At 71.1% G+C, this 57671-nt stretch carries 54 protein-coding genes and 1 pseudogene (2 of these 55 cut by a window edge); 22 read left to right on the top strand and 33 right to left on the bottom strand.

All coding sequences use genetic code 11. The features are described from left to right. A protein-coding gene (locus HQQ88_RS10480) for a glycosyltransferase (protein ID WP_131881405.1) crosses the window boundary here: on the top strand, positions 1 to 92 show its final stretch. Its footprint begins 1096 nt before the window's first position; only the last 92 of its 1188 coding nucleotides appear in the window; the start codon falls outside the window, past its left edge; the stop codon is at positions 90 to 92. On the opposite strand, the gene HQQ88_RS10475 is transcribed toward HQQ88_RS10480, so the two are convergent. The 4 genes from HQQ88_RS10475 to HQQ88_RS10460 form a co-directional block, all read right to left on the bottom strand. Continuing rightward, a complete protein-coding gene (locus HQQ88_RS10475) occupies positions 59 to 1444 on the bottom strand; it encodes a hypothetical protein (RefSeq protein ID WP_173169388.1) in 1386 nt (461 codons plus the stop codon). The two genes, HQQ88_RS10480 and HQQ88_RS10475, sit on opposite strands and share 34 nt — an antisense overlap. 41 nt (positions 1445 to 1485) lie before the next feature. Then, entirely contained in the window at positions 1486 to 2793 is a 1308-nt protein-coding gene (locus HQQ88_RS10470; RefSeq protein ID WP_134195058.1) for a UDP-glucose/GDP-mannose dehydrogenase family protein, read from the bottom strand. A 66-nt stretch (positions 2794 to 2859) separates the two neighbouring features. After that, complete coding sequence (locus HQQ88_RS10465; protein WP_123292200.1) at positions 2860 to 3408, bottom strand: PH domain-containing protein; 549 nt, start codon at positions 3406 to 3408, stop codon at positions 2860 to 2862. A 4-nt stretch (positions 3409 to 3412) separates the two neighbouring features. Next, positions 3413 to 4213, bottom strand: coding sequence for a biotin--[acetyl-CoA-carboxylase] ligase (locus HQQ88_RS10460; protein WP_173169387.1), 801 nt, complete (start codon positions 4211 to 4213; stop codon positions 3413 to 3415). A gap of 74 nt (positions 4214 to 4287) precedes the next feature. Here HQQ88_RS10460 and HQQ88_RS10455 point away from each other — a divergent pair, with 74 nt between their 5' ends. Further along, a complete protein-coding gene (locus HQQ88_RS10455) occupies positions 4288 to 5883 on the top strand; it encodes an acyl-CoA carboxylase subunit beta (RefSeq protein ID WP_123292198.1) in 1596 nt (531 codons plus the stop codon). A 13-nt stretch (positions 5884 to 5896) separates the two neighbouring features. Next, positions 5897 to 6151 (top strand): acyl-CoA carboxylase subunit epsilon, encoded by a 255-nt coding sequence (locus HQQ88_RS10450; protein ID WP_123292197.1) that lies wholly within the window; start codon positions 5897 to 5899, stop codon positions 6149 to 6151. Positions 6152 to 6921: 770 nt separating this feature from the next. Here the strand turns inward: HQQ88_RS10450 and HQQ88_RS10445 are convergent. The 4 genes from HQQ88_RS10445 to HQQ88_RS10430 all read right to left on the bottom strand — a co-directional run bounded on the left by HQQ88_RS10445 (position 6922) and on the right by HQQ88_RS10430 (position 11484). Beyond that, on the bottom strand, positions 6922 to 7971 hold the full coding sequence (locus tag HQQ88_RS10445; protein ID WP_173169386.1) for a hypothetical protein: 1050 nt from the start codon (positions 7969 to 7971) through the stop codon (positions 6922 to 6924). Beyond that, the gene (locus HQQ88_RS10440; RefSeq protein WP_173169385.1) at positions 7968 to 9134 is read right to left on the bottom strand and encodes a sensor histidine kinase; all 1167 of its coding nucleotides are present in this window, start codon (positions 9132 to 9134) and stop codon (positions 7968 to 7970) included. Before HQQ88_RS10440 ends, HQQ88_RS10445 begins: the two co-directional genes overlap by 4 nt. Positions 9135 to 9376: 242 nt before the next feature. Then, positions 9377 to 10093 (bottom strand): response regulator transcription factor, encoded by a 717-nt coding sequence (locus tag HQQ88_RS10435; RefSeq protein WP_111086608.1) that lies wholly within the window; start codon positions 10091 to 10093, stop codon positions 9377 to 9379. Positions 10094 to 10224: 131 nt separating this feature from the next. Further along, the gene (locus HQQ88_RS10430) at positions 10225 to 11484 is read right to left on the bottom strand and encodes a TRAM domain-containing protein (protein WP_173169384.1); all 1260 of its coding nucleotides are present in this window, start codon (positions 11482 to 11484) and stop codon (positions 10225 to 10227) included. Positions 11485 to 11498: 14 nt separating this feature from the next. On the opposite strand from HQQ88_RS10430, the gene HQQ88_RS10425 reads away from it, so the two are divergent. Beyond that, positions 11499 to 12293 carry a Maf family protein gene (locus HQQ88_RS10425; RefSeq protein WP_173169383.1) on the top strand — a complete coding sequence of 265 codons (795 nt, stop codon included), beginning with the start codon at positions 11499 to 11501 and terminating at the stop codon, positions 12291 to 12293. A gap of 79 nt (positions 12294 to 12372) precedes the next feature. After that, entirely contained in the window at positions 12373 to 14157 is a 1785-nt protein-coding gene (locus tag HQQ88_RS10420) for a biotin carboxylase N-terminal domain-containing protein (RefSeq protein WP_111086611.1), read from the top strand. Positions 14158 to 14290: 133 nt separating this feature from the next. Here HQQ88_RS10420 and HQQ88_RS10415 read toward each other — a convergent pair whose 3' ends face one another. From HQQ88_RS10415 to HQQ88_RS10355, 13 genes are all read right to left on the bottom strand, one after another. Then, entirely contained in the window at positions 14291 to 14605 is a 315-nt protein-coding gene (locus HQQ88_RS10415) for a hypothetical protein (protein WP_173169382.1), read from the bottom strand. Between the two features lie 826 nt (positions 14606 to 15431). Beyond that, positions 15432 to 17108 carry a phospho-sugar mutase gene (locus tag HQQ88_RS10410; protein WP_173169381.1) on the bottom strand — a complete coding sequence of 559 codons (1677 nt, stop codon included), beginning with the start codon at positions 17106 to 17108 and terminating at the stop codon, positions 15432 to 15434. Next, positions 17105 to 17947, bottom strand: a complete 843-nt coding sequence (locus HQQ88_RS10405; protein ID WP_173169380.1) for a purine-nucleoside phosphorylase — start codon at positions 17945 to 17947, stop codon at positions 17105 to 17107. Before HQQ88_RS10405 ends, HQQ88_RS10410 begins: the two co-directional genes overlap by 4 nt. Before the next feature lie 77 nt (positions 17948 to 18024). Beyond that, positions 18025 to 18303 (bottom strand): PTS sugar transporter subunit IIB, encoded by a 279-nt coding sequence (locus HQQ88_RS10400; protein ID WP_123292189.1) that lies wholly within the window; start codon positions 18301 to 18303, stop codon positions 18025 to 18027. Beyond that, positions 18300 to 18746 (bottom strand): PTS sugar transporter subunit IIA, encoded by a 447-nt coding sequence (locus HQQ88_RS10395; protein WP_123938688.1) that lies wholly within the window; start codon positions 18744 to 18746, stop codon positions 18300 to 18302. Before HQQ88_RS10395 ends, HQQ88_RS10400 begins: the two co-directional genes overlap by 4 nt. A 3-nt stretch (positions 18747 to 18749) precedes the next feature. Continuing rightward, complete coding sequence (locus HQQ88_RS10390) at positions 18750 to 19862, bottom strand: adenosine deaminase (RefSeq protein WP_132100099.1); 1113 nt, start codon at positions 19860 to 19862, stop codon at positions 18750 to 18752. Between the two features lie 178 nt (positions 19863 to 20040). After that, on the bottom strand, positions 20041 to 21339 hold the full coding sequence (locus HQQ88_RS10385; protein WP_134195037.1) for a thymidine phosphorylase: 1299 nt from the start codon (positions 21337 to 21339) through the stop codon (positions 20041 to 20043). Positions 21340 to 21344: 5 nt separating this feature from the next. Then, the gene (locus HQQ88_RS10380) at positions 21345 to 21743 is read right to left on the bottom strand and encodes a cytidine deaminase (RefSeq protein ID WP_123339066.1); all 399 of its coding nucleotides are present in this window, start codon (positions 21741 to 21743) and stop codon (positions 21345 to 21347) included. A 166-nt stretch (positions 21744 to 21909) separates the two neighbouring features. Beyond that, positions 21910 to 23199: an ABC transporter permease gene (locus HQQ88_RS10375; protein ID WP_123338926.1), complete on the bottom strand. Its 1290-nt coding sequence runs from the start codon at positions 23197 to 23199 to the stop codon at positions 21910 to 21912. Next, on the bottom strand, positions 23196 to 24557 hold the full coding sequence (locus tag HQQ88_RS10370) for an ABC transporter permease (RefSeq protein WP_173169379.1): 1362 nt from the start codon (positions 24555 to 24557) through the stop codon (positions 23196 to 23198). The genes HQQ88_RS10375 and HQQ88_RS10370 overlap by 4 nt, the downstream gene beginning before the upstream one ends. 55 nt (positions 24558 to 24612) lie before the next feature. Next, a complete protein-coding gene (locus HQQ88_RS10365) occupies positions 24613 to 26133 on the bottom strand; it encodes an ABC transporter ATP-binding protein (protein ID WP_123292184.1) in 1521 nt (506 codons plus the stop codon). Between the two features lie 140 nt (positions 26134 to 26273). Then, entirely contained in the window at positions 26274 to 27338 is a 1065-nt protein-coding gene (locus HQQ88_RS10360) for a BMP family protein (RefSeq protein WP_123292183.1), read from the bottom strand. A 198-nt stretch (positions 27339 to 27536) separates the two neighbouring features. Further along, positions 27537 to 28652 carry a mannose-1-phosphate guanylyltransferase gene (locus HQQ88_RS10355; RefSeq protein ID WP_123672266.1) on the bottom strand — a complete coding sequence of 372 codons (1116 nt, stop codon included), beginning with the start codon at positions 28650 to 28652 and terminating at the stop codon, positions 27537 to 27539. Between the two features lie 188 nt (positions 28653 to 28840). Here HQQ88_RS10355 and HQQ88_RS10350 point away from each other — a divergent pair, with 188 nt between their 5' ends. The 6 genes from HQQ88_RS10350 to HQQ88_RS10325 all read left to right on the top strand — a co-directional run bounded on the left by HQQ88_RS10350 (position 28841) and on the right by HQQ88_RS10325 (position 34374). After that, complete coding sequence (locus tag HQQ88_RS10350) at positions 28841 to 30076, top strand: glycosyltransferase family 1 protein (protein WP_243692439.1); 1236 nt, start codon at positions 28841 to 28843, stop codon at positions 30074 to 30076. A 78-nt stretch (positions 30077 to 30154) separates the two neighbouring features. Then, positions 30155 to 30604, top strand: coding sequence for a succinate dehydrogenase, cytochrome b556 subunit (gene sdhC / locus HQQ88_RS10345; RefSeq protein ID WP_173169377.1), 450 nt, complete (start codon positions 30155 to 30157; stop codon positions 30602 to 30604). Positions 30605 to 30615: 11 nt separating this feature from the next. After that, entirely contained in the window at positions 30616 to 31062 is a 447-nt protein-coding gene (sdhD, locus tag HQQ88_RS10340; protein ID WP_111086628.1) for a succinate dehydrogenase, hydrophobic membrane anchor protein, read from the top strand. Between the two features lie 49 nt (positions 31063 to 31111). Beyond that, positions 31112 to 32905 (top strand): succinate dehydrogenase flavoprotein subunit, encoded by a 1794-nt coding sequence (gene sdhA, locus HQQ88_RS10335; RefSeq protein ID WP_123338916.1) that lies wholly within the window; start codon positions 31112 to 31114, stop codon positions 32903 to 32905. Between the two features lies 1 nt (position 32906). Beyond that, on the top strand, positions 32907 to 33677 hold the full coding sequence (locus HQQ88_RS10330; protein ID WP_123292177.1) for a succinate dehydrogenase iron-sulfur subunit: 771 nt from the start codon (positions 32907 to 32909) through the stop codon (positions 33675 to 33677). A gap of 52 nt (positions 33678 to 33729) precedes the next feature. After that, entirely contained in the window at positions 33730 to 34374 is a 645-nt protein-coding gene (locus tag HQQ88_RS10325) for a TNT domain-containing protein (RefSeq protein ID WP_111086631.1), read from the top strand. 70 nt (positions 34375 to 34444) lie between these two features. Here HQQ88_RS10325 and HQQ88_RS19210 read toward each other — a convergent pair whose 3' ends face one another. The 5 genes from HQQ88_RS19210 to HQQ88_RS10300 all read right to left on the bottom strand — a co-directional run bounded on the left by HQQ88_RS19210 (position 34445) and on the right by HQQ88_RS10300 (position 38717). Next, the gene (locus HQQ88_RS19210; protein ID WP_216834458.1) at positions 34445 to 35206 is read right to left on the bottom strand and encodes a DUF805 domain-containing protein; all 762 of its coding nucleotides are present in this window, start codon (positions 35204 to 35206) and stop codon (positions 34445 to 34447) included. Next, positions 35203 to 35781 carry a DUF805 domain-containing protein gene (locus HQQ88_RS10315; protein WP_123292176.1) on the bottom strand — a complete coding sequence of 193 codons (579 nt, stop codon included), beginning with the start codon at positions 35779 to 35781 and terminating at the stop codon, positions 35203 to 35205. Before HQQ88_RS10315 ends, HQQ88_RS19210 begins: the two co-directional genes overlap by 4 nt. A 70-nt stretch (positions 35782 to 35851) precedes the next feature. Further along, positions 35852 to 36376, bottom strand: a complete 525-nt coding sequence (locus tag HQQ88_RS10310) for a DUF805 domain-containing protein (protein ID WP_173169376.1) — start codon at positions 36374 to 36376, stop codon at positions 35852 to 35854. Positions 36377 to 36508: 132 nt separating this feature from the next. After that, positions 36509 to 37441 (bottom strand): NADP-dependent oxidoreductase, encoded by a 933-nt coding sequence (locus HQQ88_RS10305; RefSeq protein WP_173169375.1) that lies wholly within the window; start codon positions 37439 to 37441, stop codon positions 36509 to 36511. A 10-nt stretch (positions 37442 to 37451) separates the two neighbouring features. Then, positions 37452 to 38717, bottom strand: coding sequence for an ice-binding family protein (locus HQQ88_RS10300; protein ID WP_173169374.1), 1266 nt, complete (start codon positions 38715 to 38717; stop codon positions 37452 to 37454). Positions 38718 to 38903: 186 nt separating this feature from the next. Here HQQ88_RS10300 and HQQ88_RS10295 point away from each other — a divergent pair, with 186 nt between their 5' ends. Continuing rightward, positions 38904 to 39863 (top strand): diacylglycerol kinase family protein, encoded by a 960-nt coding sequence (locus HQQ88_RS10295; RefSeq protein WP_173169373.1) that lies wholly within the window; start codon positions 38904 to 38906, stop codon positions 39861 to 39863. A 72-nt stretch (positions 39864 to 39935) separates the two neighbouring features. Here the strand turns inward: HQQ88_RS10295 and HQQ88_RS10290 are convergent, their stop codons facing one another. The 4 genes from HQQ88_RS10290 to ptsP all read right to left on the bottom strand — a co-directional run bounded on the left by HQQ88_RS10290 (position 39936) and on the right by ptsP (position 44886). Beyond that, positions 39936 to 41102 (bottom strand): mannitol-1-phosphate 5-dehydrogenase, encoded by a 1167-nt coding sequence (locus tag HQQ88_RS10290; RefSeq protein WP_173169372.1) that lies wholly within the window; start codon positions 41100 to 41102, stop codon positions 39936 to 39938. Further along, a complete protein-coding gene (locus HQQ88_RS10285; protein WP_027466426.1) occupies positions 41099 to 41536 on the bottom strand; it encodes a PTS sugar transporter subunit IIA in 438 nt (145 codons plus the stop codon). Before HQQ88_RS10285 ends, HQQ88_RS10290 begins: the two co-directional genes overlap by 4 nt. A 90-nt stretch (positions 41537 to 41626) precedes the next feature. After that, the gene (locus HQQ88_RS10280) at positions 41627 to 43165 is read right to left on the bottom strand and encodes a PTS mannitol transporter subunit IICB (RefSeq protein WP_165903544.1); all 1539 of its coding nucleotides are present in this window, start codon (positions 43163 to 43165) and stop codon (positions 41627 to 41629) included. A gap of 65 nt (positions 43166 to 43230) precedes the next feature. Next, complete coding sequence (gene ptsP / locus HQQ88_RS10275) at positions 43231 to 44886, bottom strand: phosphoenolpyruvate--protein phosphotransferase (RefSeq protein WP_173169371.1); 1656 nt, start codon at positions 44884 to 44886, stop codon at positions 43231 to 43233. Between the two features lie 252 nt (positions 44887 to 45138). Between ptsP and HQQ88_RS10270 the strand changes: the two genes are divergently transcribed. The 10 genes and pseudogenes from HQQ88_RS10270 to HQQ88_RS10225 all read left to right on the top strand — a co-directional run bounded on the left by HQQ88_RS10270 (position 45139) and on the right by HQQ88_RS10225 (position 54661). After that, the gene (locus tag HQQ88_RS10270; RefSeq protein WP_111086639.1) at positions 45139 to 45909 is read left to right on the top strand and encodes a DeoR/GlpR family DNA-binding transcription regulator; all 771 of its coding nucleotides are present in this window, start codon (positions 45139 to 45141) and stop codon (positions 45907 to 45909) included. A gap of 69 nt (positions 45910 to 45978) precedes the next feature. Continuing rightward, positions 45979 to 46251: an HPr family phosphocarrier protein gene (locus HQQ88_RS10265; protein ID WP_111086640.1), complete on the top strand. Its 273-nt coding sequence runs from the start codon at positions 45979 to 45981 to the stop codon at positions 46249 to 46251. A 267-nt stretch (positions 46252 to 46518) separates the two neighbouring features. Next, positions 46519 to 47361 carry an exodeoxyribonuclease III gene (locus tag HQQ88_RS10260; RefSeq protein WP_123292347.1) on the top strand — a complete coding sequence of 281 codons (843 nt, stop codon included), beginning with the start codon at positions 46519 to 46521 and terminating at the stop codon, positions 47359 to 47361. A 42-nt stretch (positions 47362 to 47403) separates the two neighbouring features. Continuing rightward, positions 47404 to 48414 carry a tryptophan--tRNA ligase gene (gene trpS, locus HQQ88_RS10255; protein WP_173169370.1) on the top strand — a complete coding sequence of 337 codons (1011 nt, stop codon included), beginning with the start codon at positions 47404 to 47406 and terminating at the stop codon, positions 48412 to 48414. A gap of 2 nt (positions 48415 to 48416) precedes the next feature. Further along, positions 48417 to 48974: a GNAT family N-acetyltransferase gene (locus tag HQQ88_RS10250; protein ID WP_173169369.1), complete on the top strand. Its 558-nt coding sequence runs from the start codon at positions 48417 to 48419 to the stop codon at positions 48972 to 48974. A gap of 150 nt (positions 48975 to 49124) precedes the next feature. Beyond that, on the top strand, positions 49125 to 50189 hold the full coding sequence (gene ribD / locus HQQ88_RS10245; protein ID WP_216834578.1) for a bifunctional diaminohydroxyphosphoribosylaminopyrimidine deaminase/5-amino-6-(5-phosphoribosylamino)uracil reductase RibD: 1065 nt from the start codon (positions 49125 to 49127) through the stop codon (positions 50187 to 50189). Positions 50190 to 50218: 29 nt separating this feature from the next. Continuing rightward, positions 50219 to 50872 (top strand): annotated as a pseudogene (gene ribA, locus HQQ88_RS10240) (GTP cyclohydrolase II); the annotation flags it as partial. A gap of 188 nt (positions 50873 to 51060) precedes the next feature. Continuing rightward, positions 51061 to 52440, top strand: a complete 1380-nt coding sequence (locus HQQ88_RS10235; protein ID WP_173169367.1) for an MFS transporter — start codon at positions 51061 to 51063, stop codon at positions 52438 to 52440. Positions 52441 to 52584: 144 nt separating this feature from the next. Further along, entirely contained in the window at positions 52585 to 52800 is a 216-nt protein-coding gene (locus HQQ88_RS10230; protein ID WP_123292166.1) for a hypothetical protein, read from the top strand. 7 nt (positions 52801 to 52807) lie between these two features. Then, positions 52808 to 54661: an ABC transporter ATP-binding protein gene (locus HQQ88_RS10225; protein ID WP_173169366.1), complete on the top strand. Its 1854-nt coding sequence runs from the start codon at positions 52808 to 52810 to the stop codon at positions 54659 to 54661. Between the two features lie 19 nt (positions 54662 to 54680). Here HQQ88_RS10225 and HQQ88_RS10220 read toward each other — a convergent pair whose 3' ends face one another. From HQQ88_RS10220 to dacB, 3 genes are all read right to left on the bottom strand, one after another. Continuing rightward, a complete protein-coding gene (locus tag HQQ88_RS10220; protein WP_216834576.1) occupies positions 54681 to 56108 on the bottom strand; it encodes an NAD-dependent succinate-semialdehyde dehydrogenase in 1428 nt (475 codons plus the stop codon). Between the two features lie 98 nt (positions 56109 to 56206). Beyond that, a complete protein-coding gene (locus HQQ88_RS10215; protein WP_173169365.1) occupies positions 56207 to 56827 on the bottom strand; it encodes an isochorismatase family protein in 621 nt (206 codons plus the stop codon). A 23-nt stretch (positions 56828 to 56850) separates the two neighbouring features. Next, positions 56851 to 57671 carry the 3' portion of a D-alanyl-D-alanine carboxypeptidase/D-alanyl-D-alanine-endopeptidase gene (gene dacB, locus HQQ88_RS10210; RefSeq protein ID WP_173169364.1) on the bottom strand. It continues 688 nt past the right edge of the window, so 821 of the gene's 1509 nt are visible here — the last part of the coding sequence; its start codon lies off the right edge, out of view; its stop codon occupies positions 56851 to 56853.

Here is a 57671-nt window from a genome sequence, read left to right as displayed (position 1 = left end):
ACCAGGAGCAGGCCGTGGTGTCGGCGGCGGAGTTCTCCACCGAGCGGATCGGCGAGCGCTACCGGGCGGTGCTGCGCGCGGCCATCGCGTAGGCCACCAGCATCCCGGCGGCGCACACGACCGCCGCCGCGAACGCGACCACGACGACGGCGCCGGAGTGCCCGACGAGCTCGGAGCCCTCGAACCGGACGAGCGACCACGTCGGCACGACGGCCGCGGCACCCCACACCAGCACGAGCCACGTCGCCGCACGACGCCAGGCGAGGAAGCCCGCGGCCATCGCGAACGCGATCGGCAGCAGCACCGTGAGCGTGTACCGGTTGAGCGGTGCGCCGCCCCCGGCGGTGTAGCGGATCTCGACGACGACGAACAGCAGCGTGACCACGACGAGCATCGCGACGACGAGGCGGCGCGGCCACCGGTCGTCGTCGGCAGGTGCCCAGGGGCGCAGGCGCCGCAGCACGAGGGCCGCGACGAACAGCAGCACCGGGACGAGCAGGAGCACCCACGGCAGCGGGCTCGCGATCGGCAACGAGCCGCGGTACAGGGCGAAGAGCTGCCGCCAGAAGCCGAGCATCGAGACGACCTCGGCCTCGGAGTAGTGCGGCCGCGGGGTGTACCCGGGCCAGGCGGTCGGCCGACCGCTGAACGAGCCGGTCAGGGCCTGGTTCCGCAGCCAGAACCACCCGGAGGCGGCTGCGGCGGCGAGCACCGGGACCGCCGCGACGACGACGCGGGCCCAGACACCGCGGAGCCGGCCGAACCGGACCGTGCGGGCCAGTGCGAACGCGACGACGATCGCCACGAGCCACAGGGCGAACGACAGGCGGGTGGTCGTGCCGGCCGCCGCCACGAGCGCTCCCCCGACGGCGAGCCCCGGTCCCACGCCGGACCGCAGCGCTGCTCCGGCGACGCCGCACGCCAGCGCACAGGTCAACGCTGCGAGCGAGTCGTTGTACACGACACCGCCCTGCACCACGAGGACGCTCGTCGACGCGGTCACGACGGCCACGTTGCCCGGGAGCCGCACGACCCCGGGGAAGCACCTGGCCGCAGCCCACGCGGCGACCGGCACGATCGCGGCGACGAACACGGCGTTCGCCAGACGGCCGAGCACCACGGCCTGCACCGGGTGCCCGGCGTCGACGAGCGGGCCCATCACCGGGGCGAGCAGCAGGTAGTAGAGCGGCGGGTGCTGTGCGACCCACTGGACGGGCGGTGTCCCGCCGAAGCCCGGACGGAACCGGATGCCGTCGGACAGGACCGGCAGCTGGCCGTGCCAGACGCGCAGGACGTAGTCGACGTGGGCCGACTCGTCGACGCTCGCGAGCGGCATCGACGAGAACGTCCGCGCCACCGACGCCGTCAGGACGAGCAGGGTGGCGGCGAGCACGACCGGCGTCGCCCAGTCGCGCCCGCGGAGTCTCCCGGCGGGACGCAGCACGCCGGAGGACAGCCGCCGGAGCCGGTCCGCGACGATCGGCGTCAGCGCCCCATGCCGCGGTACGTGAAGCCGGCGGCGGTCCAGGCGTCGCGGTCGAGGCAGTTGCGGCCGTCGATGACGACCGGGCTCGACACCAGGGACGCCACCGTGGTCGCGTCGAGCTCGCGGAACTCGGTCCACTCGGTCAGCACCAGGACCAGGTCGGCGCCGGACAGCGCGTCGGCCGCCGTCTCGACGAAGTCGAGCTCCGGGTGCACGCGACGCGCGGTGACGACGGCCTCGGGGTCGTAGGCGGACACCGTGGCACCGAGCTCGTGCAGGCGGGCAGCGATGTCGAGGGCGGGCGAGTCACGGACGTCGTCCGAGTTCGGCTTGAAGGCCAGACCGAGGACCGCGACGCGCTTGCCGCTGACGACCCCGCCGAGCAGCTCCTGCGCCAGCTCGACGACGTGCGCACGACGACGCAGGTTCGTGGCGTCGACGTCGGCCAGGAACGCCAGGGACTCCCCGACGCCGAGCTCGTTCGCCCGCGCCTGGAACGCCCGGATGTCCTTGGGCAGGCAGCCGCCGCCGAAGCCGAGGCCGGCGTTCAGGAACTTGCGGCCGATGCGGGCGTCGTGGCCGATGGCGTCGGCGAGCGCGGTGACGTCGGCGCCGGCGACCTCGGCGATCTCGGCCATCGAGTTGATGAACGAGATCTTCGTGGCGAGGAACGCGTTCGCGCTGATCTTGACGAGCTCGGCGGTGGGCAGGTTGACGACGAGCCGGGGGGTGCCGGACGCGAGCGCCTCGGCGTAGACCTCGTCGAGGGCGTCGACGGCGGCCTGCCCGGCGTCACCGTCCGGCACACCGTAGACGAAGCGGTCCGGGCTGATGGTGTCCTGCACGGCGAAGCCCTCACGCAGGAACTCGGGGTTCCAGACGAGCGTCGCCCCGGGCACCGCCTCGGACACCTCGGCGGCGAGGCGAGCGGCGGTGCCGACCGGGACGGTCGACTTGCCGACGACGAACTCACCGGCCGACAGGTACGGGGTGAGCGCGGCGACCGCGGCGTTCACGTAGGTCATGTCCGCGGCACCGGTCGGGCTCTGCGGGGTCCCGACGGCGAGGAAGTGCACGCGGGCACCGGCGACCTCGGCCATGTCGGTGGTGAAGCGGATCCGGCCGGAGGCGAGCGCCTCGGTCAGGATCTCCGGGAGCCCGGGTTCGAAGAAGGGGGCTTCGCCGGCAGCGAGCCGCTCGATCTTCGCCGGGTCGACGTCGACGGCGACGACCTCGTGTCCGAGCTTGGCCATGGAGGCGGCGTGCACGGCACCGAGGTACCCGCAGCCGATGACAGAGATACGCACGACGAAGAAGGTACCGGTTTCTCGTGGGAGTTCCAGCACCACGGTACCCAGGGTGTCGCGGCGGCGTCAGGCGCGGACGTCGCCCCACGGCGGTCGGTCCGGGCCGCCGACGATCTCGTCCCAGTCCGGCTCGCGGTGCCGCCGCCGGGCCTCGTACGCCTCGACCAGGTCGTGCAGGACCGCCACCACGAGGTCGGCGTGCGGGACGTCCGCGAGCACCACGGCGGGGTCGTCGCCCGGGAACACCAGGACGTCACCGGAGCGGAACACTCCCTGGAGCCCGCGCCGGCGCACCGTCACGTCGTACCCGCGGGAGTGCAGGAGTTCCTGCCGGGTCCGGGTGCCGAGCCCGTGCACGACGACGAGCCGCCGGGTCGTGACGACGTACCGCTCGGACATCCAGCGGAACAGCGGCACGGCGCCGCCGAACACCACGAGCACCACGACGAGTCCTGCGACGACGGCGTTCAGCCACGCCAGCTGCGCCTGGAACACCCCGAACCCGAACCCGCCGGCGACCACGACCAGCACGACGAACACCGCCGGGCGCACGAGCCGACGAGCGTGCGGTCGCAGGCGAGCGACGACGCGTTCGGGCGGCGGCTCGGCGGTCATGCCGTCATGCATACCGCAGGTGGGTGACGTCCCCCACGGCGACGCCCCTGGAGTCACCCGCTCGATCCCGGATCGTGATGCGGCCCTCGTCGTCGATGCCGGTGGCGTCGGCCTCCTCCACGGTGCCGTCGGGCAGCTCGAGGCGGATGCGGCGACCGATCGTGCCGCACGCGGCGCGGACGTGGGACCGGACCGACTCAGCGGCGGGACCACCGGCGACCAGGCCGGCCACGGCCTCCAGGACGGCTGCCCGGAACGCGGACAGGACCGCGTCGGCCAACGCGGGGGCGTCGTCGACCGCGCCCGCCACGAGCAGCGACGTCGACGTCGGGGTCGGCAGGCGGTCGGCGGGGATCGTGAGGTTCACGCCGGCGCCGACCACGATGCTGCCGTCGGAGGCGACCTGGCAGAGGATGCCGCACACCTTGTCGCCCGCGACCTGGACGTCGTTCGGCCACTTGACGGCGACGTCGGCGCCGGCGGGCAGCACCCGTGCGATCGCGTCACGCATGGCGGCGCCGGCGACCAGGGGCAGCCAGCCGCGGTCGTGGTCGGCGAGGTCGGCGCGCACGAGCAGGCTCGCGGCCAGCGCCTCGCCCGCCGGTGCGCTCCACGTGCGGTCGAGGCGTCCTCGGCCCGCGGTCTGGTGGAGCGTCGCGACCACGCTGCCGTGCTGCTGCTCGGCTGCCACGGTGAGCAGGTCGGCGTTGGTCGAGCCGGTCTCGTCGGGGACGGTGAGGGTCGCGCCCGTCGACCGGACCGCTTCGCTGGTGGCGGGGAACGACGACGACGGGGATGTGGACATGCACGCAAATGTACGGGCAGGAACCGTGGGGGTCCTCCAACCGGCCCCGACGTCGCCGCCGGTAGGGTGAGCGGGTGACTTCAGGAGACACCCCCGATCTCTCGACGACGGCAGGCCGGCTGGCCGACCTCCGCGAGCGGTACCACGAGGCCGTGACCGCTGCGGGCGAGTCCGCGATCGCCAAGCAGCACGCCAAGGGCAAGGGCACCGCGCGCGAACGCATCGAGCAGCTGCTCGACGAGAACTCCTTCGTGGAGTTCGACGAGTTCGTCCGCCACCGCACCACCTCGTTCGGCATGGACGCCAAGCGCCCCTACGGCGACGCGGTCGTCACCGGCGTCGGCACGATCCACGGCCGCAACGTCGCCGTGTACGCGCAGGACTTCACCGTCTTCGGCGGTTCGCTCGGCGAGGTCGCCGGCGAGAAGATCATCAAGGTGATGCAGCACGCGCTGAAGACGGGCGTGCCGATCATCGGCATCCTCGACTCCGGCGGGGCCCGGATCCAGGAGGGCGTGGTCGCGCTCGGCAAGTACGGCGAGATCTTCCGCCTCAACACCCAGGCGTCCGGCGTCATCCCGCAGCTGTCGATCATCATGGGCCCGGCGGCCGGCGGCGCGGTGTACTCCCCCGCCCTCACCGACTTCGTGATCATGGTCGACAAGACCAGCCACATGTTCGTCACCGGCCCCGACGTCATCAAGACCGTCACCGGCGAGGACGTCGGCTTCGAGGAGCTCGGCGGCGCGCAGACCCACAACGCGGTCTCCGGCGTGGCCCACTACCTGGCCGAGGACGAGACCGACGCGCTCGACTACGCCCGCTCGCTCATCGGGTTCCTGCCGGACAACAACCTGTCCGACGCCCCCGCCTACGACGTCGCCCCGGAGCTCGAGACCACCGACGCCGACCACGAGCTCGACCTCGTGATCCCGGACTCGACGAACCAGCCGTACGACGTCACGACGATCATCGAGCACGTCGTCGACGACGGCGAGTTCCTCGAGGTCCAGCCGCTCTTCGCGCCGAACATCCTGATCGGCTTCGGCCGGGTCGAGGGCCGCACCGTCGGCATCATCGCGAACCAGCCGCAGGCCATGGCCGGCACGCTGAACATCGACGCCGGTGAGAAGGCAGCCCGCTTCGTGCGGTTCTGCGACGCGTTCGGCATCCCGATCCTGACCCTGGTCGACGTGCCCGGCTACCTGCCCGGCACCGACCAGGAGTGGACCGGCGTCATCCGCCGCGGCGCGAAGCTCCTGTACGCCTACGCCGAGGCCACCGTCCCGCTCGTCACCGTCATCACGCGCAAGGCCTACGGCGGCGCGTACATCGTGATGGGGTCGAAGCAGCTCGGCGCGGACATCAACCTGGCCTGGCCGACCGCCGAGATCGCCGTCATGGGTGGTCAGGGCGCCGTCAACATCCTGTACCGCGCCGAGATCAAGCGCGCCGAGGAGTCCGGCGAGGACGTCGCTGCGGTCCGTACGAAGCTCGCGAACGAGTACACCTACAACGTCGCGTCGCCGTACCTGGCGGCCGAGCGCGGTGAGCTCGACGGCATCATCCAGCCGCACGCCACCCGCGTCTCGGTCATCAAGGCCCTGCGTGCCCTGCGCGGCAAGCGTGCGACGCTGCCGCCCAAGAAGCACGGGAACATCCCCCTCTGATGGGTGCGCACTGATGGGTCGTCACGCAGCACCGGTCCCCTCGGACGAGCCCGCCTCGGTGGCCGACGTCCGGGTGGTCTCCGGTGAGCCCACCCCCGAGGAGCTCGCAGCGGTCGTCGCCGTGCTGCAGCGCCAGGCCGACGAGGCCGCAGCCGCCGGTCGCGCCGAGGTCGTCGACGAGCCGCGCACCGGGTGGCAGGCCTCGGCCCGCGGCCTGCGCCGCCCGCTCGACCACGGCCCCGGCGCCTGGGGCCGCTCGCTCCGCTGACGGACCTTGGCTTCCCTGTACCCCTGGTGTCCCCGAGCCGGCGGACGTTGCAGGCTGCACTTCCCGGTCGGTATCCCCTCGCACGGGGGACACGAAACGCCGAAGAGGACCGGAAATGCCGAATTTGTCCCCCATAATGACGACTGACACCGGGGTTGTGGGTTGGCATAGTTACTGGTGTTCGGTGTCCTTCAACGAAGAACATCGCAGGTCGGTGGCCGACTAGGGTACGACGCCACCGCCCGCTGCGAGGCAGGGCGACATTCGGGTTGTCGCTCAGCCTCGGGTCGTGAACGGGCCGGTCGGATACGACCGGCCCGTTCCCCGTTTCCGGGGGCGTTCGCGCCGGCCGTCGTCGATGCGGAACGACATCCTCGACGTCGTGCGGCGTCCACAGTGTCGTCCCCCGGCGCCTGCAACAGTTGCACGCGCGCACGAGCGACACCCCCGCCGTCGTACGACGTCCGTGTTGTCGCGTCAGCCGTCGGCGCCAGCCCGGCGCGACCACGGTGCGGCCGGGAGGCCCGTGGCGGCGCCGCCACGGGCCTCCCGGCCGGCACGTGTCCTGTCCACCGCCGCGCGCGCGTCCCGCGGACCCGGAACGACGTCGTCGACGTCGTACGACGTCGACGTAGTCGTCCGCACGCGGACACAACAGTCGCGCGCGCGCACGAGCGACACCCTCGATGTCGTACGACATCGAGGGTGTCGCTTCCGTCTCGCCGCGCGCGACGCAGCACACGACCACGCGCGGGCAGGCGCAGCGCGCCTCAGGCGGGCTCGTGCCGCGGGATCTCGAGCCAGAGGGCCACGGAGTCGTCCTCGTCGCCGTCGTCGTCCTCCATGCCCGCTCCGAGGGCGGCGGACTCGCTCGCGGCCGTGTCGAGCTTGAGCCCGACGACCGTCACCGCGGAGTCGGACCCCTCGCTGACGGTGCGGACGATGACGTTGTCGGCCTCGCGGGCCTGGCGGAGCGCCTCGGCGATGCGGGCGTGGATGCGGCGGACGTCGTCGACCTCGAGCTCGTCGAGACCGCCGTCGTCGTGCAGCTGCACCGTCGCACCCCGGCGGCGCAGGCGCATGACCTCGTCGCGGACGTCCTCGGACAGCAGGGAGCGGCCGCGGATCTCGTCGCGGATGGCCTGCTCGAGGTGCAGGCACTCGGCCCGGTCCGCGTCGTCGAGGTCACCGCACAAGTCGATGATCCGCTGCAGCATCGGCAGGGCCATCCGCGTGGTCTGGCTCAGGCGGAACTGCCGCTCGAAGACGTGGGCGTCCTGCGCAGCCTGCCAGTCGGCGGTCTCCTGTTCAGCGCGCATGAGCTCGCGGGTGTTCCGGATGGCGCGGTTCATGGCGATGGCGAACACCGTGGCGATCGCGACCCAGGCCACGCTGCCGAGCACCCCGAGTGTGCCGAGCGCATCGAGACCGGCCCAGGCGACCGTGTACACGGCGAGGAACAGGACCCCGGCCCAGGCGAACGGGCCGCGTCCCCGCACGACGAGCACGACCATCAGGGTGCCGACGGCGGCGATCCACCACGTGGCGGACCCCGGGCCCTTCGCCAGGTCGACGACCGGCGCCGCGACGAGCGGCATCATGATCGCGGTGGCGAGTGAGAAGCACGCCGTCCAGACCGGCAGGACCTTGCCGGGCACGAACAGCGCGGTGCCGGTGGCCGCGGCGTAGAGGACCATGCAGGCGATCACCGGGCCGACGTCGTGCACGCGCTGCAGCGACGCGACGGCGAGGACCAGGTGGTAGACGGAGAACAGCGACGCCAGGCCGAGCGCGATGCTCGCGGGCAGGGAGACCTTCACGCTGCGGCTCCCGTCATCGTGGGCGTCACGGGCGACCAGGTCAGTTCGATGCGCGTGCCCTCGCCCGGGGCAGTGTGCACCTCGGCACGGCCGTCGACGGAGGCGACGCGCTCGATGATCGACCGCCGCACCCCGAGTCGTTCGGACGGGATCGTCGCGACGTCGAACCCGCGACCGTCGTCACCGACCTCGATGTGCACGCCGTCGTCGTGCTGCTCGACGCGGACCCACCGGGCGACGTCGGGCCCACCGGCGTGCTGGACGCTGTTGACGGCCGCCTGCAGCGCTGCTGACGCGAGGGCGTCGGCGACCGACGCCGGCAGCCGGACCGACCCGGACGGGGCAGGGACCAGCCGGACGGGCGCCGCGAGGGCACCGATCGCCTCGCCGATGCGGGTGCGGAGGTCGGCGAGCGTGACCGGGGTGTCGTCGTCCGGGCCGTCGGCCGCTGCGGCCTCGAGGTGGTCGATGGCGTTCCGTGCCATGCGGGCGGCGAGGGTCTTCGCCTCGAGCGTGTCGGCCCGTGCGGCAGAGAGCAGCGTCGTCAGCACACTGTCGTGCACGATCGCGTCGACCTGCACGCGCTCCACCTCGACCGCGTGCTCGCGGATGGCGAGCGAGTACCGGCGGACCGCGGTCGACTGCGCCGTGTCGACCGACGAAGCAGCACGGCGCAGGACCACGGCGATGACGAGCACCGCACCGCTGAGCAGCGCCGTGTAGACGCCGTCGAGCAGCGCACGGACGAGCCCGGCGTCGCCGCCGACCGGGGTGAGCCGGAGGACGACGTAGATCGCCGGCACCAGTGCGGTGTAGATCGTGGCCCGCCAGGTGGCGAAGCCCATGGCCGCCGCGGTCGAGCCGACGGTGCAGAACCACCACGGCCACGGCTGCTGCGTGGACGGGATCGAGTCCTGCACCGTGAGCGGCCACGTGGTCAACGCGACCAGGAAGAGCAGGGCGCAGAGGATCTGCGCGAACTGCGCCACCCGCGGCACGAACGCCGAGACCCCGACCAGGACGAACGACGCCCCGAGCGCGATCGCGACGACCGGGCCCCAGAACGGGTCGAGGTACGGCAACTGGGCGAGGACCGCCGGGGTGTCGACGATGCCGAGGCCGACCGCGGTCATCGCCAGCAGGATCGCGAAGGCACGCTCCACCGACGCCTGCGTGATCGACGCGCGGACGCTGCGCGACGGGTCGGCACCGAACGGCGCGCCGTCCCCGAAGCTGACCGGGTCGCCACCGGGAGCACGACCCGAGCCTGCTGGGACGCGGCCGGCATGGCCAGACGCCGCACCAGCGCCGCCCGACCCGCGGCCGAACCACCGACCGGTCCCCCGACCGGTCCCCGGGCCGCTCCCCCGGCGCGACGCCGGCTCAGCCGCGCTCGCCATCGTGTTCAGCGACCGTCACCGTCGGGGTCGATGCCCGAGTCGAGACCGGGGAGGATGCCGTCCTCGACCGCCCGCCGCAGGAGGTCGACCTTCGTCGGGGCCGGGCGACCGACCTCGACGTACTTCACGCGGATGCGGTCGAGGTACTCACGAGCCGTCGAGTACCCGATGCCGAGCTGCTGCGCCGCCAGCTTGAGCGGCAGGCCCGAGGCGTACAGGTGCAGGATCTCGCGCTCGCGCCGGCCGAGCTGGGCCTTCGCGAAGTCGCGGTCGGCGTCGATGGCGCTCGCCCACTCGAGGTTGTTCAGCACGTCACCACGCGCGACGGTGGCGACCGCTGCCATCACGGTCTTCGTGGCGGACGACTTCGGGATGACACCGGCAGCCCCTGCTGCGAGTGCCTCACGGACGTTGGCGACGCGGTCCGCGATGGAGTGCACGAGCACGGCGGAGCCGGTCCCTTGCACACCCTTGACGTTCTCGGTCACGGTCGAGCCGTCACCGAGGGACAGGTCGAGGACGACGACGTCGACCTCACGCCCGTCGAGGTTCTGGACGTACTCGGGCACGCTCGCGGCGGTGAGCACCACCTCGAAGCCCTCGTTCTGGCACGCCGCCTGGATCCCGAGTCGCACGGACTCGTGGTCGTCCACGATCGCGACCCGGACCGGCCTGGTGGCCGTGCCCGACGTCTCGGCTGCGGTTGTCGTTCCTGCTCCCACTGTGGCCTCTCGTTCCGATGTGCGTCCCCGGCCCCTGAAACCGGATCGCCATCAGCGCCCAGGATACCCAGGCTGGACTCAGGTCCGGGGAAACCGGACGCGCCACGCGGACGAAACCGCCCGGTTGCCCGTCAGCGCGCGGGCGTCAGGCGCGCCACGGCCTCCATGTGGTGGGTGTGCGGGAACAGGTCGAACGCCCGCAGCGCCTCGAGCTTGTACCCCAGGTCGGCGAACGTCGCGACGTCGCGGGCGAGCGCGACCGGGTCACAGGCGACGTAGACGACCTGCGACGGGTGCAGGGCCGCGATCTGCTCGACGACCTGACGACCGGCACCGGCGCGCGGCGGGTCGAGGACGATCGTGCCGGCGCGGAACCGGTCCTGCTCGGCGCGCGAGGCGTTCGCCACCGTGTTCGCGAGCCAGCGGTCGACCCGGCCGGTCTCGGCGCGCGCGCCGAGCCACTCGGCGAGGTTCTCCTGCGCGTGCTCGGTCGCGCGTGCGGCGCTCTCGACGCTCGTGAGGCGCGCCTTCGGCCCGACGAGGTCGCCGAGTGCGGCGGCGAGCAGGCCGACGCCGCCGTACAGGTCCAGGTGGGTGCCCTCGGGGTCGAGTCGGTCGCGGTCGACCAGGTCCTGCACGGCCTCGGTGAGCACCGACGCCGCGGCACGGTGCACCTGCCAGAAGCCGTTGTCGTCCACCGCGAAGGTGCGCTCCCCCACGACCTCGGTCACCACGGTGGGCTTCTGCTCGTCGATGACGAGGCGCGCCCCCTCGGAGCCGCTCGGTGCCAGCACGTCGATGACCGACGAGCCGGGCATCACGCCACGGCCGAGCGGCGCGCTCTCCTGCACGGCGTCGTTCGCGAGCGGCAGGCTGGTGACGGGGATGACGGAGTGCGAGCGCGCGGCGAACGGGCCGGCGGTGCCGTGCTCGTCGACGTGCAGCCGGACCCGGGTGCGCCAGCCGAGGCCGTTCGCGGCGTCGTCACCGGGTGCGGCCTCGACGACGACGTCCGAGCCGAGCACCGATGCCAGGTCCGTGTGCGCGAACCGCGAGAACGAGTCGACGAGCACGTCGTGCTTCAGCGTGCGCTGGTGTGCGAGGGCGATGTGGCCGAACTCGGCACCGCCCGGGCGCGTCTCGGGGTCGCGGTCGAGCGCGGCCTCGGCCCAGACGTGGTCGACGCGGTGCTCGCTCGGGGCGACGACACTGACGGTGTCGGCGCGCCAGAACGACTTCTTCCGGTCCTCGGTCACCCGGGCGACGACGCGCTCCCCGGGGATCGCGTCCGTGACGAAGACCACCCGGCCTTCGTGCCGTGCCACCGAGATGCCGCCGTGGGCGATCCCGGTGACGTCGAGTTCGAGCAGCGTTCCGACGGATTCACCCATGGTTCGATGGTCCCATGCGTCTGTACCTCGCGAGTACATCCCCCGCCCGCCGAGCACTCCTCGCCCAGTCCGGGATCGAGCCCGTGCTCGTGTCGCCCGGGGTCGACGAGGACGCCGCGGCGTCCGCTGCCGCCGCCGCGCTCGGCCGTGACCTGACCGGCCCGGAGCTCGTGTCGCTGCTGGCCGTCGCCAAGGCGTCGGCCGTCGCGGACGCCGACGTCGCCGGGTCGCCGGTCGACGGCTTCGTGTTCGGCGGCGACTCCGCGTTCGAGGTCGACGGGCGCCTGTACGGCAAGCCGCACGACCCGTCGGTGGCCCGGGAGCGCTGGCGGCAGATGCTCGCCGCCGGCGGCGGGACGCTGTGGAGTGGACACTGCGTGATCAATCGACGACGCGACGACCGGCGCCGCGACCTGGACCCGGCCACGGGACGGACGGGAGGCCCGGATGCGGCCCGCCCCGCGCCTCCCGTCCGCAGCCTGGTGACGTCTCCTGCCGGCGTGCCGGAGCTGGGGGACGTCGCGCCCGGCGGGTCGGCCCTGGCCGCCGGTGGCGACCGCGTGGTCGCCGTGGACAGCGCCGTGCTGACGTTCGCCGACGACCTGTCCGCCGAGGAGATCGACGCGTACGTGGCGACGGGCGAGCCGCTCGAGGTCGCGGGGGCGTTCACCATCGACGGGCGGGCGGCGGCGTACATCTCGCGCATCGACGGGGCACCGTCGGCCGTGGTCGGGCTGTCCCTGCCGGTGCTGCGGTCGATGCTGCTCCGCGGCTTCGGCGTCCGCTGGCACGAGTTCTGGTCACTGTAGACATCCCCACTTGTTCGGCACGGTTCTTTGTGGGTGCCAGTCAATTCGTGCTCCCGTTGCACGAATACGCTGATGTCTCATGCCCCGTATCAGCAAGGTCCTCATCGCGAACCGCGGCGAGATCGCCGTCCGCATCATCCGCGCGGCCCGCGACGCAGGCAAGGCATCGGTCGCCGTCTACGCCGACCAGGACCGTGACGCCCTGCACGCCCGCCTCGCCGACGAGGCCTACGCGCTGAACGGCACCACGAGCGCCGACACCTACCTCGTCATCGACAAGATCATCTCGGTCGCCCGACGGTCCGGCGCAGACGCCGTGCACCCGGGCTACGGGTTCCTTGCCGAGAACGCCGACTTCGCCCGTGCCGTCATCGACGCCGGACTGACCTGGATCGGCCCGTCGCCGGACTCGATCGAGCGCCTCGGTGACAAGGTCTCCGCGCGCCACGTGGCCGAGAAGGTCGGCGCGCCGCTCGCGCCCGGCACCATCGAGCCCGTCAAGGACGCCTCCGAGGTCATCGCGTTCGCCGACGAGGTCGGCCTGCCGGTCGCCATCAAGGCGGCCTTCGGCGGCGGTGGCCGTGGCCTGAAGGTCGCACGGACGCGCGACGAGGTCGCCTCGCAGTTCGAGTCGGCGACGCGTGAAGCCATCGCGGCGTTCGGTCGGGGCGAGTGCTTCGTCGAGAAGTACCTCGACAAGCCGCGCCACGTCGAGACCCAGTGCCTGGCGGACGAGCACGGCAACGTCGTCGTCGTGTCGACGCGTGACTGCTCGCTGCAGCGCCGGCACCAGAAGCTCGTCGAGGAAGCACCCGCGCCGTACCTGACGGACGCGCAGCAGGAGCGACTGTACGAGTCGTCGAAGGCGATCCTGCGCGAGGTCGGCTACGTCGGTGCCGGCACGTGCGAGTTCCTGATCGGCGCCGACGGCACGGTGTCGTTCCTCGAGGTCAACACCCGACTGCAGGTCGAGCACTGCGTGTCCGAAGAGGTCACCGGCATCGACCTGGTGCGCGAGCAGTTCCGCATCGCCGAGGGCGGCGTGCTCGACTACTCCGACCCGACCCCCCGCGGGCACTCGTTCGAGTTCCGCATCAACGGCGAGGACCCGGGCCGCAACTTCTTCCCCGCGCCCGGCCCCGTGCACGCGTTCAACGCGCCGTCCGGCCCCGGCGTCCGCGTCGACTCCGGCGTCGTGAGCGGCGACGTCGTGTCCGGTTCGTTCGACTCCATGCTCGCGAAGCTCATCGTCACCGGTGCCACCCGCGCCGAGGCGTTGGAGCGCTCGCGTCGTGCACTGGCCGAGTTCGAGGTCACCGGCCTGCCGACCGTGCTCCCCTTCCACCGTGCGGTCGTGTCGGACCCGGCGTTCGCGACGGACGACTCCTCGCCGTTCTCCGTGTACACGCAGTGGATCGAGACCGACTTCGTCAACGAGATCCCGGCGTGGAGCGGTTCTCCGGAAGAACTGCCGGCGCCGGCTTCGCGCGACTCGGTCGTCGTCGAGGTGCAGGGCAAGCGCATCGAGGTCACCATGCCGTCGATCGTCGGTGGCGGTGCCGCCGCCGGTGTCGCCGGTCGTCGTCCGGCCGGTCCCTCCGCTCCCCCGAAGCGCCGCTCGTCGGCGGTCAAGGGCGGCATCGCGAAGTCCGGCGGGTCCGTCGCGTCGCCGATGCAGGCGACCGTCGTGAAGCTCGCGGTCGCCGAGGGTGACACCGTGGTGAAGGGCGACCTGCTCGTCGTGCTCGAGGCCATGAAGATGGAGCAGCCCGTGCAGGCCCACAAGGACGGCGTCGTCACCGGGCTGAACGCCCCGGTCGGCCAGACGGTCTCGTCCGGTCACGTGCTGCTCGAGCTGGCGTAGGCGCGCGGCGGGGTTCCCTCCCCGGGCCGTTCGTCCGGCGCACGTCCGCTGCGCACAACCAAAGTCACCTCGAACCGGGTAATCGCACGGTTCGAGGTGACTTTGGTTGTGCAGACAGTTCTGGCGCGGCTGTTCATCGGACGTGGTGGTACGAGCGGGACACCATCGGGAGCCCTGTCGCGCGCAACACTGCACGCAGGGACTCGGCGTCGTTCGTCTCACGCGCCCCGAACCTGCCGACCGCGCGGACATCCGGATGTCGTCGGAGACGGTCCTCCCGACGCTTCTCCGCCACGACGACGTCGGCCGACGACCGGCCCGCTGCCCGGAGCGCCGGATCCACGTACTTCGATCGACCGTCGAACTCGAGGACCACGCCGTGCTCCGGGAACCAGAAGTCCACACGTCCGATCAGACCGGCGCCGTCGCGGAACTCCTGCTGGAGCACCGGTCGCGACCTCGTCGAGCGCGACCCTGGCGACGGATTCACCAGCCGAACCACTGTCGGCGTCCGCGAGGTCGATCGCAACACCCGCCCGGTGTCGACCGTGCACCGCGCTCCGACTCGCCAGTTCGTCACGGATCGCACGCTTCGACACACCGCACTGCAGCGCCACGTCGAGAGCGGGCACCGCGATCCGGAGCTCGTGCGAGATCGCCACGTCGACGACGGTGCTGACCAGGTCGGTGAGTCGCCGGCCGTTCGCGACCATGGTCTGCGTGCGCAGTCGTCGTCCCCTGCCAGGGCGCTTCCGCACGTGGGTCAGCGCCTGCGAGGTCGCGCGGAGTGGATCGATCACCTCGACCACGTCCGGGAACTCGCCCTTCCACGGCAATCCGTGCAGCGCGGCTGCCGAAGCGTGCGAGACGACGAGCCGGTCGGCGATCCCGTCGTGCACCGCCTTGATGCGGGCGATGTTGCGCTCGCCTGGAGTCGCCCGACGCCAGTCGTCCGCATCGACGAACCGGCCGGGGACCAGGCGGACCAACTGACCGGCGTCTGCCGCCGAGCGCTGAGCCCGTCCCGTTCGGCCGCTCGTGTCGGCCGAGCCACCGCGGATGATCGTGAGTCGTGTCATCCCGGCAGGATCCCGCGTCTGTGCGCGGCGCATTCGGTCGCGCGGTCTGCCTGTGGAGAGCGGACGGCCCGGAGGCGCTCGGGAGGAGGGCGGCATCGTTCAGCCTCGCACGACCAAAGTGCTCTCGAGCCGCGCTTTCAAGCGGTTCGAGGGCACTTTGGTTGTGCGCAGGCCCCGGGGCGGCGGGCGGCGGCGCTACGAGACCAAGGGGCGGACGGACGCCGCGAGGGCGTCGACGAGGCGCTGGGCCTCGGCGGGGGTCTCGGCGACGGTGTCGATGTAGACCTTGACCTTGGGCTCGGTGCCGCTCGGGCGGACGATCACCCGCGCGTCACCGGTCAGGTCGTAGCGGAGGATGTCCGACGGCGGGAAGCCCTCCACCCCGTCGACGTAGTCCGTCACTGTGCGGACGTCCAGGCCGCCGAGCGACGACGGCGGCGCAGACCGCAGCGAGGCCATGATCTCGCCGATGCGGGACAGGTCGTCAACGCGGGTCGCGACCTGCCCCGACGCAAACGCCCCGAACTCGGCAGCGAAGGCGTCGAGCTGCCCGGCGATCGACGATCCGGCAGCGGCCAGGTCCGACGCCAACGACAGCAGCGACAGTGCCGCCGAGATGCCGTCCTTGTCGCGCACGACCGACGGGTCCACCAGGTAGCCGAGCGCTTCTTCGTACCCGAAGAGGAGCCCGGGGACCCGAGAGACCCACTTGAAGCCGGTCAGGGTGTCGCGGTACTCCAGGCCGTGGCGGGCGGCGACGCGGGCCAGCGCCGGCGACGAGACGATCGACGCTGCGAGGGTGCCCGTGGCGCCGGTCTCCGACGCACGGACGGCAGCCTGCCACCCGAGCAGCCACCCGACCTCGTTGCCGGACAGGCGGCGGTAGGTCGGGTCCCCGGAGTCGGAGACCGCCGGGATCGCGAGCGCGAGCCGGTCGGCGTCGGGGTCGTTCGCGATGACGAGGTCAGCGCCGACGGCGAGCCCGCGGGCGATCGCCAGGTCCATCGCGCCGGGTTCCTCGGGGTTCGGGAACGACACGGTCGGGAACGCACCGTCCGGCTCGATCTGCTCCGGCACGACCGCGGGCGACGCGAACCCGGCGGCGGCGAACACCGCGCGTGCGGTCTCCCACCCGACACCGTGCATCGCCGTGTACACGACCGCCGGCTGCTCCTGCGGCGCCAGGGTCGGGGCTGGCACGATGGCGGCCGTCGCGGCCACGTAGGCATCGAGCAGCGCGGACGACGCGACGGTGTAGTCGGTGCCCCGGGGCAGGTCCGTGATCGACCCCGCCGCGACGGCGTCGATGGCGTCCGCGATTCGGCCGTCGACCGGCGGCACGATCTGCGACCCGTCGTCGTCCTGTCCGAGGTAGACCTTGTACCCGTTGTCGCGGGGCGGGTTGTGGCTCGCGGTGACCATCACCCCGGCGCCGACGTCGAGGTGCCGCACGGCGAACGCGAGCACCGGCGTGGGCAGGGCGACCGGCAGCAGCGTGACCTCGAGCCCGAGGCCGCGCATGACCTCGGCTGAGTCGCGCGCGAAGACGTCGGAGTTCACCCGGCCGTCGTAGCCGATCACGACGCTGCGCGACCGGCCCGTGTCGATCAGGAAGCGTGCGAGACCGGCAGCGGCCTGCGACACGACGACCCGGTTCATGCGGAGCGGGCCGTAGCCGAGCTCGGCGCGGAGTCCGGCAGTACCGAACTGCAGCCGGCCGCCGAACCGCGCGGCCAGGGCCTGCACAGCCGGACCGGAGCCGTCGGAGGCGGCGTCGATCGCGGCGGTCAGCTCGTCGCGGGTCTGCGGATCCGGGTCCTGCGCGAGCCAGGACCGAGCGGTCCCGAGCACGTGGTCGAGGTCGATCTTCACGACGCCGGCTGCCCGAGGGCGGTCACCACGCGGGCGAGCAGGTCCGCGATCACGGGCTCGGCCTGCTTGCCGGCCTCGAGCACCTCGGTGTGCGACAGCGGCGTCTTCTGGATGCCGGCGGCGAGGTTCGTGATGAGCGAGAACCCGAGGACCTCCATGCCGGCCTGTCGGGCGGCGATGGCCTCGAGTGCAGTTGACATGCCGACGATGTGTCCACCGATGGCCTTGGCCATCTGGACCTCTGCCGGGGTCTCGTAGTGCGGGCCGCGGAACTGCGTGTAGACGCCCTCGTCCAGGGACGGGTCGACCGACCGCGCCACGTCCCGCAGCCGGGACGAGTACAGGTCGGTGAGGTCGATGAACGTCGCCCCCTCGAGCGGGCTGTCGGCGGTCAGGTTGATGTGGTCGCTGATGAGCACGGGCGTGCCGGGCGTCCAGTGCTCCTTGATGCCACCGGCACCGTTCGTCAACACCATGACCGTGGCGCCCGTGGCCGCGGCGGTGCGGACGCTGTGCACGACCCGGCGGATGCCGTGGCCCTCGTAGTAGTGCGTGCGTGCGCCGATGACGAGCGCGTGGCGGCCGTCGGCGAGGCGGATCGACCGGATGGTGCCGGAGTGTCCGGGCACGGCCGAGGCGCTGAACCCGGCGACCTGGTCCGCCGGGATCTCGGACACGGTCTCACCGATGATGTCGGCGGCCTTGCCCCAGCCCGAGCCGAGGGTCAGGGCGATGTCGTGCCGCTCGATGCCGGACTTCGCGGCGATGACGGCGGCGGCATCCCGCGCGACCTCGAACGGGTCGGCAGCGGGGTCGTTCAGCGGGTTCTCGGTGCTCATGCCCCAACTCTAAAGGGCCGACGCCCGCCGCAGCGGCCGCCGCCGCACCCGCCACAGCGGCCGCCGCCGCACCCGCCTCAGTGCTCGCCGAGCGCCCGGTCCACCGCCGCCGTGATCTCGCCCTGGTCGAAGTGGTTCCGGATCACGATGACCTCGGCGTAGGTGTCGCCGATCGCCTCGACGAACTCCTGGCTGGTGAGGATCACGTTGGCGTCGTCGGACACGTCGCGCACCGAGGCCACGTCGGCTGCGACGACCGATGCCTGCAGGCCGAGGGCGGACAACGCCTTCTCGGCGTTCACCTTCAGGATGCCGCTCGAGCCGATGCCCGCGCCGCAGATGGTCACGATCTTCACGCGGACACCCCCATGATCGTGCGGACCTCGTCCGCCGTCGTCGCGTCGGCGATCCGCCCCGTGACGGCCTGGTCGTTGAACAGGTTCGCGATCTCGCCGATGGACTCGAGGTGCGTGCCGACCCCGGCGACCGCGAGCCCCAGGACCACGCGGACCGGGTCGTTGTGCGGGTGGCCGAACGCGACCGGTGTCTCGAGGGTCACCACGGCGAGCCCGTCGCGCAGGACTGCGCCACCTGGTCGGGCGTGCGCGAACGCCAGACCCGGGGAGATCACGATGTACGGCCCGTGTTCCTCGACCATGCCGATCATGGCGTCCGTGTACTCGTCGGTCGCGGCTCCGGACGCGACGAGCGCGCCGCCGGCCAGGCGCATCGCGTCACGCCAGGTGGGCGCGGTGGCCCCGAGGAGGACGGCGGCGTCCGGCAGCGGCGGCAGTCCCATGCGTCAGGCCTCCGAGTACCCGGAGGTGATGGTCGCGATGATCTCCTCGCGGTCCTCGAGCGGCAGGAAGGAACCGAGCGCCGCGTTGATCTGGAACGCCGCCAGGTCGTCGAGGTCGTAGCCGAACGTGCCGGCGAGCAGTGCGAGCTCCTTCGACAGCGACGTCCCGCTCATCAGGCGGTTGTCGGTGTTCACCGTGACCCGGAAGCCGAGCTGGTAGAGCACGTCGAAGGGGTGGTCGGCGAGGTCGTCCCCCCAGGCCGCGATCGCACCGGTCTGCAGGTTGGAGGACGGCGAGACCTCGAGCGGGATCTCGCGGTCGCGGACCCACGATGCGACCTCGCCGAGGGAGGCCAGCGTCGAGCCGTCACCGGCGTCGGAGAGGGTGACGTCCTCGAAGATCCGGACGCCGTGCCCGAGGCGCAGCGCGCGGCCGTCGACGAGCGCGGACCGGATCGAGGCGAGTCCGTCGGCTTCGCCCGCGTGGACGGTGACGGGGAACAGCTCGGATGCGAGGTGGTCGAACGCGGCACGGTGGTTCGACGCCGGGAACCCGGCTTCGGCACCGGCGATGTCGAAGCCGACGACCCCGTTGTCACGGTGCCGGACGGCGAGCTCGGCGATCTCGAGCGAGCGGTCGGCGTGGCGCATCGCGGTGACGAGCTGGCCGACCCGGATGCTGCCGCCAGCGGCGTCGACCGCTTCCTCGATGCCGGCCTGGACGGCCTCGACCGTCTCGTCGAGGGTCAGGCCGCCCTGCAGGTGCTGCTCCGGCGCCCAGCGGACCTCGCCGTACACGACGCCGTCGGCGACCAGGTCCTCGACGAACTCCTTCGCGACGCGGTGCAGCTGCGGAGCCGTCTGCATGACCGAGATGGTGACGTCGAACGTCTTCAGGTACTCGACGAGCGAGCCCGAGTTCGACTGGTCGGCGAACCACTGCCCGAGCTCGGACGGGTCGGTGGTCGGCAGCGTGACGCCCGCGGCACCGGCAAGCTCGACGATCGTCGCGGGGCGCAGGCCGCCGTCGAGGTGGTCGTGCAGCGAGACCTTCGGCAGGTCGTTGATGACCGCTCCGGCGTCGGGCAGGCGGTAGGTCGGGGCGTCGGCGCTCATGCGACCAGGCTATCGGTGGTCAGCGACCGCGCGCAGGCACCTGTGCACAACAGACCCGTGCACAGTCTGGCGCATCCCACTAAACGGGATCGCGAAGCGATCCGTGGGATGCGCGGGCGAGCCTGCGAGCCCGGTCCACACGTGTGCGGAGAGCCTCCAGTCGGTCGGACGGTCGCGTTCAGCCCGCGATGCGCTCCCGCACGATCGGCCCGCGGGCCGCCACGGCAGCGTCGGACGAGCCGATCGACCACGCACCCTCGAGCGACTCGAGCGCGCGCGGGATCCGCGAGGCGTCGTCGGTGTGCAGCGTCCAGAGCGGCTGCCCCTCGGTCACGGTGTCACCGGGCTTGACGTGCAGCTCGATGCCCGCCCCGGCCTGCACCGGGTCCTGCGCGCGGGCACGACCGGCGCCGAGGCGCCAGGCCGAGACGCCGAACGGCAGGGCGTCCTGCTGCGCCAGCACACCGGACGACGGCGCGGTGACGACGTGCTGCTCGCGAGCGACCGGCAACGCGGCGGAGGGGTCCCCACCCTGCGCGGAGATCATCCGGCGCCAGGTGTCCATCGCGCGACCGTCGGCCAGCGCCGCGGCGGGATCGGCGTCCGGCAGTCCAGCCAGCGTGAGCATCTCGGAGGCCAGCGCGACGGTCAGCTCCACGACGTCGGCCGGACCGCCGCCCTCCAGCACCTCGACCGACTCCCGCACCTCGAGCGCGTTGCCGATCGTCAGCCCGAGCGGGACCTCCATGTCGGTCAGCAGCGCCGAGGTCTTCACCCCGGCGTCGTTCCCGAGGTCGACCATCGTCTGCGCGAGCTCGCGCGACGCCTCGTACGTCGGCATGAACGCACCGGAACCGAACTTCACGTCGAGCACGAGCGCACCGGTGCCCTCGGCGATCTTCTTCGACATGATGCTCGACGCGATGAGCGGGATGCACTCGACGGTGCCGGTGATGTCGCGCAGGGCGTACAGCTTCTTGTCGGCGGGTGCGAGACCCGAGCCAGCGGCGCAGATGACCGCGCCGACGTCGGACAGGATCTCCATCATCCGGTCGTTCGACAGCGCAGCCTGCCACCCGGGGATCGACTCGAGCTTGTCGAGCGTCCCGCCGGTGTGACCGAGGCCGCGGCCGGACAGCTGCGGCACCGCGACGCCGAACGACGCCACCAGCGGTGCGAGCGGCAGCGTGATCTTGTCGCCGACCCCGCCCGTGGAGTGCTTGTCGACGGTCGTCTTGCCGAGCGACCCGAACGACATCCGCTCCCCCGACGCGATCATCGCGAGCGTGAGGTCCTTGACCTCGCGCCGCTCCATCCCGTTCAGGAAGATCGCCATCGCCATCGCGGCCATCTGCGGGTCCTCGACGTAACCGCGGGTGTACGCGTCGACGAGCCAGTCGACCTCGGCGGTGCTCAGGGCGCCGCCGGAGCGCTTCGTGCGGATGAGGTCGACGGTGTCGAACGGCTCGACGGCCATGGGGATCAGTGCTCCTGTTGGTAGGTGGCGAGGGTGCGTGGCCCGAACGCGTCGGGCAGGACCTCGTCGATGGTGCGGATGCCCGAGACCGTCTCGAGGAGCATGCCCTCGGTCGAGTGCTCGAACAGCAGCTGGCGGCAGCGGCCGCACGGCATGAGGGTCGCCCCGTCGCCGTCGACGCACGTGAACGCGACGAGCTTGCCGCCGCCGGTCATGTGCAGCTGCGACACGAGCGAGCACTCCGCGCAGAGCGTCACCCCGTAGCTCGCGTTCTCGACGTTGCAGCCGGAGACGATCCGACCGTCGTCGGTGAGCGCCGCGGCGCCCACCGGGAACGACGAGTACGGCGCGTAGGCGCGCCGCATCGCGGCCGTGGCGGCGTCCCGGAGAGCGCCCCAGTCCACGTCGTCGACCGGGAGGCCCGTGGCTGCGTCCGCCCCGTCGGCGGCGGTGTCGCCGCCTCCCGCGCGCAGGGCCGTGGCCGGGTCCGTCCAGGCGATCGCGTCGGTGGACGCGGCCGTGCCGTCGTCCGCAGCGTGCGTGTCGGTCATGTGCCGTGCCTCCTGGCCGTCAGCTCTTGATGTACGGCTTGCCGGACGCGGCGGGACCGCGCGACTGGCCGACCAGGCCGGCCACCGCGAAGATCGTCACCACGTACGGCAGCATCAGCAGGAACTCGCTCGGCACGGGCGAGTCGATCGCCCCGAGCGTGTTCTGCAGGTTCGACGCGAAGCCGAACAGCAGCGCCGCCAGCGTGGCCTTGATCGGGTCCCAGCGGCCGAAGATGACGGCGGCCAGGGCGATGTAGCCGGCGCCCGCGGTCATGTCCTTCGTGAACGGTCCGACCGCGTCGAGCGTGAAGTACGCGCCACCGAGGCCGGCGATCGCGCCGGCGAGCGACACGTTCCAGAACCGGGTGCTCGTGACGTTGATGCCCACCGTGTCGGCCGCCTGCGGGTGCTCGCCGACCGCGCGGAGGCGCAGGCCCCAGCGGGTCTTGAACAGGCCGAAGGTGACGACCGCGACGGCCACGTACGCCAGGTAGACGATGACGCTCTGCTCGAAGAACACCGGACCGATGACCGGGATCTGGTGGAGCAGCGGGATCTCGAACTTCGGGAACCGGACGCCGACGTTGAGCGTGGTCTCGTTCGGGGACAGCACCTGCGAGTACAGGAAGCCGGTCAGCCCCGAGATGAGGGCGTTGATGACGACACCGACGATGACCTGGTCGACGAGGTACTTGATGCTGAACGCGGCCAGGATGAACGAGACGAGCACACCGGCGACGAGCGCGCCGACGAGTCCGACCCACGCGGAGCCGGTGAGCGACGCGATGAGCGCCGAGGTGAACGCGCCCGCGAGGAACTGGCCCTCGATGGCGATGTTGACCACGCCGACCCGCTCGGAGATGACGCCGCCGAGGGCACCGAACACGAGCGGGACGCTCAGCCCGAGTGCGCCGACCAGCAGGCCGGGCAGCGGGATCGTGGCGCCGGCCGCTGCCCACGTCAGGAAGCCGACGACGAAGACGATGGCGAAGACCGACGTGACCCAGAGCGGGACGTGCCGGTAGGCGCGGACCTCGACGAAGGCGTAGACCGTGGCGATCGCCAGGAGCACGACCACGACGTAGCCGGTCGGTGCCGCCGACAGCGGGACGTTCGGCAGGGCGACGAAGTCGCCGGCGTTCGCGAGCCGGAAGGTGGTCGTGCCGGCACGGCTGAGCAGGACGAAGAACACGACCGCGAGCAGCGTGAACACCGCGTACCCGATCGGGAGCTTCCAGCTGCGGGTCGTCTCGACCGGACGGTCGGACAGGGGCGACGCGGGCGCCGCGGTGGGGCTGAGGGTGCTCACGCGGCGACCGCCTTCTTGCTGTTCTTGCTCGTCTTCGTGCGCTGGCGGGCTCCCGGCTGCGGGATCCGGAAGATCGCGCGGACGAGCGGCGGCGCCGCGATGAACAGGACGATGAGGGCCTGGATGACACCGACGATGTCGATCGGGATGCCGTTGGCGGCCTGCATGGCGTAGCCGCCGTTCTTCAGCACACCGAACAGGATCGCGGCCCAGAACACGCCCCACGGCTTCGAGCGGCCGAGCAGCGCGACGGTGATCGCGTCGAAGCCGATGCCGGCGTCGATGCCCGAGGTGAAGCCCGTCGTGACCGCACCCTGCACCTGGTAGGCACCGGCGATGCCGACGAGGGCACCGGAGATGACCATCACCCAGATCGTCAGTGCCGGCACGCTCATGCCGGCGACGCGGGCGGCGCGGGGGTTCTCACCGATGGTGCGGAACCGGAAGCCGAGCGACGACTTGTTGACGAGCCACCAGACCACGACGACGGCGATGATCGCGACGATGAAGCCGAGGTCCACGCCGTACCGCACGCCGAACAGCTGCGGCAGCAGGGCGCTGTCCTTCGTTGCCGGGGAGATCGGGTTGCTGCTGCCCGGAGCCTGGAGCAGACCGGGAGTCCGGAGCAGGTAGCTGACCAGGTAGAGCGCGACGTAGTTGAGCATGATCGTGACGACCACCTCGTTCGCACCCGTGCGCGCCTTGAGGACACCGACGATTCCTCCCCAGACCGCACCGCCGACGATGCCGGCGACGATCGTGAGCGGGATGTGGATCGCGGCAGGGCCGTCGAACGAGAACCCGACCCAGCCGGCGGCCGCGGCCCCCATCAGGATCTGGCCCTGGCCGCCGATGTTGAACAGCCCGGCGCGGAAGGACAGCGCGATCCCGAGGCCGGCGACGACGAGCGGCACCGCGTAGTCGATCGACCGGGTGAGCGGGGCGATCGCCTGCTGGAAGCTGGTGGCGCCGAAGTTGACCACCGAGCCCTGGAACAGCGAGGCGTAGGCGCCGCCGACCGCGGTGCCGATGGCCTGGAGCATGTCGGCGGGACGGGCGAAGAAGTAGCCGGCCGTGGCACGGACGTTCTCGTCGGTCAGGGCGATGAGGATGCCGCAGGCGACGAGGGCGAGCACGACCGCGAGGACCGTGACGAGCACGGAGCCGTTCAGGATGCTCTGCATCGCGGCGTGCCAGCGGTCGGTGCCGGGGGCGCCGTTGCGGCGCTCGGTGTCGTCCGCCGAGTCCGTCATCAGGTGCGGGGTCTCCGGGGCCTCCTGCAGGCGGTCGTCGGTGAGCGGGGCGTCTGCCTCGGTGCCGGCAGTGGGCTGCGTGTTGTCTGGGTCCTGCGCGGTCACGCTGCCAGCTCCGTTCCGGTCGTGGATGTGGCTTGGATCTCGCCGGCCGAACCGGTCATGCGGCCAGCTCCGTTCCTTCTGGGATCTCGCCGGCCATCATGAGGCCGAGGACGTCTCGCGGGGTGGTCGCCGGCACGATCCCGACGATGCCGCCGCGGTACATGACGGCGATGCGGTCGGCCAGTGCCACGACCTCGTCGAGCTCGGTGGAGACGACGATGACGGGCACACCGGTGTCGCGGGTGGCGACGATGCGCTTGTGCACGAACTCGATCGACCCGACGTCGATGCCGCGCGTGGGCTGCGCGGCGACGAAGAGCCGGAGCTCGCGGCTGAGCTCCCGGGCGAGGACGATCTTCTGCTGGTTGCCGCCGGACAGCCGACCGGCAGCGGTCGCGCGGCCCGGCGTGCGGATGTCGAACTCGGCGATCTTCTCGTCGGCGAAGGCGTCGCGCTCGGCGGCGCGGATGGTGCCAGCGCGGACGAACGCGTCGTGGTCGGACCGGTCGAGCATGAGGTTCTCCGCGATCGTGAACTCGCCGACCAGGCCGTCCTCCTTGCGGTCCTCGGGCACGAAGCCGACGCCGGCGTCGAGCACCTGCTTGACGCTGCGGCCGGTGAGCTCCTTGCCGTCCAGCGTGATGCGGCCGGCGTGGACGGGCTCGAGACCGAGGATCGCCTCGGTGAGCTCGGTCTGTCCGTTGCCCTGCACCCCGGCGATCGCCAGGACCTCGCCGCGACGGACCGAGAACGACACGTCGTCGACGAGCACGATGCCGGACGGGTCGGTGACGGTGAGGCCCTCGACGACCAGGGCGTCCTCGCCGCCGGTCGACGGCGTCTTGTCGACGACGAGGGAGACGGCACGGCCGACCATCATCGCGGCGAGCTCGTTGTTGGTCGCCGCGGGCGAGGCCTCGCCGACGACCTTGCCGAGCCGGATCACCGTGATGCGGTCGGCGACCTCGCGGACCTCGCGGAGCTTGTGGGTGATGAAGACGATCGCGGTGCCGGCTTCGCGGAGCTGCCGCATGATGCCCATCAGCTCGTCGGTCTCCTGCGGGGTGAGGACGGCCGTCGGCTCGTCGAATACCAGCACGGAGGCGTCGCGGGACAGCGCCTTGATGATCTCCACACGCTGCTGGACGCCGACGGGCAGGTCCTCGATCTTGGCGTCGGGGTCGACGTCGAACCCGAAGCGGTCGGAGATCTCCTTGACCCGCTTGCGGGCGCCGGCCAGGTCGAGCCGGCCGCCGAAGGTGGTCTGCTCCTGACCGAGCATGACGTTCTCGGCGACGGTGAAGACGGGGACGAGCATGAAGTGCTGGTGCACCATGCCGATGCCGGCGCGCATGGCGTCACCGGGGCCGTCGAAGTCCTGGACCACGTCGTCGAGCAGGATCTCGCCCTCGTCGGCGTCGTACAGGCCGTAGAGGACGTTCATCAGGGTGGACTTGCCGGCGCCGTTCTCACCCAGGAGGCAGTGGACCTCACCCGGCTCGACGGTGAGCGAGATGTGGTCGTTGGCGACCAGGGCGCCGAACCGCTTGGTGATGCCGCGGAGTTCGAGCTTCATGTTCGGGAGTCTATTTCTGTCTCGAGTGCGCCACGCGGGCGCACGACCTCGAGTGCGCCACGCGGGCGCACGGTCTCGCGTGCACCGCTCGGGCGCACGAGAACGCGGGCGAGGGAAGCCCCTCGCCCGCGTTCGTCGGGTCAGGACTGGGTCTTGACCTTGATCGAGCCGTCGATGATGCCGGCCTTGATGTCGTCCAGTTCGCCCTGGAGGCCCTTGTCGACCTTGGACTCGTAGTCGTGGAACGGCGCGATGCCGACGCCCTCGTTCTCGAGCGTGCCCACGTACGGGGTCTTCGAGAACTTCTTGTCGGCCGCCTGCTCGACGACGTCCTTCACGGCCGGGCGCATGCCCTTCTCGACCGAGGTGAAGGCGATGTCCTTGTAGCGCGGGTCGGCCTCGTAGAGGTCGCTGTCCGCACCGATCAGGACGGAGCCGTTGTCGGCGTCCTTGATGGCCTCGGCAGCCGACTGGTAGATCGGACCGCCGACGGGCAGGATCACGTCGGCGTCCTGGTCGAGGAGCGTCTGCGCGACCGACTTGGCCTGCGTGCCGGCCTCGAAGCCACCGGTGAAGGAGCCCTTGCCGGTGTCGACGTTCCAGCCCTTGACCTGGACGTCCTTGTCCTTCTGCTCGTTGTAGTACTTCACGCCGTCCGCGAAGCCGTCCATGAAGATGGTGACGGTCGGGATCTGCATGCCGCCGAAGGTGCCGACGACGCCGGTCTTCGAGTAGGACGCCGCTGCGTAGCCGGCGAGGAACGCGGCCTGCGAGGTGTCGAACGTGATCGGCTTGACGTTCTTCGCGTCGATCGAGCTGTCGTCGATGATCGCGAAGTCGGTGTCGGGGTTCGCCGCGGCCTGCTTCTTCGTGGCGTCGGCGAGGTTGAAGCCGACGGTCACGACGAGGTTGCAGTTCTGGCCGATGAGCTGCTGGATGTTCGAGTCGTAGACGGTGGCGTCCTTCGACTCGGCTTCCTTGTAGGTGGCACCGAGGTCCTTGGCGGCGTCCTTCATGCCCTCGTAGCCGAGCTGGTTGAACGACTTGTCGTCGAAGCCACCGGCGTCGGAGACCATGCAGGGGCGGAAGTCGGTCTTCTTGGCGGTCGTCGTGTCGGACGGCGCCGAGGCGCAGCCTGCGAGGACGGCGGCGGTGCCGAGGAGCGCGAAGCCGCTGAGGACGACGCGTCGGGTACGAGATGTCACGGGTGGGTTCCTCCGGGGAGCGTGCCCGGACCACGTGCGTTCCGGGCGATCGTGGCGACAGTACACGACCGCCCGGCCGGTACAGGACCCGTTCTGAGCACCGGACGGATCAGTTACGGGATCGCGACCGCGCCGAAACGCGCCCGTAACGCGGGGTCGCGCTCGGACCCCCAGTTCGAGGGGTTTGTCGGTGGAGCGCTACAGGACGTCGCCGCGGCCGCTGATCTTGAGCGCATCCACGACGCCCTTGACCCGCTGCGCGTTCGCGCTGGTCGTCACGAGCAACGCGTCGGGGGTGTCCACGACGACGATGTCCTCGACCCCGATGAGCGAGATGAGCCGCTGGCTGTGCGAGATCACGATGCCACTCGACGAGTCGGCGAGGATCCGGGCGCCGTCACCGAGCACGGCGAGGTTGTTCGGACGACCACCGGACTGCAGCTTGGCGAGCGAGGCGAAGTCGCCGACGTCGTCCCAGTCGAAGTCACCGGGGACGACCGCCATGCGTCCGGCCGCGGCGGCCGGCTCGGCGACGGTGTAGTCGATCGCGATCTTCTCGAGCGTGGGCCACACCGCGTCGACGACCGCACCGCGGGCCGAGGTGTCCCAGGCGTCCGCGAGCTCGTTGATGCCGGCCAGCAGCGTCGGGTTGTTCCGGCCGATCTCCTCGAGCAGCACGTCAGCGCGGGCGATGAACATGCCCGCGTTCCAAAGGTAGGTGCCCTGTTCGACGTACGAGCGTGCGGTGTCCAGGTCGGGCTTCTCGACGAACGACCGGACGGCGTGCGCGGTCGGTGCGCCCTCGATGTCGAGGGTGTCGCCGTGCGCGTGGATGTACCCGAAGCCGATCGCGGGCTCGGTCGGCGTGATGCCGATGGTGGTGATGTACCCGGCGCGGGCGACGGCGACGGCCTCGCGCACCGAACGGCGGAAGCCGCGGGCGTCACCGATGACGTGGTCGGCGGCGAAGGAGCCGATGACGACGTCGGGTTCGCGGCGCACCAGGATCGCCGCGGCGAGGCCGATGGCCGCCGTGGAGTCCTTCGGCTCGCTCTCGAGCACCACGTTGTGGTCCTCGACCCCCGGCAGTTGCGACTCGACGGCGACGCGGTGCGCCCGTCCGGTCACGACCATGATCCGCTGCTCGCCCGCGAGCGGGGCGAGCCGGTCCCAGGTCTGCCGGAGCAGCGAGGTGCCGGAGCCGGTCAGGTCGTGCAGGAACTTGGGTGCGTCCGCGCGCGACAGCGGCCACAGGCGCGATCCGATGCCCCCTGCGGGGATGATCGCGTAGAAGTCTTCGAGAGCGTCAGCCACGCGCTCACCGTACCGGTCCTGCCGCGCGGATCCTGGGTGGTCTCCGCACGATTCCCGCATGCGGGCTCCCGCAGGGCAGTGACGCGCGTGCGCGCGGCGACGACGTTGCGTTGTTCACCCGTCGCCTCCGCCCCGTTCACGTCGTCGGCCCCGCGGGGTCACGTCACGCCCGGAGCATGGGAAACACCATGAGCGCACGCAGCGTGGAGCGCGGCACGTCCCCCCGGACCGTCGCCGTCGTGACCGAGAGCTTCCTGCCCACCCTCAACGGCGTGACCACCAGCGTCCTGGCGGTCCTCGACCACCTGGAACGCCGAGGCCACCGCGCGGTCGTGATCGCACCGGACACCCCGGGGCTCGCGCAGTTCCGGTCCCGCAGCAGTGTCGAGCGCTACCGCTCCTTCGACGTGCACCGGATCCCCGCCGTCGCGTACCGGCAGTTCCCCGTCGCACTCCCCCACCCCGTCCTCGACACGATCCTCGCCGCCTCCGGCGCCGACGTGCTCCACGCCGCGAGTCCGTTCCTGTTGGGCGGGCGCGCGATCACGGCAGCCGGGAGGCTCGGCATCCCCTCCGTCGCCGTCTTCCAGACCGACGTGGCCGGTTTCGCCCGCCGCAACGGCTTGACGGCGACCGTCCCGTTGGTCCGCAGGATCCTCGGCCGCATCCACGCCGGCGCCTCGCTGACGCTCGCGCCGTCGAGCGCGACCGCCGCGATGCTCGCCGAGGACGGGGTACCCCGCGTCGCCCGCTGGGGGCGCGGGGTCGACACCGAGCTCTTCCACCCGGCCCGACGGGAGTCCGCCCACGTCCGAGCGCTCCGACGCCGGATCGCGCCGCACGGCGAGACGATCGTCGGCTACGTCGGACGGCTGGCCCCGGAGAAGGAGGTCGAACGGCTCGCCGAGCTCGGCGGGATCCCCGGCATCCGCGTCGTCGTGGCCGGCGGTGGACCGTCCCGCGCGCTGCTCGAACGGCGACTGCGGCACCTCGACGTCACCTTCACCGGACCGTTGCGCGGCGACGCCCTCGCCGACGCGTACGCCTCGCTCGACCTCTTCGTGCACACCGGTCCGGCCGAGACCTTCGGGCAGACCCTCCAGGAAGCGCACGCCTCGGGGCTGCCGGTGATCGCGCCGGCGTCGGGTGGTCCGCTCGACCTCGTCGCCCCCGGACTCGACGGCGAGCTCTACGACACCGACGCACCACAGGCCCTGCGACAGGCGGTCCTGCGGCTCCACCACGACCGCGCACTCGCGGAACGGATGGGATCGGCGGGCCGTCTCCGGGTCGAGGGCACCACGTGGGAGGCCGTCGGCGACCAGCTCCTGGGCCACCACGACACGGCCAGGACCATCGGCGCGCCGCCCGTCGGTCGGGGCCTGCGGGCCGGTCGGGACGAGAAGGTCAGCACCCGCGCATAGGATGGGACGTGTTCCACACGAACACGAACGGCAAGGGCTCGCCGATCGGGCGAGCCCGTCCTATGGAAGGACGAGCTCATGGCTGAGCCCACCGGCGGCGGTACGGCGACCGCCGTCCCCGAAGTCACGATCGAGGCGCCCCGCGCCTCTCGGAAACTCGAGGGCACGCTGTACCGCGGATCGACCGGCATGTGGTCGTGGGTCCTGCACCGGGTCACCGGTGTCGCGATCTACTTCTTCCTGCTCGTGCACATCCTCGACACGGCTCTCGTGCGCCTCTCACCCGAGGCGTACAACGCGGTCATCGGCACGTACAAGACCCCGATCATGAACATCGGCGAGATCGCCCTGGTCATGGCCATCGTGTTCCACGCGTTCAACGGGCTCCGGATCATCCTCGTCGACTTCTGGTCCAAGGGGCCGAAGTACCAGCGGGCCATGTTCTGGGTCGTCATCGTCCTGTGGGCGATCGCGATCGCGGGCTTCCTGCCCCGCCAGCTCATGAACCTCTTCGCGGACTTCAACTAGAGGGGCACCTGATGACCACGCAGATCGTCGAACCTCCCCGTTCCGCCTCGGCCGCCCGCCGCTCCACCAACTGGGAGAAGTGGGGCTGGATCTACATGCGCGGCTCGGGCGTCCTGCTCGTCGTGCTGATCTTCGGCCACCTCTTCGTCAACATGGTGGCGGGCGAGGGTGTCAAGCAGATCGACTTCGCCTTCGTCGCCGGCAAGTGGGCCAACCCGTTCTGGCAGGTGTGGGACTCCCTCATGCTCGTCCTGGCGCTGATCCACGGCTCGAACGGCATGCGCACGATCGTCAACGACTACGTGTCGAAGCCGGGCATCCGGAAGACGCTCCTCGCCGCGATCCTCATCGCGTGCGTCGTGCTGATCGTCCTCGGCCTGCTCGTCTGCTGGACGTTCGACCCGTGCCCCGCCGGCGCAGCCGCCGCGGACCTGCCCTCCTTCTGCCCGGCGCAGTAGCACCATTCCCGCTGCCGACCGCCTTCCCACCGTCTACGGAAAGACCCCTGTGACCGAGACCACCGTGCACCACCACCAGTTCGACATCGTCATCATCGGCGCAGGAGGCGCGGGCATGCGTGCCGCGATCGAGGCCGGCCCGAAGGCGAAGACGGCCGTCATCTCGAAGCTCTACCCGACCCGCTCGCACACCGGTGCGGCGCAGGGCGGGATGGCCGCGGCCCTCGCGAACGTCGAAGAGGACTCGTGGGAGTGGCACACCTTCGACACGATCAAGGGCGGCGACTACCTGGTCGACCAGGACGCCGCCGAGATCCTGGCGAAGGAAGCCATCGACGCCGTCATCGACCTCGAGAACATGGGCCTGCCGTTCAACCGCACGCCCGAGGGCAAGATCGACCAGCGTCGTTTCGGCGGCCACACCCGCGACCACGGCAAGGCACCGGTCCGTCGCGCCTGCTACGCGGCCGACCGCACCGGCCACATGATCCTGCAGACGCTGTTCCAGAACTGCGTCAAGCTCGGCGTCGAGTTCTACAACGAGTTCTACGCGCTCGACCTCATCATGGTCGACGTCGTGGGCGAGGACGGCGTCACGCGCAAGCAGCCGGCCGGCGTCGTCGCGTTCGAGCTCGCCACGGGTGAGCTGCACGTGTTCCACGCCAAGGCGATGATCTTCGCGACCGGCGGCTTCGGCAAGATGTACAAGACCACCTCGAACGCGCACACCCTGACCGGCGACGGCGTCGGCATCGTGTGGCGCACCGGCCTGCCGCTCGAGGACATGGAGTTCTTCCAGTTCCACCCGACGGGCCTCGCGGGCCTCGGCATCCTGTTGACCGAGGGTGCTCGTGGCGAGGGTGCGATCCTGCGCAATGCCTCCGGTGAACGCTTCATGGAGCGCTACGCCCCCACCATCAAGGACCTCGCCCCACGCGACATCGTCGCCCGGTGCATGGTGCAAGAGGTTGCCGAAGGCCGCGGTGCCGGCCCGAACAAGGACTACGTCCTGCTCGACTGCACGCACCTCGGTGCGGAGGTCCTCGAGACCAAGCTCCCGGACATCACGGAGTTCGCCCGCACCTACCTCGGCGTCGACCCCGTCGTCGAGCCGGTGCCGGTGATGCCGACCGCGCACTACGCGATGGGTGGCATCCCGACGAACACCGACGCGCAGGTGCTCTACGACAACACCACCGTCGTCCCCGGCCTCTACGCCGCCGGCGAGTGCGCCTGCGTCTCGGTGCACGGCTCGAACCGTCTCGGCACGAACTCGCTCCTCGACATCAACGTCTTCGGCAAGCGCTCGGGGAACAACGCCGCCGAGTGGGTCAAGACCGCCGAGTTCCTCCCGCTGCCCGAGGACCCCGCTGCCGGCGTCCGGGCGATGCTCGACCAGCTGCGCGCCTCGACCGGCACCGAGCGCATCGCCGTCCTGCGCAAGGAGCTGCAGGACGAGATGGACAAGAACGCCCAGGTGTTCCGCACCGACGAGTCCCTCGCCCGCGTCACCGAGACCATCCACACGCTCCGGAACCGCTTCATGCAGGTCTCGGTGCAGGACAAGGGCAAGCGGTTCAACACCGACCTGCTCGAGGCCGTCGAGCTCGGGTTCCTGCTCGACCTGGCCGAGGTGGTCGTCTACTCGGCCCGCAACCGCAAGGAGAGCCGCGGCGGCCACATGCGCGACGACTACCCGAAGCGCGACGACGAGAACTACATGCAGCACACGATGGCGTACCTGACGGGCGACCCGCACTCGTCACTCGCCGACGACCACATCACGCTGGACTGGAAGCCGGTCGTCGTGACCCGGTACCAGCCGATGGAGAGGAAGTACTGAGATGACCGACACCCTGGTCTCCGACGCACCCCGGACCGACACCACCGACGCGCCTCCCGGGTCCTTCTCCGTCACGCTCATCATCCGGCGCTTCGACCCGGACGTCGACGACGAGCCGCGCTGGCAGGACTTCGACGTCATGATGCTGCCGACCGACCGCATCCTCGACGCCCTGCACAAGATCAAGTGGGACCAGGACGGCTCCCTGACGTTCCGACGTTCCTGCGCCCACGGGGTCTGCGGCTCGGACGCGATGCGCATCAACGGCCGGAACCGGCTGGCGTGCAAGACCCTGATCAAGGACCTCGACGTCTCGAAGCCGATCTACGTCGAGGCGATCAAGGGCCTGCCGCTCGAGAAGGACCTCGTCGTCGACATGGAGCCCTTCTTCAAGTCCTTCCGCGAGGTCCAGCCGTTCCTGCAGCCGAAGACGGCGCCCACCCCGGGCAAGGAGCGCATCCAGTCGGTGGCCGACCGCGCACGCTTCGACGACACCACGAAGTGCATCCTCTGCGCTGCGTGCACCTCGTCGTGCCCGGTGTTCTGGACCGACGGGCAGTACTTCGGCCCGGCCGCGATCGTGAACGCGCACCGCTTCATCTTCGACTCGCGTGACGACGCCGCCGAGGTCCGCCTCGACATCCTCAACGACAAGGAAGGGGTCTGGCGCTGCCGGACCACCTTCAACTGCACCGACGCCTGCCCCCGTGGCATCCAGGTGACGAAGGCGATCTCCGAGGTCAAGCAGGCCGTCATGCGGGGCCGCGCCTGACACTCGGGGTCGTCCAAGACTCGACATCGACTCCACCGATAGGCTCCGCTCCATGACGTTCGCGGCCACCCGCCCCATCCTCGACCAGCTCGGCTACACGATCCGCTACGTGCAGCTCCCCGGAGAGACCCTGCACGAGCCGCCGGTCGAGGGTGCGCTCCGCGTGGTCCCGGCCGAGGCGTCCGACGAGTTCGCGCTCGAGGTCGTCGACTACGGCACGGCTCGTCGCCTCGCCACCGCGCGCGGTGAGGAGGACGCGGTCGAGATGCTCCGTCGGTTCCTGAACCGGCCGTTCCCGGCTCCGCGCGACATCGCCCGGCACGAGCTCGACGGGCTCCGTGACCGTGCGGCGTCGACGTACCCGCAGCTGGCGCAGCAGGTGTCGCAGGCCGGAGAACAGGGGTTGACCATCCAGATCCCCGCGGGCGTCCCCGTCGACCGCATCGGTGGTCCGGACGGCTACCTGCTGCACCCGCTCGACACCCCGCTGCCGAGCCGGTCGCTGCCGCCGCACGTCGCCGGCGTCCCGGAGACCCATCGCTACCTGGTCGAGCGCCCGTTCATGGTGAATGTCCGCTTCGTGCAGCCGTGGTTCGAGCAGCCGGGCGGCGCGCTCCGCTTCCAGATCGCCGATCCCACGGTCACCGTGCGCGACCTCGTCGTCGACGGTGCACTGGCTCGACTCCGCGTGGTCTGACACCCCGCACGACGAAAGTCGGCCCGCACCGCGCTTTCGCGCAGTGCGGGCCGATTGCCGTTCAGTGTTGCTACGCCTGGTCGGGGCGGTCGTACTGCGCACCAGCCGGGTTCGGCGGCAGGCAACCGAACACGATCGCGGCGATGCCGACGAACATCCCGATGAGCCAGAGCGGACCGGCGAGGTTCGCGTCGTGCACGCGGCGCCACCCCAGTGCGATGTTCGGGATGAGGGTCCCGAGCCACCAGATGCCGTACAGGACGAGCAGGATGAAGATCCACGCCGGGGGTGCACCCTCGGTCTGGGTGTAGCCGTACTCGTCGGTGGTCGAGGCCGAGACGCTCCACGAGATGATGCCGGCGATGAACCCGCCGTACAGAACGAGGGTCACGATCGCGTTCGCCAGGACCCAGTACCAGTACTCACTGCGGCTGGCGCGTCCGTCGAACCGGGCGTACTTCTTGAAGAAGCGCGTGAAGGCGTCGAGGAACCCTGCACCGTAGAAGGGTGCCCACAGCGGCGGAGCTCCGTCGGGCCCGACCGGGATCGGCGGACCGGCCTGCGGGTACGGGTCGGCGTACTGCTGGCCGTAGCCGGGCTGCTGGCCGTACTGGCCGGGCTGCTGGCCGTACCCGGGCTGCTGCCCGTAGGCACCAGGCTGCTGGCCGTACGGACCGGGCTGCTGCCCGTTGGCACCAGGCTGCTGGCCGTACGGACCGGGCTGCTGCCCGTACCCCGGCTGCTGCCCGTACCCCGGCTGCTGCCCAGGGTCAGGCTGCCCCGACGGCCGGTCGCCACCGGGCTGGCCCCACTGCGGTGTGTCGTTGCTCATCGAGCGCCGGTCGGTCGGTCGTAGCGCTCGCCCTGCGGGTTCGAGGGCAGCAGGCCGAACACGATGCCGACGATGCCGACGAAGATCGCGATGATCCACAGGGCACCGGGCAGGTTCGCGTCGTGCAGGCGTCGCCAGCCGAGGGCGAGCGTCGGGATGATGATCGCGAGACCCCAGAGTCCGAGCAGGATGCCGGCGATCACGAAGAGCGCTGACGGGCTGGTCACCGTCGACTGCACGCTCGCCGAGGTCGCGGTCGACATCGACACCGTCGAGCGCTCCGACGTGGCGAAGCCGATGCCGTACAGGATGCCGAGGACGATGCCGACGATCGCGTTCGCCAGGTACCACCACCAGAACTCACTGCGGCTCGCGCGGCCACTGAAGGTCGCGTACTTCTTGAAGAAGCGTCCGACGGCCTTGCCGAAGGAGATCCCGTACCAGGGGGCCCAGATCGGCGGCTCGCCGTTCGGGCCGGTCGCCGGCTGCTGGCCGTACTGCGGCGTTCCGTTGTACGGGTTCGGCTGGCCGCCCGGCTGCTGGCCGGACGGGTTCTGCGGGTACTGGTCACTCACGGTGTCCCCCTCGATCGTTGGCTGGTAGTCGGGTCCGAGTCAACCAGAACCGTCGCGCGGCCGTCGCTCGCTACCCGCGGTGCGGTTCGTCGTACCGCTGCCCCTGCGGGTTCGAGCCCATCAGACCGACGATCAGCGAGAACAGGACACCGAGCGGCGGGATGATGAAGAGGAAGGCGAAGTACCCGCTCAGGTTCACGTCGTGCAGTCGTCGCACCGTCAGGGCGATGAAGCCGAGGGCGCAGGCCAGGGCCCAGAGCCCGCTCAACCCGTTCGACGCGTCGTCGAAGAACGGCAGCACGTTGAAGAACCCGCCGACGATGCCGGTGGCCGCCGAGCCGATGACGTACCAGAGGGCCCAGAACCAGAACTCCGACTGGCTCGCGCGGCCGTCGAACCGGACGTACTTCTTCCAGAACCGCGGGAACGCCTGCACGAACGGGATCCCGTACCAGGGCGCCCACAGCGGGGGCTGGCGCGGGCTGGTCGGCTGCTGGCCGTACGGTCCGGGCTGCTGGCCGTACGGTCCGGGCTGCTGGCCGTACGGTCCGGGCTGCTGGCCGTACGGGTTCTGCGGCGGGTACTGGTCACTCACTGGTTCGTTCCTTCCGAGGCCGACTGCGATCACCGTCGAGTCTGGCAGCGGCGGCGACCGGACGCGTCCCCCCAGCGGAGGACAGCGCAGCGACTGCGCTCCGACAGGGCTCCGACCGGCGCTCCGACCGACTCAGGGCAGCAGCGCGAGCTTGCCGCCGGGGTGCCCGGACTCCAGCAGCTCCGCGGCCGTCTTCGCCTCGGCGAGCGGGAACGTCCGCGCCACCGGGACCTCGAGCTGTCCGGCCCCGGCCAGGTCGATCAGTCGCTGTCGCACCGAGTCGCGGAACGCCTTGCTCGCTGGCTGCGCCCCACCGACCGCGGCGAACCCCGCCTCGGCGGCGCGCGCCTGCGCGGCGATCGTGACGATCCGGTCGCGGTCCGCGACCACCGCGAGCGAGACGTCGACGGCCTCGTCGGTGCCCACGCAGTCCAGTGCCACGTCGATGCCGGAGGGTGCGAGCGACCGGACCCGTGCCTCCAGGCCGTCGCCGTACGCGACCCACTCGCCGCCGAAGCGTCGCACGACGTCCGCACCCCGCTCGGAGGCGGTGCCGATGACGCGCGCGCCGAGCAGGCGGAGCTGCTGCAGCAGGCTGACGCCGACTGCGCCGGAGGCACCGTGCACCAGCACGGTGTCGCGCCCCGCGGCACGGGTGACGCGCAGCATGTCGGCTGCGGTGGTGCCTGCGAGCAACAGGTTCGCCGCCTCGGGGAAGCCGAGCCCGACGGGCTTCGCGAAGACGTCCGCAGCCGGGACGGTGAGGGACGACGTCCAACCGCCGGCGATCCGGAACGCCAGGACCTCGTCGCCGACCGCTCCCCCGCCGGACGCGATCGTGGTGTCCGGTCCGACCGCGGTGAGCACGCCGGCGACCTCGTAGCCGACGGGCACCGGCAGGTCGGCCGGGTCGCCCTGCCGCGTGTGCTTCGTGTCGGCGGGGTTCATGCCAGCGGCGCGGACCGCGATGGTGACCTCACCGGGTCCGGGTGCGGCGACCTCGGTGTCCACGTACTCGAGGACCTCGCTGCCGCCGAACCGCGGTGCCACCCAGTGCTTCGTCATGCGGCCGACGCTACGCCCCGATCCGCCGACGGCGTGCGCGGAGGGTCCGTGCACGGAGCACCATCACGGCGATGCCGCCGAGCAGCATCGCGCCTGCCGCGGTGAGCGGGATCGTCGGGTCGCTGCCGGTGAAGGCCAGTTCCGTCGTGCCGCCGCCGGTGTCGCCTCCACCGATGACCGGGACCGCGGGCGCTGTCGACGTGGGAGCGGTGGGCACGGGAGCCGAAGCGGTCGGCGTCGCCGTGGGCGTCGGTGCCGGCGCACGGACGGTCACGACGTAGGTCTCGGTGTCCGGCGGTGCCGTGCCGTTGTCCACTGTGATCGTCACCGTCGTGGTGCCCGGCGTGGTGGGCGTGCCGGAGATGACGCCCGTGTCCGGGTTGATCGTGAGTCCGGGCGGGAGGCTTCCGCCGTCGGAGTACGTGGGCGCCGGGTTGCCCGTCGCGGTGACGGGGAACGAGTACGGCGTGCCGGCGGTCGCGTCGGTCGGGGTGCCCGAGGTGATCGTCGGTGCGACGCTCTCGGACGGCGTCCCCGCAGCCGGGCAGTTCGTCGGCCGGGTGATCGTGTTGTCGTCGAGCGTCACCGCTGCGTTCCGGGCGAGCAGTCGGCCCACGACCGTCGCACCCGTCGTGGCGGTCACGGACTGGTCGGCGAGGACGGTGCCCTGGAACTGGGCGGCGCTGCCGATGGTCGCGGAGCTGCCGACCTGCCAGAACACGTTGCACGAACTCGCGCCACCGGTGATGACGATCCTCGTGCCGGACCCGATGGTCAGGGTCGACGCGGCCTGGAACACCCAGACGGAGTCCGCGCTGCCGGCCAGGGTGAGCTGGCCGGTGTTCGCGAGCTGCAGCGTGTCGCCGTTGTAGACGCCCGGGCTGAGGCTGAGCCCGTTGAGCTCCTGGAGACCGGTCTGCGTCGGCGTCAGCGAAGCGGCCACGTTGTACGCGGTCGTGGTGTCCGACTGGGCCTGCGCGGCCGCCGCGTCGGTCTGGTGCACGGTGCCGTTCACGGTCCCGTTGCCGGTGCCGCCGAAGCCGGTGATCGAGGTACCGGGCGAGACGCCGAGGTCACCGTTGACCACGGTCGGCCCGGTGTTCGTCACGGTCTGCGCGCCGAGGACGCCGTAGCTCGCTGCGGTCCCGAGACCGACGGGGCCGTCGATGATGGTGGCGGCGGACGCGGCCGAGGAGGCGCCGAGGGCGAGCGCTGCGGCCAACCCGATCCCGGTGCTGACCACGATGAGCGGACGGAGGATGGGCGTTCTGGCCACGGAGGCCCCTGCCTGAGATGGCGAAGAGCCGATCGGGCATCGGAGACACCCGGCGTTCACCGTGTCCGGAGTGTGTCCGGATCGCATGTGTTCCGAGGTCCTGACTCCCAGGTTCGCCCGGATCAGCCGATACCGGACAGGACCCGTCCGTTCCGGCCGACGACGGCTGTTCGGTATCGTCCTCACATGCCGCGCGCCGCGATCGTCGTCAACCCGTCCAAGGTCGACCTGCGGGTGCTCCGCAACACCGTCGCGGCTGAGGAGGACCGGAGCGGCTGGGCTCCCACGACCTGGTTCGAGACCGCGGCGCCCGACGACGGCCGCGCCGCCGCGACCGACGCACTCGCCAGCGCGCCGGACGTCGTCCTGGTCGTCGGCGGCGACGGCACGCTGCGCGTCGCAGCCGAGGTGCTGCAGGGTTCCGGCGTGCCCCTTGCTGTGCTCCCCGTCGGCACCGGGAACCTGTACGCCCGGAACCTGCGCATCCCGCTGAACGACGTCGCCGGCTCGGTCCGTACCGCCTTCACCGGGACGGATCGACGGGTCGACCTCGCGTTCGCCGAGCTCACCGACCCGCAGGGCACGACGACGCGCCACGCCTTCCTGGTGATGGCGGGCATCGGCCTCGACGCGAACATGGCGGCCAACACCAACGCACGCCTCAAGAAGCGGTTCGGGTGGCTCGCGTACTCCGACCCGATCATGCGGTCCGTCATCGGCAACCGGCAGATCGACCTGCGGTACCGCCTCGACGACGGTGACACCCGGACGATGCGGGCGCACACCGTCATCGTCGGCAACTGCGGCACCCTGACCGCCGGCGTCCTGCTGCTGCCCGCCGCGAAGCCGGACGACGGGGTGCTCGACGCGGTCGCGTTCCGCCCCGGTCGGACGGTCGGCTGGGCCGGCGTCGGCTACGGCCTGTCGCTGAACCGCTTCTTCCACCGGACCGGCTTCGGTCGCTTCCTGTCGTGGCTCATCCCGGCCACCCGGACGCTGCGGTACACGAGCGCACGGGTCCTCGACCTCGAGCTGGACCAGCCCGAACAGGTCCAGCTCGACGGCGACCCGTTCGGCACCGTGGTGGCGGTGCGGCTGACGGTGGACCACGGCGGGCTCACCATCCGGGTGGGGCCGTCGCGGTGACCACGTGAAGACGGGAGGCCCGGCGCCAGCTGGCACCGGGCCTCCCGTCATCACCGGGCCACGTCGAGGGCGTCAGCCGCGCGCGACACGCACCCGGTCCGCGAACGCTGCGTGCAGCGGGTGCTCCGCGGCGAGGCCGGTGATCTGCGTCACCACGTCGGCATCGGACGCGTCCGAGGCCAGGAGCGCCTGCAGCTCGACGCTCTGCTCGTCGTCGGCGACGTCGAAGCGGAGCGCCGCGCCCATCGCGTCGAGCAGTGCGGTCGGCTCGGTGCCGTCCTCGGCCAGCGCCGCGGCGGGCGAGACGAAGCGCTCGTCACGCGACAGCTTGCGGAGCGGCTGCCGGCCGACGCGTGTCACCGTGTCGGGCAGGTGCGGGTTCTCGAACCGGGCGATGATCGCCTGGACGTAGGCGCGGTGCACCTCGGGGTCGAGTTCGTGGCGGCGGACGAGCAGGTCGCTCGTCTCGGCGAGGACGGACTCGAGCTCGGAACGCACCGCGGGGATCGCGATGGCGTCGGAGATCTTGTCGGCCCCGGCGACGAAGCCGTGGTACGCGACGGTGGCGTGCCCGGTGTTCACCGTGAAGAGCTTGCGCTCGATCGAGGCGGCGAGGCCGTCGACGTAGTGCGCGCCGGGGATCTCCGGCTCGTTGCCGCCGAACGGCGTGCGGTCGATGGCCCACTCGAAGTAGGTCTCGACGGTGACGTCGAGGCCGGCGCCCTCGGGCTGGGCCGGCACGATGCGGTCGACGGCGGTGTTCGCGAAGACGGCCTTCGCGAGTGCCGCGTCACGGCCCTCGGCCGGGAGCGCGTCGACGATGAACTCGCGCAGACGGTCCGTGGCGTTCAGGGCGTTCTCGCACGCCATCACGGCGATGGGCGCAGCGTCCGCGTCGCGCTGCTGCAGCGCCCGCGCGATCACCGGGGCGATGAACTTCAGGACGTTCGGGCCCACCGCGCAGGTGACGATCGCGGCAGTGGCGATCTCGGCGACGACGCCGTCCTCGTCCTGCGCGCTGTTCAGGGCGCGGAAGTTCGTGACCTCGTGGTCCTCGGCGCCGGTACCGACCTCGTGCACGGTGTACGAGTCGGCGGCGGCGAGGGCGTCGATGAGCGGCGCGGCGACGTCGGCGAAGACGACCTCGTAGCCCGCTTCGTGCAGGAGCAGGCCGACGAAGCCGCGGCCGATGTTGCCGGCACCGAAGTGGACGGCGGTGCCCCGGTCGGTGGTGCTCACTCGTTGACCTCGCCGAGGATCGACAGGATCGCGCTGGTGTCGGCCGCGTCGGTGAGCTTCTGGACCTCGTCCTCGTCGGAGAACACGATCGCGATCTTGGACAGGATGTCGAGGTGCTCGTTGTTCACGCCGGCGATGCCGACGACGAAGCGCACGGGGTTGCCGTCCCAGTCGATCGGGCTGGCGTACCGGATGAACGACAGCGCGGACGACTTGATGGCGTCCTTCGCGTCGTTCGTGCCGTGCGGGATGGCGAGGAAGTTGCCCATGTACGTGGACACGCTCTTCTCACGCTCGAGCATCGCCGGGTAGTAGTCAGCGGTGACCGCGCCCGCAGCTTCGAGGATCTCGGCTGCCTCCTTCATCGCCTCCGACTTGGTCGGCGCGGTGTCCTCGGTGTGGATCCGGATCTGGCTCTCCTGCAGGACGGGCATCGTGGTTCTCCTTGGTGTTCGAGGACGTGACGGAGGGGACGGGGCTGTCCCCGTCCCCTCCGATACTGCACTTCGTTACTGGTGGTGGCGTTACTGGTTCTTGAGCTGGTCGACGACCTGGTCGTACTGCGGCGCGTTCATGAAGTTGCCGACCGACACGTGCTGCGCGTTCGGGTTCTTCTGCTTGGCGCGGTCCGTCAGTTCTTCCTGCGTGATGATCAGGTCCTCGTCACCGGACAGGTTCGCGATCGCCTTGTTGGTGACCGTGACCCCTTCGATGCCCGCCTTCTTGATCTTGTTGCGCAGGACGCTGGCGCCCATGGCGCTCGACCCCATGCCGGCGTCGCAGGCGAACACGAGGTTCTGGACCTTCGTCGCGGTGGCGGTGGTGCCGGCGGCGGCTGCCTCTTCCGAGTTGGCCGGGGCGGTGCCGCCGAAGAGCCCTGCGGTCGCGGCGTTCGCGTCGCGGCCCTTGGTGGCCTGCATCTTGTCGAACGCGGCGGTCATGTCGCCGCCGCCGTTGGCGAGGTCGCGCTTGCGGCTGGCCAGCAGGAAGAACGACGCGACTGCGAAGGTGACCGCTGCGGACAGGATGACCGACAGGATGACGCCGACGTAGCTGTCCTTCGCCGTCGCCGTCAGCACGGCGAAGATCGATCCGGGCGAAGCCGGGGCGACCAGGCCGGAGCCGAACAGGACGTTCGTGCCGACGCCCGTCGCACCACCGAGGATGACGGCGATGAACAGGACCGGCTTCTGCAGCACGTACGGGAAGTAGATCTCGTGGATGCCACCGAAGAACTGGATGAGGATCGCACCGGGAGCGGTCGAGCGGGCGATGCCGACACCGAAGAAGGTGAAGGCGAGCAGGATGCCCAGACCGGGGCCGGGGTTCGCCTCGAGCAGGAACAGGATCGACTTGCCGGAGTCCTGCACCTGCTGGGCGCCGAGCTGGTCGAGCACACCGTGGTTGATGGCGTTGTTCAGGAAGAACACCTTGGCCGGCTCGATGATGACGCTGGCGAGCGGCAGCAGCGAGTGCTGGACGAGGAAGTTCACCGCGTCGCCGAGGCCCTCGGCGATGAGCTTGAACAGCGGGGCGAGCCAGAAGAACCCGACCATCGCCAGCCCGAAGCCGAGGATGCCGGCCGCGTAGTTGTTGACGAGCATCTCGAAGCCCGGCTTGATCTTGCCGTCCCAGATCTTGTCGATCTGCTTGATGAGGTACGCGCCGAGCGGCCCGCAGATCATCGCGCCGAGGATCATGATCGTGCCGTTGGCGCCGAGGATGACGCCCATCGCCATGATCGAGCCGACGACGGCGCCACGGGTCTCGTAGATCATCCGGCCGCCCTGGAAGGCGATCGCGAGCGGGATCAGGTACGTCAGGATCGGGCCGACGAGACCGATGTTGGCCACACCGTCCGTCTCACCGAACCCGCCGAGGATCCCGACGGGGGTCCATCCGGTCTCGATGAAGAAGGCGGTGATCAGGCCCCACGCGATGAAGATCGCGATGTTGGGCATGACCATGCCGGAGAGGAACGTGCCGAACTTCTGAACGGCGACGCGTGCGCCGCCCCGCGACTTCGCGGGTGCGTCGGGCGCTGCAACGGACGACGTTGTCATGTGCGGTGACTTTCTGTGTGGTGGAGCTGCTGCTGGTGCGGACGGGGTGTTGGGGATGGTGCGGCTCAGACGGCGTGCGCGGCCGCTGCGGCGGACTTCGCGGCCGCCGCCGTGGACGCGGCGAGTGCCGCCTGGGCCATCTCGCGGGCCTGCTCGAGCGTGTGCTGACCGAGTTCGGCGCGCACGTCGGCCAGGGCCGCGGGGGTCATGGAGAGGGTGGTGGCGCCGAGGCCGACGAGCACGACGGCGAGCAGCGGGTCGGCTGCGGCCTCACCGCAGATGCCGACGGGCTTGCCCGCGTCGGCACCGGCCGCACCGAGCTGCGCGACGAGGCGCAGGACGGCGGGGTGCCACGGGTCCTGGTAGGACGCGACGGTGCCGAGCATGCGGTCGGCGGCCATCGTGTACTGGGTCAGGTCGTTCGTGCCGATCGACACGAAGTCCGCGTTCTGGAACACCTGTTCGGCCATCAGGGCGAGCGACGGCACCTCGGCCATCACGCCGGCGGTGCGGATGCCGAGCTCACGGGCCAGGGTGACGAAGTACTCGGTCTCCTCGGCGTCGGCGACCATCGGGGCCATGACCCAGAGGTCGGCCTCGGTCGCAGCGTCCGCCTGGGCGAGTGCGACGAGCTGGTCGCGCAGCACCTCGGGGTGGTTGCGCAGCGCACGGAGCCCGCGACGGCCGAGCGCCGGGTTCTCCTCGTCCTTGTCGGTGAGGAACGGCAGCGGCTTGTCGGCACCGGCGTCGAGCGCACGGACGACGACCTTCTTGCCCGGGAACGCGGCGAGGAGCTGACGGTAGGACTCGGTCTGCTCGTCGACGGTCGGCGCCTTCGGCGAGTCGAGGAAGAGGAACTCGGTGCGGAAGAGCCCCACGCCCTCCGCACCGAGAGCAACGGCGCCCGCGGCGTCGGCGGGGCTGCCGAGGTTCGCGAGCAGGGGCACCACGTGACCGTCGGCCAGGGCACCGGCGGTGAGCGGTGCGGCGGCCGCGGCGAGCCGGTCGGCGATGCGCTGCTCGACGTCGGCCACCAGGGCCTCGGACGGCTCGGTGACGACGGTGCCGGCGACGGCATCGACGACGATCGACTGGCCGTCGACCAGGTCGTCGGCACCGGTGACGCCGACGATCGCGGTGATGCCCTTGGCGCGGGCGAGGATCGCGGTGTGCGAGGTCGGGCCGCCGTCTCGGGTGACCAGCGCGAGGACCTTGTCGAGGTCCAGCAGCGCGGTGTCGGCCGGAGCGAGGTCACGGGCGACGAGGACGAACGGGGTGTCCGACTCGGGCACACCGGGGGCGTGTACGCCGCGGAGCTTCGCGATGATGCGCTGGGCGACGTCGTCGAGGTCGGCTGCGCGCTCCCCCATGTAGCCGCCCATGCCGACGAGCAGGTCGCGGAACTGCGCGAACGCCTCGTACACGGCACGCTCGGCGTTGGTGCCGCCGTCGATGCGCGTGTGCACGTCGTCGAGGAGGGTCGGGTCCTGCGCCATGAGCGCCTGCGCCTCGAGCACGGCCTGGGCGTCGCCGCCGGCGAGCTGTCCGCGCTTGTTGAGGTCCTCGGCCACCGCGGCCAGTGCGTCGTGCACGGCCTGCTTCGCGTCGTCCGCCGAACCGGTCAGGGCGTCCTTCGACGGTTCGCCGAGCGGGTCCGCCATGCGGAGCACGGGGCCGTGGGCGACGCCGCGGCCGACGCCGGTGCCGAGCAGTTCGGACATTCGAGACTCCTTCATCTCACACGCGCTTGCGGTGGGGTGTTCGTTCGGTGCGCGCACGGCTGAGACGGGACCTCGCCGGTGCGGCTGAGCAGCACACTACCCCGATCCGCGTTGACAAACAAACACATCCGGGGATAAAAATGCAGAAACAGATGCCCGTTTACGTCTGGCGTCCAGCCGCTCCGGCTCGGTTCCGTCAGGTTCGTGCCCGGTCATGTCCGTTCCGTTCCGACCAGGAGACGACGAGGTCCGATGTACGCACCAGAACGCCACCAGCGCATCGTCGAGCAGGCGCGCGCGCAGGGGCGGGTCGACGTCAAGGACCTCGCCGAGCTGCTCGAGGTCACGCCCGAGACCATCCGCCGCGACCTCACCTCGCTGGAGCGACGGGGGCTGGTCCGACGTGCCCACGGCGGGGCCATCCCGGTCGAACGCATCACGATCCACCCCGGTGTCGGCGACCGCGGCGGCATCAACCAGGCCGAGAAGATGGTCATCGCCGAGGCCGCACTCGAGGAGCTGCCGGAGAACGGCTCGATCATGATCGACGCCGGCACCTCCACCATCTGCCTCGCCGAGATGCTGCCGACCGACCGCGGACTCACCGTCGTCACCCACTCGCTCCCCGTCGCGATGGCCGTCGCGAACCGGCCGGGCATCGACCTGCACCTGCTCGGCGGCAACATCCGCAGCGACTCCCTGGCCGGCGTCGGCACGTGGACGCACCAGCTCATCGGCATGGTGAGCGTCGACGTCGCCTTCGTGAGCATCAACGGGATCACCCCGGAGCGCGGCCTGACGACCCACAACATGGCCGAGGCCGCGGTGAAGTCGGCGATGATCAAGTCCGCCCGCCGCAGCATCCTGCTCGCCGACCACACCAAGTTCGGCCGTGAGGAGTTCGGCCGCGTCGCACCCCTCGCCGCCATCGACACGATCATCACCGACCCCGCCGTCAACCTCGACCTGGTCCGCGAGGTCGAGGCCGCCGGCACCGAGGTGTTCTGGCCCGGTCGACCCTGACCGCTCGCCCGACCCGCCCATCCGGCGCTCGCTAGCATGAGCGCACCACCCATCGACAGGAGTACATCGATGTCCGAAGCCACCCGCACCGTGACCGTCGCCAGCGCGTCCGGCCTGCACGCGCGCCCCGCGTCCCTCTTCGTCCAGACCGTGACGGCCTCCGGCCACCAGGTCACGATCGCCAAGGGCGACAAGTCCGGCAACGCCGGCAGCATCCTCGCCCTGCTCGGCCTGGGCATCGAGAACGGTGACGAGGTCAGCCTCACCGTGACCGGCGACGACGCCGAGACCACCGCCGACAGCCTGGTCGAGTTCCTGCAGACGGACCACGACGCGGCCTGATCGCGCGGATCCGACGGACGGGAGGCACGGTGCCAGCTGGCACCGTGCCTCCCGTCCGTCCTGCGGTCCCCCGCACTGCCGGGCCCGCGCCCGCCCCGTCCGTCCGGCCTGCCCCGGCCGGCCCGCACCCCCGAGGTTCCGAAATCTCGGCATCTCGACGCGCCACGGGCCGGTCCGTGGAACCTCGGCGGACGGCACGCGGCGAGTCGTGGAACCTCGAACCGGTGCGGTCCGGGGCTGTCGGCGCCCGCCGATAAGGTGGTCGGCATGACACGCCTGCGCCTCGCATCCGTCAACGTGAACGGCGTCCGCGCCGCCTTCCGCAAGGGCATGGGCGACTGGCTCGCCACCCGTGACGTCGACGTGCTCGCCCTGCAGGAAGTCCGTGCGTCGAGCGAGGACCTGGCCGGTCTGCTCGGTGACGAGTGGGACATCGTGCACGACCCCGCGACCGCCAAGGGCCGGGCGGGTGTCGCGATCGCGTCCAGGCACTCGGCCCAGATCCACCGCGTCGCCCTCGGACCGGACGAGTTCGACTCCGCCGGCCGCTGGCTCGAGGCAGACTACGAGATCGGCGGCACCACGGTCACGGTCGTGTCCACCTACGTCCACTCGGGCGAGGTCGACACCCCCAAGCAGGACGAGAAGTGGAAGTTCCTCGACGCCATGACCGAGCGGCTGCCCGCCCTCCGCGCGCACAACCCGCTCGCCGTCGTCGTCGGTGACCTCAACGTCGGGCACGACCAGCGCGACATCAAGAACTGGAAGGGCAACGTCAAGCGAGCGGGCTTCCTGCCGCGCGAGCGTGCCTACTTCTCGCGCTTCTTCGGTGCCGACGGCGAACCGGTCGAAGGCGCCGACGGCTCGACGGGCCCGGGGCTCGGCTGGGTGGACGTCGGGCGTGCGCAGGCCGGCGACGTCGAGGGACCGTACACGTGGTGGTCCTGGCGCGGCCAGGCGTTCGACAACGACACCGGCTGGCGCATCGACTACCAGATGGCCACGCCCGACCTCGCGGCGAAGGTCACGGAGTACACGGTCGACCGCGCCGCGGCGTACGACCAGCGATGGTCCGACCACGCCCCCGTGGTCGTCGACTACGAACTCTGATCCCCACTCGTTGCGCTCCACCTGACCCACAGGAACACCACCATGACCAAGACCCGCATCTTCTCGGGCATCCAGCCGTCCGCCGGCTCGCTGCACCTCGGCAACTACGTCGGGGCGCTCATGCAGTGGCGCGACCTGCAGGACGACTTCGACGCCATCTACTGCGTCGTCGACATGCACGCCATCACCTCACCGCAGGACCCGGCCGAGCTCCGCGCGAGCACCCGGGCGACGGCCGCGCAGTACATCGCGTCGGGCATCGACCCGACGAAGTCGACGCTGTTCGTGCAGTCGCACGTGCCGGCCCACGCCGAGCTCGCCTGGGTGCTCAACACCCTCACCGGGTTCGGTGAGGCGAGCCGGATGACCCAGTTCAAGGACAAGTCGGCGCGGCAGGGGTCCGAGGCCGCGTCGGTCGGGCTCTTCACGTACCCGGTCCTGATGGCCGCCGACATCCTGCTGTACGACACCAAGGTCGTGCCGGTCGGCGACGACCAGCGCCAGCACGTCGAGCTCACCCGCGACCTCGCCGGACGCTTCAACTCGCGGTTCGGCGACACGTTCGTCGTGCCCGAGGCCCGGATCGGCACCGAGACGGCGCGCATCTACGACCTGCAGGACCCGACGAGCAAGATGAGCAAGTCGGCGGCGTCCGACAGCGGCCTGGTCCGGCTGCTCGACGACCCGAAGCGCACCGCGAAGAAGATCAAGTCGGCCGTCACCGACGACGAGCGCGAGATCCGCTCCGACCGGCAGGCGAAGCCGGGCGTGACGAACCTGCTCGCGATCCTGTCCGCCTTCAGCCGGACCCCCGTCGCCGAGCTCGAGGCATCGTTCTCGGGCAAGGGCTACGGGGACCTCAAGGGCGCGGTCGCCGACGCCGTCGTCGCCGAGCTCGAGCCGGTGCGCACCCGCACGCTCGAGCTGCTCGACGACCCGGCGGAGCTCGACCGGCTGCTCGCCGTCGGCGCGGACCGTGCCGAGTCCATCGCGCAGGAGACCCTGGCGCGTGTGTACGACCGGATCGGGTTCGTCCCGCGCTCGCGCGGCTGACCGTGCTGCCGGTCACGCTGGAGTCCGCCCGGGTCCGACTCGACGTCCCGACCCGGGCGGACACCGCGGCGATCACCGACGCCTGTCAGGACCCGGACATCGTCCGCTGGACCACCATCCCCACGCCGTACCGCGAACAGGACGCACGGACCTTCGTCGACGCCCTGGTCGGCCCCGGCTGGGCGTCGGACCGCGAGTACACGTGGGCGGTCCGTCGCAGTGGGTCCTCCTGGCTCGAGGGGATCATCGGGTACCGCACGGCCGGCCGCGACCTGGGGTTCTGGCTGGCTCCCTCGGCCCGCGGCGCCGGCCTGATGCACGATGCGGTCGAGCTCGTCGTCGAGTGGGCCTTCGCCGACGGGGCTCCGGACGTCTACTGGGAGTGCTACGAGGGCAACACGGCGTCGGCCGCGGTCGCCCGCAGCGCCGGGTTCTCGTTCACCGGCGTCGGGCCCGCCCGGATCCCCGGACGCGACGGCGGACCGACGACCGCCTGGACCGCCCTGCGCCGGGCCGACGGTGCGCCCGCATCGGACCTCCCGTGGCCCGACGCTCCGTGACGCAGCGCTCCGTGACTCGGCCCTTCATGACGCAGCGCTCCGCGACCAGGTCCCGCATGACGCCGCGTTCCCGACGATGACGCGTCACCGATTCACCGCCGGTAGGCTCGAGCCGTGAGCGACACGGCACGACCCACCGAGGTCCGGGCGATGCGCCGCGGGCTCGAACTCGCGGCCCTCGGGCCCGTCGTGGGCGACCACGCTCGGGTCGGCGCGGTGATCCTCTCCCCCGCCGGCGACGTCCTCGCCGAGGGGTGGCACAAGGGTGCCGGAACCCCGCACGCTGAGGTCGACGCGATGGCGAAGGTCGATCCGGCACAGCTCCGCGGCGCGACGGCCGTCGTCACCCTCGAGCCCTGCAACCACACCGGCCGCACCGGCCCCTGCGCCGTCGCCCTGATCGAGGCCGGGGTCGCCCGTGTCGTGTACGCGATCGACGACCCGGGTACGGACGTGCACGGCGGCGCCGACCGTCTCCGCGCCGCCGGGGTCGACGTCGTGTCCGGAGTACTCGCAGACGAGGCCGAGGCGTTCCTCGAACGGTGGCTTCTGTCGGTCCGACTCGGACGCCCCTGGGTGACCGTGAAGTGGGCCTCGAGCCTGGACGGCCGGGCCGCGGCTGCCGACGGGACGAGCAAGTGGATCACCGGCGCCGCAGCCCGACAGCACGTCCACGAGCAGCGTGCCGCGCACGACGCGATCCTGGTCGGCACCGGCACCGTCCTCGCCGACGACCCGAGCCTGACCGCTCGGGGTGACGCGGGCGAACTCCTCGCCGACCAGCCGCTCGCGGTCGTGCTCGGTGACCGCGCCGTCCCCGACGACGCCGCGGTCCGGCGACACCCCCGCGGGCTCGTGACGCTGCCGGGGCACGACCTCGCCGCGTCGCTCGCCGCCCTGCGTGGGCACGGCGTGCACTCCGTGTTCGTCGAGGGCGGCCCCACCGTCGCGTCCGCGCTCATCGCCGCCGGGCTCGTCGACGAGTACCTCGTGTACGTCGCCCCGATCCTGCTCGGCGGACCCCGGGTCGCCCTCGACGACCTCGGGGTGGGAAGCATGTCCGGGCGTCGGCGGTTGGACGTACTATCGACCACCAGCCTGGGCCCTGACCTGCTGGTCCGAGCCCGACCGCAACGCAGCGCGACACCGCAGCAGCACGACGCAGCACCCGGGTTCGGAGACGACGGGCCCACGAACGACCGGAGCACCCCATGACCGACGCGCTGACCTCCTCCACCCCGGGCAGCCCCGTCCAGTTCGAGGTGTCGACGAACGTCCCCACCACCCACGGCACGTTCCAGATGCGCGCCTACCGCGACCTCGTGACCGGCGCGGAGCACGTCGCGATCATCGGCGCGCTGCCCGACGGGTCCGCCCCGTCCGACGGCGCCCTGGTCCGTGTGCACTCCGAGTGCCTGACCGGCGAGGCGTTCGGCTCGCTGAAGTGCGAGTGCGGGCCCCAGCTCGACGCCGCGCTCGACACCATCGCTGCCGAGGGCGGCGTGGTGGTCTACCTGCGCGGGCAGGAAGGACGCGGCATCGGGCTCATCAACAAGCTCAAGGCCTACCGCCTGCAGGAAGACGGCCTCGACACGCTCGACGCCAACCTGGCGCTCGGGCTGCCGGCCGACTCCCGTGCGTACGGCGGCGCCGCGGGCATCCTCGCCGAACTCGGGATCACCCGCGTGCGACTGCTCTCAAACAACCCCGAGAAGCGTCGCCAGCTCGAGGAGCACGGCATCACCGTCGAGTCGCTCGTGCCGCTGGTCGTCGGTGTCTCGGCGCAGAACGCCGGCTACCTCGACACCAAGCGCGACCGGATGGGGCACCAGCTGCCCGCGCACCTCGAGGCCGGTGCCAGCGCCGGGGCGGGCGCCGGCGCAGGAGCCGCCAGCTGACTCTGGGCTGATTCGCAGGTGGGCGACATCTGTCGTACGATGTTGTCTTCCGTCACAAGCGGTCCCCCACCAACCGAACGCACCCGATCGGTGCCCGCGCCACCCTGCGCGAACCGATCGGTGTCCGCCGTTTCGGGTATCCGTGCTCCCTGCCAGGAGTGCGCACCACGGAAGACCACACGACACCCATGACCGCCGCACCGGCACCAGCAACCCCGACTTCAGCTCCGGCACCAGCAGGCAACCCGCGCTCGCGCGTCGTCATCGCCAGCCTCGTCGGCACCTCGATCGAGTTCTACGACTTCTACGTCTACGCGACGGCCGCGGTCCTCGTCTTCCCGACGCTGTTCTTCCCGAACGAGGACCCCACGGCATCGCAGCTGTCGTCGTTCGTGACGTTCGCCCTCGCCTTCTTCGCGCGGCCGATCGGGTCGATCATCTTCGGGCACTTCGGTGACCGGGTGGGCCGCAAGACCACCCTCGTCGCGTCGCTGCTCGTCATGGGCACCGCGACGTTCCTGATCGGCTGCCTGCCGACGTTCAGCACCATCGGCGTGTGGGCGCCGGTCCTGCTCGCCGTGATGCGCTTCGCCCAGGGCGTCGGCCTCGGCGGCGAGTGGTCCGGTGCGGCACTGCTCGCCACCGAGAACGCCCCCAAGGGCAAGCGCGGCGTCTTCGGTTCGATGCCGCAGCTCGGCGCACCGATCGGCTTCCTGCTCGCGAACGGCCTGTTCATCGCGATCAACGCCGCGATGCCCGCCGGTGCCGACGGCACCCCGAACGCCGACTTCCAGGCGTGGGGCTGGCGCATCCCGTTCCTGCTCTCCTCGGTCCTGGTCGTCGTCGGGCTCTACGTGCGCTTCAAGCTCGTCGAGTCGCCGGTGTTCCGCGGCGTCCAGGAGTCCGGCACGGTCGCGAAGATCCCGCTGGGCCGGGTGTTCCGCACCTCGTGGAAGGCGCTCATCGTCGGCACGTTCGGCATGGTCGCGACGTACGTCCTCTTCTACTTCATGACCACGTTCACGCTGTCGTACGGCACCACCGGTGCCGAGGCCGGTCCGCTCGTCCCGAAGGTCGGCCTCGGCTACAGCCGCGGTGAGTTCCTGACGCTGCTCATGATCGGCGTCGTGTTCTTCGGCATCTTCACCCCGATCGCCGGCATCCTGGCCGACAAGTTCGGGCGCCGGAAGACACTCATCCCGACCACGATCGGCATCGCGCTGTTCGGTCTGACGTTCCAGTTCTGGTTCGCGGCGTCGCAGGGCCCGATCACGGTGGTGACGTTCCTGATCGTCGGACTGTCCCTGATGGGGCTGACCTTCGGGCCGATGGGTGCGCTGCTGCCGGAGCTGTTCCCGACGAACGTCCGGTACACCGGTTCGGCGATCGCGTACAACGTCGCGTCGATCCTCGGTGCCTCGCTCGCGCCGACGATCGCCCTGGCGCTGTGGCAGGCCGACGGCAACATCTTCCTGGTCGGGCTGTACCTGACGATCGCCGCCGTCGTGACGCTCGTCGCCCTGCTCTTCGTCCGCGAGACGAAGAGCAAGGACTTCACCGACGCCTGAGGCGTCACCACGGACGGACGGGAGGCCCGGTGCCAGCTGGCACCGGGCCTCCCGTCCATCCATCGTCGCGTCCACCCGCACGGCGCGACCCTGTCCGTCAACTCAGGTTGACAGATGTCGGCGCGTCAATGTAGGTTGACAGCCATGGACCGACCGACCATCACGAGCCTCGCGGCCGGAGCCTCCGGGGACGACCCGTTCTCCGCCCTCGCGAACGTGCGCGAGCTCCGCCGTGAACTCGACCGGACCGAAGAACTCGCTGCCCGTGCCGCCCGCAACGCCGGGGCGTCGTGGCAGGAGATCGCGACCCTGCTCGGTGTCAGCCGACAGGCAGTGCACAAGAAGTACGGCAGAAACTAGGAACACGATGAGTCTCCCCTTCGCGCGCCCCAAGAAGACCGACGGCCCCCGCGCCACCTTCGGCCGCCTGTTGTCCTACCTGTTCGAGAACAAGCCGGCGATGGTCGTCATCATCGTGCTGAGCATCCTCGGCGCCGGGGCGTCGCTCGCGCAGCCGCTGCTCGTCAACCAGGTCGTCACGGCGGTGCAGCAGGGCAACACGCTCAGCACGCTCGTCTGGCTGCTCGTCGGGCTCGTCCTGGTCGCCGGCGTCCTGAACGGTGTGCAGCACTTCCTGCTCCAGCGTGCGGGCGAGGGCGTCGTGCTCTCCACGCGCCGCAAGCTCATCGCCCGCATCCTCAACCTGCCGATCTCGGAGTTCGACACCCGTCGCACCGGTGACCTGGTGTCCCGCGTCGGCAGCGACACCACGCTCCTGCGCGCGGTCCTGACCCAGGGCCTGATCGAGTCGATCGGCGGCGCCCTCACGTTCATCGGCGCGATCATCGCGATGGCGATCATCGACCCGCTGCTGCTCGTGATCGTGGTCGTCATCGTCCTGGTCGCGATCGTGGTCGTCGGCGGACTGAGTCGGCGCATCCGGATCGCGTCGAAGCGTGCGCAGGAGAAGGTCGGCGACCTGACCGCGGCGGTCGAGCGCGGCATCGGCGCCGTCCGCACCATCCGCGCGGCCGGCGCCACCGAGCGCGAGGTGCACGAGGTCGACGGACACGCGACCGAGGCCTACCAGCGCGGCCTCGACATCGCGAAGATGTCCGCGTTCGTCGTGCCGGTGGCGAGCATCGTCATGCAGGTCGCGTTCATCGCCGTGCTCGGCGTCGGCGGGGCCCAGGTCGCCGCAGGCACCATCACCATCGCCACGCTCATCACGTTCATCCTGCTGCTCTTCATGATGATCATGCCGCTCGGCCAGGCGATGGGCGCCGCCGTCGCGGTCGCCCAGGCGCTCGGTGCGCTCGGCCGGATCGAGGAGATCCTGCACCTGCCGACCGAGGCGCAGGACGACGCCGCTGCGCGCCCCGCCGCCGCGGTCGCCTCGGACGACGCCATCACGTTCGAGCACGTCACGTTCCGGTACGCAGCTGCAGCGGATGCGTCCGGTCCGGACGGCGCCGTCGCCTCCGGCGCGGTGGACCGACCGGGAGGCCCGGATCGCCTCGCCGACGAGCTTCCGGTCGACGACGTGGTGCTCCACGATGTGTCGTTCCGCGTTCCCCGCGGCTCGCGGGTCGCACTCGTGGGTCCGTCGGGTGCTGGCAAGTCGACGACCCTCGCCCTGATCGAGCGGTTCTACGACCCGACCGAGGGCGTCATCCGGCTCGGTGGCATCGACGTCCGGGGCATGGACCGCCAGGAGCTCCGCGCCCAGATCGGCTACGTCGAGCAGGACGCCCCGGTACTCGCCGGCACCATCCGCGCGAACCTGCTGCTCGGTTCGCCGGACGCGACCGAGGACGACTGCGTCCGCGTGCTCGAGGCGGTCAACCTCGGCGAGGTCCTGCACCGCGACCCGCGTGGACTCGACGCCCAGGTCGGCGAGGACGGCGTGATGCTCTCCGGTGGCGAGCGTCAACGGCTGGCCATCGCCCGCGCGCTGCTCGCCGCTCCCCCGATCCTGCTGCTCGACGAGTCGACGTCGTCGCTCGACGGCGTGAACGAGCAGAAGATGCGGCTGGCGATCGACGCCGTCGCCGAGGACCGCACCCTGCTCGTCATCGCGCACCGGCTGTCCACCGTGGTCGACTCCGACGTCATCGTCGTGCTCGAGCACGGCCGGGTCGTCGGCGCCGGCACGCACTCCGAGCTCGTCGAGTCGACGCCGCTCTACCGCGACCTGGCGAAGCACCAGCTGCTGGTCTGAGCCCCGCCGCCGGGCCCGTTCAGGCGGCGAACGGGTCCGGGGTGAGCACGTACACGGTCTCGAGGTACTCCTCGATGCCCTCGTGCGAGCCCTCGCGGCCGAGCCCGGACGACTTCACCCCGCCGAACGGGAACGCTGCGTTCGACACGAGGCCGGTGTTCAGCCCGAGCATCCCGGTCTCCAGGCGTTCGGCGAGCCGCTGCCCGCGCGGGAAGTCCGTCGTGAACGCGTAGGCGATGAGCCCGAACTCGGTGTCGTTGGCGAGCCGGATGCCCTCGTCCTCGGTCGCGAAGCGCGTGATCGACACGACCGGTCCGAAGATCTCGGTCGTCAGGATCTCCGACCCCGGCTGCACGTCGTCCAGCACTGTGGGCGCGTAGTAGGTACCGGGCCGCTCGACGCGGTGTCCGCCGGTGACGAGCCGCGCGCCTCGGGTGACCGCATCGTCGACGAGTCCGGCAGCCTTGTCCACTGCACGGTCGTCGATGAGCGGGCCCATCGTCGTGCCGTCCTCGGTACCCCGGCCGATGCGGAGCGCGTCGACCTTCGCGGTGAGGGCGGCCACGAACGCGTCGGCGATGCCGTCCTGCACGAAGAACCGGTTGGCGGCAGTGCAGGCCTCGCCGACGTTCCGGAACTTCGCGAGCATCGCAGCGGTGACGGCGGCGTCGAGGTCGGCGTCGTCGACCACCAGCAAGGGGGCGTTGCCGCCGAGCTCCATGCTCGTCTTGAGCACGTTGTCCGCCGCCTGCTTGAGGAGCGCGGACCCGACCGGCGTCGATCCGGTGAAGGTGAGCTTGCGGAGGCGACGGTCGGCGATGATCGGCTCGGACAGGCCCTTGGCGTCGAGGGACGGCACCACGTTGAGCACGCCGTCCGGCAGCCCGGCACGGCGGAACAGCTCGACCAGGAACAGCGTGGTCAGCGGCGTGAGCTCCGCCGGCTTCACGACGACCGTGCAGCCGGCCGCCAGTGCGGGGCCGATCTTCCGGGTCGCCATGGCGAGGGGGAAGTTCCACGGGGTGATCGCGTACACCGGGCCGACCGGACGCTTCAGGACGATCGCGCGTCCGGTGCCCTCGGGGTTGGTGCGGTAGTCGCCGCCGATGCGGACGGCCTCCTCCGAGAACCAGCGGAGGAACTCGCCGCCGTAGACCACCTCGCCGCGGGCCTCGACCAGGGGCTTGCCCATCTCGAGCGTCATCAGGGCGGCCAGGTCGTCCTCGTGCGCGCGGACCAGGTCGAACGCGCGACGCAGCACGTCGGAGCGCTGCCGCGGAGCGGTCGCCGCCCACTCCTGCTGCGCGGCGACCGCGGCGTCGAGCGCGGCGATGCCGTCCTCGGGGGTGGCGTCGGCGACCTCGGCCAGCACGTCGCCGGTCGAGGGGTCGCGGACGGCGAACGTCGCGCCGCTCGCCGACGGGCGCCAGGACCCGCCGATGAACAGGCCGGTCGGGACGCCGTGCACGGTGACGTGGTCGTCGCCCACGGTCGTGGTGAGGTCGCCGGTCGTGGCGCTCGTGTCGGTGCTGGTGCTGGTCTCGGTCACAGCTGTGCTCCTCCGGGGTTCGCGAGCCCCTCGTCCATGTCGCTGCGGTCGACGTGCCCGCCGGCCGCTCGGATGTCGTCGAGCGCGCGGGCGCTGCGCTCGACGTCGACGCCGGCCACCAGGTCCTCGTAGACCGCGACGTCGATGCCGGCGGCACGGGCGTCGAGTGCCGAGGCCCGGACGCAGTGGTCGGTGGCGATGCCGACGATGTCGACGGAGTGCACCCGGTGCTCGGTCAGGATCTCCGGCAACGGCACGCCCGACTCGGTCCGCGCCTGGAAGGCCGAGTAGTCCGGCGTGCCCTGGCCCTTGAAGACGTCGACGTCGATCGGCTCGGTGTCGAGCTCCGGGTGGTACTCGGCGCCCGGTGTGCCGGCCACGCAGTGCACGGGCCACGTGTCGACGAAGTCGGGACCCTCGGGTCCGGCGAAGTGTCCGCCGTTGTCGTCGTCGCCGTGGTGCCAGTCGCGGGAGCCGACGATCAGGTCGTACTCCTCGGCGTGCCGGCCGAGGAACGCGCTGATCCGCTCCGCGAGGGCCGCGCCCCCGGTCACCCCGAGCGCACCGCCCTCGGTGAAGTCGTTCTGGACGTCGACGATGAGGAGAGCCCGTGCCATGGGCCCATCCAACACCCGGTGACTCAGGAGTCGGTGAGCTTGCTCCCGCACGAGTAGGCCGCCGCGGTCACCGCGTCGAGCGCCGGCAGCGCGGCCGCACGCGAGGACCCGATGGCGTAGAACGCGAAGGTCAGGCGCGATCCGTCCGCAGCGTCGATGTACCCACCGAGGGTGTTCGCGCTGTCGATCCACCCGGTCTTCGCGTGCACCTTGCCGCGGGCCACGGCGTTCGCGCCGGTGAAGCGGCTGGCCAGCGTGCCGGACTGTCCCGAAACGGGCAGGGCGTTCGCGAGGGTACCGAGGCCCTTCGCGCCGGCGGCGACCTGCACCATGAGGTGGGCGACGAAGTTCGGCGACACCGCGTTCGCGGCGCTCTCGCCCGAGCCGTCCTTGATGACGATGCCGGCCGGGTCGACGCCGTAGGAACCGAGCGCCGACTGGTACACCGAGGTCAGCGACGCCGCCGAGCCGTTCGAGCCGGACTCCTTCGACGACACCCGGGCGAGCATCTCGGCGAGGGTGTTGTCCGAGTTCGGGATCATCTGCCCGATCAGTGTCGACACCGGCTGCGAGGACACCGTCGCGATGGTGTTCGTGCTGGTCGTGGCGCGCTTGACGATCTGTGCCGACCCCGCCCCGGCGACCCCGGCGTTCGCCAGTGCCGTCCGGAACGCGGTGCCCGCACGGCCGACCGGGTCCTCGGACCGGGGCGAGGTCGCCGCGGCCGGGTTCGCCCGGTCACCGTCGACCATGAGCGCCGTCACCTTCGGCTGGTACCCGATGGTGCGCTCGGACACCGGCCACGTGGGGTCCCACGCGTCGGCGTCGCTCCAGTACGTGTCGT

It is taken from the genome of Curtobacterium sp. VKM Ac-2861 (genome assembly GCF_013204965.1).
GTDB lineage: Bacteria > Actinomycetota > Actinomycetes > Actinomycetales > Microbacteriaceae > Curtobacterium.
This window is presented reverse-complemented; position numbering and strand designations above follow the sequence as displayed.

Coding starts and splice junctions, on each gene's coding strand:
- HQQ88_RS10465 (WP_123292200.1), bottom strand. CDS start 3,408: ATGACCGCCGAGCCGCCGCCCGAACGCGTCGTCGCTCGCCTGCGACCG.
- HQQ88_RS10460 (WP_173169387.1), bottom strand. CDS start 4,213: ATGTCCACATCCCCGTCGTCGTCGTTCCCCGCCACCAGCGAAGCGGTC.
- HQQ88_RS10450 (WP_123292197.1), top strand. CDS start 5,897: ATGGGTCGTCACGCAGCACCGGTCCCCTCGGACGAGCCCGCCTCGGTG.
- HQQ88_RS10430 (WP_173169384.1), bottom strand. CDS start 11,484: ATGGGTGAATCCGTCGGAACGCTGCTCGAACTCGACGTCACCGGGATC.
- HQQ88_RS10425 (WP_173169383.1), top strand. CDS start 11,499: ATGCGTCTGTACCTCGCGAGTACATCCCCCGCCCGCCGAGCACTCCTC.
- HQQ88_RS10420 (WP_111086611.1), top strand. CDS start 12,373: ATGCCCCGTATCAGCAAGGTCCTCATCGCGAACCGCGGCGAGATCGCC.
- HQQ88_RS10405 (WP_173169380.1), bottom strand. CDS start 17,947: ATGAGCACCGAGAACCCGCTGAACGACCCCGCTGCCGACCCGTTCGAG.
- HQQ88_RS10395 (WP_123938688.1), bottom strand. CDS start 18,746: ATGGGACTGCCGCCGCTGCCGGACGCCGCCGTCCTCCTCGGGGCCACC.
- HQQ88_RS10390 (WP_132100099.1), bottom strand. CDS start 19,862: ATGAGCGCCGACGCCCCGACCTACCGCCTGCCCGACGCCGGAGCGGTC.
- HQQ88_RS10385 (WP_134195037.1), bottom strand. CDS start 21,339: ATGGCCGTCGAGCCGTTCGACACCGTCGACCTCATCCGCACGAAGCGC.
- HQQ88_RS10365 (WP_123292184.1), bottom strand. CDS start 26,133: ATGAAGCTCGAACTCCGCGGCATCACCAAGCGGTTCGGCGCCCTGGTC.
- HQQ88_RS10350 (WP_243692439.1), top strand. CDS start 28,841: ATGAGCGCACGCAGCGTGGAGCGCGGCACGTCCCCCCGGACCGTCGCC.
- sdhC (WP_173169377.1), top strand. CDS start 30,155: ATGGCTGAGCCCACCGGCGGCGGTACGGCGACCGCCGTCCCCGAAGTC.
- sdhD (WP_111086628.1), top strand. CDS start 30,616: ATGACCACGCAGATCGTCGAACCTCCCCGTTCCGCCTCGGCCGCCCGC.
- HQQ88_RS10330 (WP_123292177.1), top strand. CDS start 32,907: ATGACCGACACCCTGGTCTCCGACGCACCCCGGACCGACACCACCGAC.
- HQQ88_RS10325 (WP_111086631.1), top strand. CDS start 33,730: ATGACGTTCGCGGCCACCCGCCCCATCCTCGACCAGCTCGGCTACACG.
- HQQ88_RS19210 (WP_216834458.1), bottom strand. CDS start 35,206: ATGAGCAACGACACACCGCAGTGGGGCCAGCCCGGTGGCGACCGGCCG.
- HQQ88_RS10305 (WP_173169375.1), bottom strand. CDS start 37,441: ATGACGAAGCACTGGGTGGCACCGCGGTTCGGCGGCAGCGAGGTCCTC.
- HQQ88_RS10295 (WP_173169373.1), top strand. CDS start 38,904: ATGCCGCGCGCCGCGATCGTCGTCAACCCGTCCAAGGTCGACCTGCGG.
- HQQ88_RS10285 (WP_027466426.1), bottom strand. CDS start 41,536: ATGCCCGTCCTGCAGGAGAGCCAGATCCGGATCCACACCGAGGACACC.
- HQQ88_RS10280 (WP_165903544.1), bottom strand. CDS start 43,165: ATGACAACGTCGTCCGTTGCAGCGCCCGACGCACCCGCGAAGTCGCGG.
- ptsP (WP_173169371.1), bottom strand. CDS start 44,886: ATGTCCGAACTGCTCGGCACCGGCGTCGGCCGCGGCGTCGCCCACGGC.
- HQQ88_RS10270 (WP_111086639.1), top strand. CDS start 45,139: ATGTACGCACCAGAACGCCACCAGCGCATCGTCGAGCAGGCGCGCGCG.
- HQQ88_RS10265 (WP_111086640.1), top strand. CDS start 45,979: ATGTCCGAAGCCACCCGCACCGTGACCGTCGCCAGCGCGTCCGGCCTG.
- HQQ88_RS10260 (WP_123292347.1), top strand. CDS start 46,519: ATGACACGCCTGCGCCTCGCATCCGTCAACGTGAACGGCGTCCGCGCC.
- trpS (WP_173169370.1), top strand. CDS start 47,404: ATGACCAAGACCCGCATCTTCTCGGGCATCCAGCCGTCCGCCGGCTCG.
- ribD (WP_216834578.1), top strand. CDS start 49,125: ATGCGCCGCGGGCTCGAACTCGCGGCCCTCGGGCCCGTCGTGGGCGAC.
- HQQ88_RS10235 (WP_173169367.1), top strand. CDS start 51,061: ATGACCGCCGCACCGGCACCAGCAACCCCGACTTCAGCTCCGGCACCA.
- HQQ88_RS10230 (WP_123292166.1), top strand. CDS start 52,585: ATGGACCGACCGACCATCACGAGCCTCGCGGCCGGAGCCTCCGGGGAC.
- HQQ88_RS10225 (WP_173169366.1), top strand. CDS start 52,808: ATGAGTCTCCCCTTCGCGCGCCCCAAGAAGACCGACGGCCCCCGCGCC.
- HQQ88_RS10215 (WP_173169365.1), bottom strand. CDS start 56,827: ATGGCACGGGCTCTCCTCATCGTCGACGTCCAGAACGACTTCACCGAG.